The sequence below is a fragment of the Pseudomonas sp. NY5710 genome (genome assembly GCF_013305665.1).
Classification (GTDB): domain Bacteria; phylum Pseudomonadota; class Gammaproteobacteria; order Pseudomonadales; family Pseudomonadaceae; genus Aquipseudomonas; species Aquipseudomonas juntendi.
The window spans coordinates 1,374,811-1,431,570 of sequence record NZ_CP045554.1 but is presented as its reverse complement, the minus strand read 5'-3'; the positions used below and the strand labels follow the sequence as shown (position 1 = coordinate 1,431,570).

General features: G+C 59.5%; 53 protein-coding genes and 1 pseudogene (2 of these 54 cut by a window edge). 25 read left to right on the top strand and 29 right to left on the bottom strand.

The features are described from left to right. Window positions 1-282, top strand: the end of a protein-coding gene (locus GEV39_RS06495) for a cytochrome c (protein ID WP_173887918.1). 519 nt of this gene lie to the left of the window's left edge; 282 of the gene's 801 nt are visible here — the last part of the coding sequence; its start codon lies off the left edge, out of view; it ends in the stop codon at window positions 280-282. Window positions 283-350: 68 nt separating this feature from the next. On the opposite strand, the gene GEV39_RS06490 is transcribed toward GEV39_RS06495, so the two are convergent. The 4 genes from GEV39_RS06490 to GEV39_RS06475 all read right to left on the bottom strand — a co-directional run bounded on the left by GEV39_RS06490 (window position 351) and on the right by GEV39_RS06475 (window position 3,786). Further along, window positions 351-680: a ribonuclease E inhibitor RraB gene (locus GEV39_RS06490; RefSeq protein ID WP_173887917.1), complete on the bottom strand. Its 330-nt coding sequence runs from the start codon at window positions 678-680 to the stop codon at window positions 351-353. 177 nt (window positions 681-857) lie between these two features. After that, window positions 858-1,094: a hypothetical protein gene (locus GEV39_RS06485; RefSeq protein ID WP_110677950.1), complete on the bottom strand. Its 237-nt coding sequence runs from the start codon at window positions 1,092-1,094 to the stop codon at window positions 858-860. Window positions 1,095-1,297: 203 nt separating this feature from the next. Further along, window positions 1,298-3,355: an LTA synthase family protein gene (locus GEV39_RS06480; protein ID WP_173887916.1), complete on the bottom strand. Its 2,058-nt coding sequence runs from the start codon at window positions 3,353-3,355 to the stop codon at window positions 1,298-1,300. A gap of 239 nt (window positions 3,356-3,594) precedes the next feature. Continuing rightward, window positions 3,595-3,786: a PLDc N-terminal domain-containing protein gene (locus GEV39_RS06475; RefSeq protein WP_009683250.1), complete on the bottom strand. Its 192-nt coding sequence runs from the start codon at window positions 3,784-3,786 to the stop codon at window positions 3,595-3,597. 126 nt (window positions 3,787-3,912) lie between these two features. On the opposite strand from GEV39_RS06475, the gene GEV39_RS06470 reads away from it, so the two are divergent. After that, window positions 3,913-4,851, top strand: a complete 939-nt coding sequence (locus tag GEV39_RS06470; RefSeq protein ID WP_054890483.1) for a ZIP family metal transporter — start codon at window positions 3,913-3,915, stop codon at window positions 4,849-4,851. 223 nt (window positions 4,852-5,074) lie between these two features. Here the strand turns inward: GEV39_RS06470 and GEV39_RS06465 are convergent, their stop codons facing one another. Together GEV39_RS06465 and GEV39_RS06460 are read right to left on the bottom strand one after the other, a co-directional pair. Next, window positions 5,075-5,605, bottom strand: a complete 531-nt coding sequence (locus tag GEV39_RS06465; protein ID WP_173887915.1) for a hypothetical protein — start codon at window positions 5,603-5,605, stop codon at window positions 5,075-5,077. Between the two features lie 59 nt (window positions 5,606-5,664). After that, on the bottom strand, window positions 5,665-6,189 hold the full coding sequence (locus tag GEV39_RS06460) for an ankyrin repeat domain-containing protein (RefSeq protein WP_154211251.1): 525 nt from the start codon (window positions 6,187-6,189) through the stop codon (window positions 5,665-5,667). A 266-nt stretch (window positions 6,190-6,455) separates the two neighbouring features. Between GEV39_RS06460 and GEV39_RS06455 the strand changes: the two genes are divergently transcribed. Continuing rightward, the gene (locus GEV39_RS06455) at window positions 6,456-6,728 is read left to right on the top strand and encodes a DUF3509 domain-containing protein (RefSeq protein WP_154211250.1); all 273 of its coding nucleotides are present in this window, start codon (window positions 6,456-6,458) and stop codon (window positions 6,726-6,728) included. 108 nt (window positions 6,729-6,836) lie between these two features. On the opposite strand, the gene GEV39_RS06450 is transcribed toward GEV39_RS06455, so the two are convergent. The 3 genes from GEV39_RS06450 to aroC form a co-directional block, all read right to left on the bottom strand. Continuing rightward, a complete protein-coding gene (locus GEV39_RS06450) occupies window positions 6,837-7,373 on the bottom strand; it encodes an oxidase (RefSeq protein ID WP_173887914.1) in 537 nt (178 codons plus the stop codon). Next, window positions 7,373-8,527, bottom strand: a complete 1,155-nt coding sequence (locus tag GEV39_RS06445) for an MFS transporter (RefSeq protein ID WP_173887913.1) — start codon at window positions 8,525-8,527, stop codon at window positions 7,373-7,375. Before GEV39_RS06445 ends, GEV39_RS06450 begins: the two co-directional genes overlap by 1 nt. A gap of 131 nt (window positions 8,528-8,658) precedes the next feature. Continuing rightward, the gene (gene aroC, locus GEV39_RS06440) at window positions 8,659-9,750 is read right to left on the bottom strand and encodes a chorismate synthase (RefSeq protein ID WP_173887912.1); all 1,092 of its coding nucleotides are present in this window, start codon (window positions 9,748-9,750) and stop codon (window positions 8,659-8,661) included. A 202-nt stretch (window positions 9,751-9,952) separates the two neighbouring features. On the opposite strand from aroC, the gene GEV39_RS06435 reads away from it, so the two are divergent. Both GEV39_RS06435 and GEV39_RS06430 read left to right on the top strand, forming a co-directional pair. Continuing rightward, entirely contained in the window at window positions 9,953-10,915 is a 963-nt protein-coding gene (locus tag GEV39_RS06435) for an alpha/beta hydrolase (RefSeq protein WP_154211246.1), read from the top strand. 64 nt (window positions 10,916-10,979) lie between these two features. Further along, window positions 10,980-11,762, top strand: coding sequence for a hypothetical protein (locus tag GEV39_RS06430; RefSeq protein WP_173887911.1), 783 nt, complete (start codon window positions 10,980-10,982; stop codon window positions 11,760-11,762). Window positions 11,763-11,869: 107 nt separating this feature from the next. Here the strand turns inward: GEV39_RS06430 and prmB are convergent, their stop codons facing one another. Next, entirely contained in the window at window positions 11,870-12,778 is a 909-nt protein-coding gene (gene prmB, locus GEV39_RS06425) for a 50S ribosomal protein L3 N(5)-glutamine methyltransferase (RefSeq protein WP_009683238.1), read from the bottom strand. Window positions 12,779-12,957: 179 nt separating this feature from the next. Between prmB and GEV39_RS06420 the strand changes: the two genes are divergently transcribed. From GEV39_RS06420 to GEV39_RS06400, 5 genes are all read left to right on the top strand, one after another. Further along, a complete protein-coding gene (locus tag GEV39_RS06420; RefSeq protein ID WP_009683237.1) occupies window positions 12,958-13,548 on the top strand; it encodes a cysteine hydrolase family protein in 591 nt (196 codons plus the stop codon). Window positions 13,549-13,633: 85 nt separating this feature from the next. Then, a complete protein-coding gene (locus GEV39_RS06415) occupies window positions 13,634-13,954 on the top strand; it encodes a hypothetical protein (RefSeq protein WP_173887910.1) in 321 nt (106 codons plus the stop codon). 155 nt (window positions 13,955-14,109) lie between these two features. Beyond that, window positions 14,110-14,670, top strand: a complete 561-nt coding sequence (locus tag GEV39_RS06410; protein WP_009683235.1) for a Smr/MutS family protein — start codon at window positions 14,110-14,112, stop codon at window positions 14,668-14,670. A 69-nt stretch (window positions 14,671-14,739) separates the two neighbouring features. Next, window positions 14,740-15,285: a GTP cyclohydrolase I FolE gene (gene folE / locus GEV39_RS06405; protein WP_054911867.1), complete on the top strand. Its 546-nt coding sequence runs from the start codon at window positions 14,740-14,742 to the stop codon at window positions 15,283-15,285. Between the two features lie 59 nt (window positions 15,286-15,344). After that, on the top strand, window positions 15,345-15,716 hold the full coding sequence (locus tag GEV39_RS06400; RefSeq protein ID WP_154211242.1) for a glutaredoxin: 372 nt from the start codon (window positions 15,345-15,347) through the stop codon (window positions 15,714-15,716). Window positions 15,717-15,835: 119 nt separating this feature from the next. Here the strand turns inward: GEV39_RS06400 and GEV39_RS06395 are convergent, their stop codons facing one another. Continuing rightward, window positions 15,836-16,438 carry a glutathione S-transferase family protein gene (locus tag GEV39_RS06395; RefSeq protein ID WP_173887909.1) on the bottom strand — a complete coding sequence of 201 codons (603 nt, stop codon included), beginning with the start codon at window positions 16,436-16,438 and terminating at the stop codon, window positions 15,836-15,838. A 144-nt stretch (window positions 16,439-16,582) separates the two neighbouring features. Between GEV39_RS06395 and GEV39_RS06390 the strand changes: the two genes are divergently transcribed. Then, the gene (locus GEV39_RS06390; RefSeq protein WP_173887908.1) at window positions 16,583-17,773 is read left to right on the top strand and encodes a benzoate/H(+) symporter BenE family transporter; all 1,191 of its coding nucleotides are present in this window, start codon (window positions 16,583-16,585) and stop codon (window positions 17,771-17,773) included. A gap of 201 nt (window positions 17,774-17,974) precedes the next feature. On the opposite strand, the gene GEV39_RS26480 is transcribed toward GEV39_RS06390, so the two are convergent. The 3 genes and pseudogenes from GEV39_RS26480 to GEV39_RS06380 all read right to left on the bottom strand — a co-directional run bounded on the left by GEV39_RS26480 (window position 17,975) and on the right by GEV39_RS06380 (window position 20,817). After that, window positions 17,975-18,679: a methyl-accepting chemotaxis protein gene (locus tag GEV39_RS26480; RefSeq protein WP_425049084.1), complete on the bottom strand. Its 705-nt coding sequence runs from the start codon at window positions 18,677-18,679 to the stop codon at window positions 17,975-17,977. Window positions 18,680-18,883: 204 nt separating this feature from the next. Then, a pseudogene (locus tag GEV39_RS26475) lies at window positions 18,884-19,363 on the bottom strand (methyl-accepting chemotaxis protein); the annotation flags it as partial. Window positions 19,364-20,055: 692 nt separating this feature from the next. Beyond that, on the bottom strand, window positions 20,056-20,817 hold the full coding sequence (locus GEV39_RS06380; protein WP_173887906.1) for an SDR family oxidoreductase: 762 nt from the start codon (window positions 20,815-20,817) through the stop codon (window positions 20,056-20,058). A 177-nt stretch (window positions 20,818-20,994) separates the two neighbouring features. On the opposite strand from GEV39_RS06380, the gene GEV39_RS06375 reads away from it, so the two are divergent. Together GEV39_RS06375 and GEV39_RS06370 are read left to right on the top strand one after the other, a co-directional pair. Then, window positions 20,995-21,996: an NADP-dependent oxidoreductase gene (locus GEV39_RS06375; protein WP_054911863.1), complete on the top strand. Its 1,002-nt coding sequence runs from the start codon at window positions 20,995-20,997 to the stop codon at window positions 21,994-21,996. 320 nt (window positions 21,997-22,316) lie between these two features. Beyond that, on the top strand, window positions 22,317-23,207 hold the full coding sequence (locus GEV39_RS06370; RefSeq protein WP_009685947.1) for a glycosyltransferase family 2 protein: 891 nt from the start codon (window positions 22,317-22,319) through the stop codon (window positions 23,205-23,207). On the opposite strand, the gene GEV39_RS06365 is transcribed toward GEV39_RS06370, so the two are convergent. Then, the gene (locus tag GEV39_RS06365) at window positions 23,204-24,400 is read right to left on the bottom strand and encodes an O-antigen ligase family protein (protein WP_054911861.1); all 1,197 of its coding nucleotides are present in this window, start codon (window positions 24,398-24,400) and stop codon (window positions 23,204-23,206) included. The two genes, GEV39_RS06370 and GEV39_RS06365, sit on opposite strands and share 4 nt — an antisense overlap. 116 nt (window positions 24,401-24,516) lie before the next feature. Then, complete coding sequence (pyrF, locus tag GEV39_RS06360) at window positions 24,517-25,218, bottom strand: orotidine-5'-phosphate decarboxylase (RefSeq protein ID WP_054911860.1); 702 nt, start codon at window positions 25,216-25,218, stop codon at window positions 24,517-24,519. 182 nt (window positions 25,219-25,400) lie between these two features. Here pyrF and GEV39_RS06355 point away from each other — a divergent pair, with 182 nt between their 5' ends. Continuing rightward, entirely contained in the window at window positions 25,401-25,568 is a 168-nt protein-coding gene (locus GEV39_RS06355) for a DUF2897 family protein (protein WP_009685950.1), read from the top strand. A gap of 151 nt (window positions 25,569-25,719) precedes the next feature. Beyond that, window positions 25,720-27,080, top strand: a protein-coding gene (locus GEV39_RS06350) for an IS3 family transposase (protein ID WP_238706607.1) whose coding sequence is annotated in 2 segments (ribosomal slippage) — window positions 25,720-26,188 and window positions 26,188-27,080 — 1,362 coding nt in all. Because the reading frame shifts where the segments join, the coding sequence is not laid out codon by codon here. Between the two features lie 172 nt (window positions 27,081-27,252). On the opposite strand, the gene GEV39_RS06345 is transcribed toward GEV39_RS06350, so the two are convergent. Continuing rightward, on the bottom strand, window positions 27,253-27,588 hold the full coding sequence (locus GEV39_RS06345; protein WP_029885250.1) for a ComEA family DNA-binding protein: 336 nt from the start codon (window positions 27,586-27,588) through the stop codon (window positions 27,253-27,255). 457 nt (window positions 27,589-28,045) lie between these two features. Here GEV39_RS06345 and GEV39_RS06340 point away from each other — a divergent pair, with 457 nt between their 5' ends. Beyond that, window positions 28,046-28,435 carry a hypothetical protein gene (locus GEV39_RS06340; protein ID WP_232892666.1) on the top strand — a complete coding sequence of 130 codons (390 nt, stop codon included), beginning with the start codon at window positions 28,046-28,048 and terminating at the stop codon, window positions 28,433-28,435. A gap of 283 nt (window positions 28,436-28,718) precedes the next feature. Beyond that, on the top strand, window positions 28,719-29,561 hold the full coding sequence (gene kdsA, locus GEV39_RS06335) for a 3-deoxy-8-phosphooctulonate synthase (protein ID WP_054911859.1): 843 nt from the start codon (window positions 28,719-28,721) through the stop codon (window positions 29,559-29,561). 47 nt (window positions 29,562-29,608) lie between these two features. On the opposite strand, the gene GEV39_RS06330 is transcribed toward kdsA, so the two are convergent. The 11 genes from GEV39_RS06330 to GEV39_RS06280 all read right to left on the bottom strand — a co-directional run bounded on the left by GEV39_RS06330 (window position 29,609) and on the right by GEV39_RS06280 (window position 43,136). Then, window positions 29,609-29,755 (bottom strand): hypothetical protein, encoded by a 147-nt coding sequence (locus GEV39_RS06330; RefSeq protein WP_236184573.1) that lies wholly within the window; start codon window positions 29,753-29,755, stop codon window positions 29,609-29,611. A gap of 88 nt (window positions 29,756-29,843) precedes the next feature. Beyond that, window positions 29,844-31,850, bottom strand: a complete 2,007-nt coding sequence (locus tag GEV39_RS06325) for a polysaccharide biosynthesis protein (protein WP_054911858.1) — start codon at window positions 31,848-31,850, stop codon at window positions 29,844-29,846. 105 nt (window positions 31,851-31,955) lie between these two features. After that, window positions 31,956-32,960, bottom strand: a complete 1,005-nt coding sequence (locus GEV39_RS06320) for an MraY family glycosyltransferase (RefSeq protein ID WP_054911857.1) — start codon at window positions 32,958-32,960, stop codon at window positions 31,956-31,958. Further along, window positions 32,957-33,928 (bottom strand): UDP-glucose 4-epimerase family protein, encoded by a 972-nt coding sequence (locus GEV39_RS06315; RefSeq protein WP_054911856.1) that lies wholly within the window; start codon window positions 33,926-33,928, stop codon window positions 32,957-32,959. Before GEV39_RS06315 ends, GEV39_RS06320 begins: the two co-directional genes overlap by 4 nt. Before the next feature lie 141 nt (window positions 33,929-34,069). Beyond that, entirely contained in the window at window positions 34,070-35,179 is a 1,110-nt protein-coding gene (locus GEV39_RS06310) for a glycosyltransferase family 4 protein (RefSeq protein WP_029885246.1), read from the bottom strand. Further along, window positions 35,176-36,318: a glycosyltransferase family 4 protein gene (locus tag GEV39_RS06305; protein WP_173887905.1), complete on the bottom strand. Its 1,143-nt coding sequence runs from the start codon at window positions 36,316-36,318 to the stop codon at window positions 35,176-35,178. Before GEV39_RS06305 ends, GEV39_RS06310 begins: the two co-directional genes overlap by 4 nt. Beyond that, on the bottom strand, window positions 36,315-37,211 hold the full coding sequence (locus tag GEV39_RS06300; protein WP_029885244.1) for a GDP-mannose 4,6-dehydratase: 897 nt from the start codon (window positions 37,209-37,211) through the stop codon (window positions 36,315-36,317). Before GEV39_RS06300 ends, GEV39_RS06305 begins: the two co-directional genes overlap by 4 nt. Then, window positions 37,211-38,242 carry a GDP-mannose 4,6-dehydratase gene (gmd, locus tag GEV39_RS06295; protein ID WP_054911853.1) on the bottom strand — a complete coding sequence of 344 codons (1,032 nt, stop codon included), beginning with the start codon at window positions 38,240-38,242 and terminating at the stop codon, window positions 37,211-37,213. The genes GEV39_RS06300 and gmd overlap by 1 nt, the downstream gene beginning before the upstream one ends. A gap of 326 nt (window positions 38,243-38,568) precedes the next feature. Continuing rightward, window positions 38,569-39,984 carry a TolC family outer membrane protein gene (locus GEV39_RS06290; RefSeq protein ID WP_054911852.1) on the bottom strand — a complete coding sequence of 472 codons (1,416 nt, stop codon included), beginning with the start codon at window positions 39,982-39,984 and terminating at the stop codon, window positions 38,569-38,571. Beyond that, window positions 39,981-41,306: an HlyD family type I secretion periplasmic adaptor subunit gene (locus tag GEV39_RS06285; protein WP_054911851.1), complete on the bottom strand. Its 1,326-nt coding sequence runs from the start codon at window positions 41,304-41,306 to the stop codon at window positions 39,981-39,983. Before GEV39_RS06285 ends, GEV39_RS06290 begins: the two co-directional genes overlap by 4 nt. A 12-nt stretch (window positions 41,307-41,318) precedes the next feature. Then, window positions 41,319-43,136, bottom strand: coding sequence for a type I secretion system permease/ATPase (locus tag GEV39_RS06280; RefSeq protein ID WP_110677914.1), 1,818 nt, complete (start codon window positions 43,134-43,136; stop codon window positions 41,319-41,321). Window positions 43,137-43,668: 532 nt separating this feature from the next. On the opposite strand from GEV39_RS06280, the gene GEV39_RS06275 reads away from it, so the two are divergent. The 6 genes from GEV39_RS06275 (at window position 43,669) to GEV39_RS06250 (ending at window position 53,003) form a co-directional block, all read left to right on the top strand. Next, window positions 43,669-44,550 carry a hypothetical protein gene (locus GEV39_RS06275; protein ID WP_110677912.1) on the top strand — a complete coding sequence of 294 codons (882 nt, stop codon included), beginning with the start codon at window positions 43,669-43,671 and terminating at the stop codon, window positions 44,548-44,550. Window positions 44,551-44,567: 17 nt separating this feature from the next. Then, window positions 44,568-45,995: a DUF4214 domain-containing protein gene (locus tag GEV39_RS06270; protein ID WP_110677910.1), complete on the top strand. Its 1,428-nt coding sequence runs from the start codon at window positions 44,568-44,570 to the stop codon at window positions 45,993-45,995. A gap of 144 nt (window positions 45,996-46,139) precedes the next feature. After that, complete coding sequence (locus GEV39_RS06265) at window positions 46,140-48,611, top strand: glycosyltransferase family 2 protein (protein WP_173891659.1); 2,472 nt, start codon at window positions 46,140-46,142, stop codon at window positions 48,609-48,611. After that, complete coding sequence (locus GEV39_RS06260) at window positions 48,608-50,977, top strand: glycosyltransferase family 2 protein (protein WP_173887904.1); 2,370 nt, start codon at window positions 48,608-48,610, stop codon at window positions 50,975-50,977. Before GEV39_RS06265 ends, GEV39_RS06260 begins: the two co-directional genes overlap by 4 nt. A gap of 92 nt (window positions 50,978-51,069) precedes the next feature. Beyond that, window positions 51,070-52,125, top strand: coding sequence for a glycosyltransferase family protein (locus GEV39_RS06255; RefSeq protein ID WP_173887903.1), 1,056 nt, complete (start codon window positions 51,070-51,072; stop codon window positions 52,123-52,125). After that, a complete protein-coding gene (locus GEV39_RS06250) occupies window positions 52,122-53,003 on the top strand; it encodes a GT99 family glycosyltransferase N-terminal domain-containing protein (protein ID WP_173887902.1) in 882 nt (293 codons plus the stop codon). Before GEV39_RS06255 ends, GEV39_RS06250 begins: the two co-directional genes overlap by 4 nt. Before the next feature lie 128 nt (window positions 53,004-53,131). On the opposite strand, the gene GEV39_RS06245 is transcribed toward GEV39_RS06250, so the two are convergent. After that, entirely contained in the window at window positions 53,132-54,109 is a 978-nt protein-coding gene (locus GEV39_RS06245; RefSeq protein WP_033902000.1) for an IS5 family transposase, read from the bottom strand. A 138-nt stretch (window positions 54,110-54,247) separates the two neighbouring features. On the opposite strand from GEV39_RS06245, the gene GEV39_RS06240 reads away from it, so the two are divergent. Both GEV39_RS06240 and GEV39_RS06235 read left to right on the top strand, forming a co-directional pair. Further along, entirely contained in the window at window positions 54,248-55,129 is an 882-nt protein-coding gene (locus GEV39_RS06240) for a hypothetical protein (RefSeq protein WP_173887901.1), read from the top strand. A 75-nt stretch (window positions 55,130-55,204) separates the two neighbouring features. Beyond that, window positions 55,205-56,760: the 5' portion of an alginate O-acetyltransferase AlgX-related protein gene (locus GEV39_RS06235; RefSeq protein WP_156326535.1), read on the top strand. 607 nt of this gene lie beyond the right edge of the window; 1,556 of the gene's 2,163 nt are visible here — the first part of the coding sequence; the start codon lies at window positions 55,205-55,207; its stop codon lies beyond the right edge, outside the window.

Sequence of the window (56,760 nt, the reverse complement as noted above, 5' to 3'; positions counted from 1 at the left end):
AGCCCGGTGCGCCAAGGCTTTGCCCTGTTCCAGCAAAATTGCATGGCCTGCCACCGCCTGAACGGTGCGGGGGATGCGCAGGTTGGGCCGGACTTGAATGTGCCGCACAACCCCACCGAGTACTTTCAGCCGGGTTATTTGCGCACGTTGATCCGCAACCCGCAAAGCCTGCGGCAGTGGCCACAGGCGAAAATGCCGGGCTTTGCCGAAAGCGTGCTGAGCGACAAGGAGCTGGATGCGCTGCTGGGGTACCTGCAGCATATGGCCACGCGCAAGCCTTAGTGGCCGCGTGGGGTGAACCCGCACCTGCCTGGCGCGGGTGTGCCTGAGATGATGGCCACGCAGGGCTGCTAGGCCGTGAGCCGCTCGTGCTTGACCCCCCAGCCCTCCACCTCGCCGCCATAGGGCGTCACCAACTGCTCGAAGGTCTCTTCAAAGTCGCCAATCCCACAATAGGTGGCATACATGACCTTGCTCAGTTCCAGGTGCCAGCCACCGTCGCCCTCCTTCACCTGGGCATTGAGCGATTCGCCGCGAAACTGCCTGGCAGCGCGGCGCGCCCCGGCTTCGTCGGGGAATACGGCATAGAACTCGATGGGGTGGATCTGGGTGAAGTCGAAACCGCCTGCTTTCATCTGGCGCAGGACGTTGCTGCTGATATCGTCGTTCTGGCTGCTCATGAAACGTCCTCCTGAATAATGCAATGGATAGACTTTCCGTGCTACTGCGCACCTGCCGGCAGCGGCCGGGCAGTACGAGCTGATGCAAGACGCGAATGTATGCGGTGCCAGCCCGCATAATAGGCGAGCACCTGCTGACAGCGTAGCGCCTGCCAAGGCACCACGCAATCGTGTGGATCAGGGGTGTTCGTGAATGCTTGTGATCATTACGCCGCTGTGCTCGCGCAGCCAGCGTGCAGTGGGGGAAATGCTGCGGTCCTGGAAGTCGTTGAGGTCCAGCTCGGCCATTACCGGAAACAGGTGAGAACGAATGGCCCTCGCCGCCTCTTCCTCGCTAGGACGATGCTCGGCTTTCAACACCAGAGTGGACGGTTCGCCCTTCTGGTCGGCAAAAATGACTTCCCACTCTTTCATCTAACGGACCCTCTGAGTCAAGGAGCACAGGGTGTGTGTTACGCCTGAACAACTGACCTTGGGGCAGGGAGAATGTTCAGTAGGATGAAAGCGGCAGGCGCCGAAACGTGGGGCCCCTAATCGCGACCCAGGGCTGCCCACAGGGGTAGCGCCAACTCGAGGCTGGCGCAGCCACTGTGGCAGCGGGTTGACCCCGCCAGCTTTTACTTCGGCGTGCCGTGCACCACACCGGCGGTGTTGTCCAGCAGGCTCTTGGTGGCGGTCTGGATGTACGCTTCAAGCTGCTTGAGCAGTTGCGGCTGGTCGGGGCTTTCGATCAGCTCGGCCTTGAACTCGCTGCCCAATTGGTAGCGGTACATGCGCGGGGTCATGTCCTTGGACTCGATCAGAATGCGGTCGCCCTGTACCAGGCCAACGATCTGTTCGCTGCCCGACGGCTTGATCATGCCCACGCCCTGGTCGCCCTCAGGCAGGTTGAGCAGGTCGCGCCCCCAGCACTGGTGGCGGGCCTGGCCACCCAGGCGGCCCATGATGGTCGGCACGATGTCGACCTGAGTGCCCACGGTGTGGTTGACCGCACCGAACTTCTCCTGAATGCCCGGGGCAATCAGCAACAGCGGCACGTTGAAGCGGCCCAGGTCCAGCTCGGTGACCTGCTGGTGGTTGCCGAAACCGTGGTCGCCAACGATCACGAACAGGGTGTCCTTGAAGTACGGCTCTTTGCGCGCCTTCTCGAAGAACTGGCCCAGCGCCCAGTCCGAATAACGCATGGCGGTCAGGTGCTCGTCCAGGCGGCCCTGGCCGGTCACCTTCTCGACGGGCAGGTCTTTGGGCAGCGCATACGGCGTGTGGTTGGACAGGGTCTGCAGCAACGCATAGATCGGCTTCTTGCCATCGTGCTTGGCCAGCTCCTCGTTGCCGCGGTCGAACATGTCCTGGTCGGACACGCCCCAGGTCGGGTCGGAGAACACCGGGTTGACGAAGTCGTTGCGGCCAATGAAGGTGGTCATGCCCTGGTTGCCGAAGAACCCGGACTGGTTGTCCCAGGCGAAGTCGCCATTGTAGACGTACACGTCGTCGTAGCCACGCGCGCTGAGCAAGGCTGGCAGGCCCGACAGCTTGTGGCCGCCTTCCGGGGTTTGCATCAGGTACTCGAAGCCCGGCAGGTTGGGGAAGCAGGCCATGGTGGCAAACATGCCCTGGTGGGTGTGCGTGCCGTTGGAGAAGAAGCGGTCGAACAGCAGGCCTTCTTTGGCCAGCTTGTCGAAGTACGGGGTGATGTTGTTCGGGCTACCCAGCGCACCGACCGAGTGGCCGGCAAAGCTTTCCATCAGGATCACCACCACGTTCTTGACCGGCAGGGTGCGCTCGGCCGGCGGCAGGAAGTCGCGGCGCACGGCAGCTTCGTCGGCATCGACCAGGGTGTCGTTCGGGGTCAGCAATTGCTTGCGCACGGTTTCGGTGGCCAGGCCCTGCTCCAGTACCGGCTTCCAGATGTTGGCGCGGTCTTCGCCAAAGCGGCTCTTGGCGGCGTCGATCAGGGTCAGGGTGCCGTTCAGGCCCAGCTGGTTGACGAAGTTGGAGTCGGTGGTGAACGCATCGCCCCAGCGCATTGGCGGGCCTTGGCGCAGCGTGCCACGGGCGGCGACCACGGCCACCAGCAAGACCACCATGAACACGGCCAGGCGGTTGTACCACGGCGCCACGCGTTGTGCGCCCTGGCCCCGGGTGATGCGGTCAATGCCCTTGAACAGCAGGCTCAGCAGCCAGGTGCCGAATGCCCAGCCCAACAGGTAACGCACCACCGGGAAGCCGTACCAGAGCATGCTCAGTACGGTTTTCGGGTCTTCCTTGATGTACTGGAAGACCAGGCCGTTGAGGCGCTGGTGGAACTCGCGGTAGAAGTCCATTTCCATCAGGCCAAGGAACATCACCACGCTGGAGGTAAGTGTCAGCCAGAAACGGAACACCCCTCGCCGGGCCATGGCCCACGGGCTGAGCATGGCCAGCAACAGCGGAATGCTGAGGTACACCACCACCCGCAGGTCGAAGCGCAAGCCGTTGACGAAGCCCTCGGCGACGGTCGAGTAAGGGGTATCGCCGACCATATCGCTGTTGTAGACCAACAGCGCCAGGCGCACGAGGCTGAGCATCAACATGATCACCAGGCCGCTGAGCAGCGTGTAGGCCAGGTGGGATTTCAGGGTGGGCGAGAACGGTGCTCGCGCGCCCCGTTGCTTCAAGGCGTCCGTGTTAGCCATGAATGGGAAGGTCCTAGGATTGCGGGTTGCGAAGAGGGCGTTGGCACTGGGCCAACGCAGCATTGTGCGGGTGCGGATTCTGTTTAAACCAATGTGAAAATTTTGTCACGCGGGTGTTGCCGCTTTTGTCTGTTCCGGCCCTATCGCCGGCAAGCCGGCTCCCACAGGCCCCCACAGTGCCTGGGGCTGTGGAGAACCTGTGGGAGCCGGCTTGCCGGCGATAGGGCCAGCACAGGCATTCAGATCCGCACATTCCCCCGCGGCCCGGCGATGGCCCAGATCACCAAACCCACCACGGGCAGCAGTGCGATCAGCAGAATCCACAACACCTTGCTGCCCACCTCGCTGCCGCTCTTGATCACGTTGAGGATGGCCCAGATGTCCAGCGCCAGAATGATCAGCCCAACCAGGCTGTTGAATGTCGACCCCATGCTTTGACTCCCTTTCAAAGGCTGTGCTGCACAGCATAGTCAGCTATCACGGCAATAGAAGGGAATCCTTGGCGGTGGCGGCAGGTCCCTGAGTAAACTGCCAACAGCCATTGAACCGAGGTCCGCATGCCCGTCGCACAGCCGCAAAGCCCTACCCCACCCTCGCTGCGCAATGCCTGGCGCCAACAGGTTGTGAATGCCCCGTGGCTCAGCGCCGGGCTGGCGCTGAGCCTGCTGGCGGTTTGTGCACTGTTGGCGGCCAGCTTCTGGAACGCGGTGAACGGCGACCATGCCGACAACCTGCACCTGGCGCTGCTGGGCGGGTTGTCCGGGTTCGGCGCTACGGCACTGGGGGCAGTGCTGGCGGTGGTGCTGCGCGATGTCAGCGCACGCACCCAGGACGTGATGCTGGGCTTCGCCGCCGGCATGATGCTGGCAGCCAGTTCGTTTTCGCTGATTCTGCCGGGGCTGGACGCCGCCCGCGAAATCACCGGCAGCGGCCCGGCGGCGGCGTTCACCGTGGTGCTGGGCATGGGCCTGGGCGTGCTGCTGATGCTGGGCCTGGACCGCTTCACCCCGCACGAGCATGAAAGCACCGGCCCGTGTGGCCCCGAGGCCGAGCGTATCAACCGGGTGTGGCTGTTCGTGCTGGCTATCACCTTGCACAACCTGCCGGAGGGCATGGCGATTGGCGTGAGCTTTGCCAATGGCGACCTGAACATCGGCCTGCCGCTGACCAGCGCCATTGCCATCCAGGACATCCCCGAAGGCCTGGCCGTGGCGCTGGCTTTGCGCGCTACCGGCCTGTCGAACTTCAAGGCCGCACTGGTGGCGATTGGTTCGGGGCTGATGGAACCGCTGGGGGCGGTGATCGGGCTGGGTATCTCGACCGGCTTCGCCCTCGCCTACCCCATCAGCATGGGCCTGGCGGCCGGGGCGATGATCTTCGTGGTCAGCCACGAAGTGATTCCCGAAACCCACCGCAACGGGCACCAGACGGCGGCGACCCTGGGGTTGATGGGTGGGTTTGCGGTCATGATGTTTCTGGATACCGCGCTGGGCTGAAGTTTTGGGTTGGCTGTACAGGCCCAATCGCTGGCAAGCCAGCTCCCACTGGGATCGCATCAGGGCTGAAAGGTGTTTGCCACACTCGCTGAAGATGCAGTGGCGAGCACCTGGCAGGGTGCATTGCCACAAACCATAGAGTCTCCCACAGGCGCACCACTGGGTTAGAACTGTATGGTGATGCCGTGGAAACTGGCTTACCCGCCACACGGGCCATCAGCCTTCAGACATGCACGGCAACTTTCAGGGCTTCAAGGGCTGGCTCGACCTTGATCCCCAGCTCGGCGCCCAGTTCCAGCACCCGCGCCAGGTCGTGCTGGCCCACCATCACCATCTGCAGCTCGTCGTCCAGCAATTGGCTGAAGTTCAGCAGCACATAACCGCCGGCCTCCTTGTTCAGCGCGCCCATCTGCACCTGAATGCGGTTCAAGGCAGTCAGCGGCTCGGTACGGGCCAGTTGTTTGGGCTTGAGGGTGAATGGCACGCTGTTGTCGAACGAGTCGCTGATCTGCTGGAACAGCGCCTGGTAGCTGTCGGCCTGGAACACCACGGTGTCCGGCAGGCTGCCCAGCACCACCCATTCGCCCAGCGGGATCGGGAAGGTGTCGTCGTAGTTGATATCAGGGTTGGCGGCGAGGAAAGCGGCCGGGTCGGCATAAGCCTGGGCGGCCTCGTCGGCGATGCGCTCGATGTCGGCCTCGCGCATGCAGCCAGCGCCAATGAGGCTGATGAATTCGCGCAACTGAGTTTTCATGAAAGGGGGCCTGCGGCGTGTGAAAGTCGCCAAGGATAGCCGCAAATGCCCCCAGGCCGTTAGCCAGCCTGCACTTGCAGGCGTGCTGCGGTGTCCACCGCGCCCATGGTGCGCGCGGCCATCAGCGCGGTGGCCCCGCGGGCGTCCTGGCGCGCCGGGTCGGCGCCCTCGGCCAGCAGGTAATCAAGGATCTCGCAGCGGTTGAACATGGCCGCCAGCATCAGCGCCGTGCGCCCATCCTGGGCCGCTGCGTCTACCGGCACGCCGTGCTCGAGCAACAGGCGGATCATTGCCAGGTCACCCTTGAAGGCGGCACCGGCGATCGGCAACTGGCCGTTGTCGTTGGCAATCAGCGGGTCGGCGCCGTGGGCCAGCAGCACCCGTACCGCGTCGTGGTGACCGTGGTAGCTGGCCAGCATGAGCAGGGTGTCCCCTTTGTGGTTACGCAGGTTGGCCGGCAGGCCGCTGGCGAGCAAGCGCTCGAGCATCTCGGCATCGCCCTGGCGGGCCCGTTCGAACACCTGCTCGGCAAAGGCCGCGGTTTCGTCATCGGTCATGGTGGCGTGTGCGGCTTGGCTGGACATCGGGAACCTCCTTGCGTAAATGATTGCCCAAGTGTTTGTCAGGCACGCACTTGCGGTCAAAGGTTCAGATTCTATTGGGCCGATAGCTACCGCCCGCCTCGTGCAAATTGCACTGTGCAAAATGCACGACCTTGCAAGCTGCACGGAAGCGCTTCTGCAAAATCATCGCAAGCCACTGAATTTAAACGACTTTTCATGAATTAAGATTCTGGCACGGTCACTGCAACTACCTACTCATGTCTGCCACACAACAGCCAGGAGTTGCTATGGACCTTATTCAGCAAAAATTCGTCTCGGTATTTTCGGCCTACGAAGTGACCACCCAGGCTCGCCCGGACGGCGGCGTGCTGCTGACCCTGCGTGCGGCCGATGGCAAAGTGACCCGACGCGTACTGACTTATGCGCAAATGCACAGCGCCGAGCAGCTGTCGTGGGCTATCAGTGCCATCCGCCGTGACCTGGCTGAACAGGCCAGTGAACTGCCGGTGATCTCGATGCTGCAGAGCCAGCAACGGTTTGCGTTGCCGACCTACCGCTGAGTGTTGTGGTGCCTGAACGGCCCCCTTCGCGGGTAAACCCGCTCCTACACTGAATGTGTGATGCCATGTGTAGGCGCGGGTTTAACCGCGAAGAGGCCAGTGCAGGCATTACAACTCGTCAATGCCCAGAAATGCCCGCGCACTCACATCCCCGGTGAATCTCGCCTGCACACCCTGCTCGCTGCCGTACACACGCAAGGCCAGGCAGAACGGCGCTTCACCCAGCTCCACCCAGCGCCGCGTGCCAGCCGGCACGTGCAATTGATCCCCCTTCTCACACAACACCGAATACACCCACTCGCCCACCCGCAGCCCCACTTGCGCGCGCCCGCTGATCACGGCGAAAACCTCGTCGGCGTCATGCACGTGTTCATCGCGCACATCAACCTGCGCCGGGTCGTGGCCGTCACGGTTGAGCAGCACGAATGCCTTGCTGCCCTGCGCGGTCATCAGCTGGTCCAGGTACGCGCGGCACGCCGCCAACACCTCGTCGTGCGCAGTGCCTGGGCGCACCCGTACGCCAGGTTCGGCATGCTCGAAACGCACGCCGTGTTCAGCCAGGGTTGCGGCGATGTCATCGTGGTGGGTCAACACCTTTTGCGGCAATGCCGGGCTGGCGGTGTGGAAAACGCTGAGAATGCTCATCAGGGGCGGGTCCTGGTCGGTTGCGAACAAAGGCCAATGATAACGGCTGCAGCCAAGGCTGCGGCACTGGCCATACCAAAGGTGAAGCTGGGCCCCAGCAGTTTCCAGCTGTAACCCGAATACAACGCCCCCAACGCGCCGCCAGTACCCGACAGCGCGGCGTAGAAGGCCTGGCCCTGGCCCTGCTGGCGAGCGCCGAAGCTGGCCTGCACGAACGCGATGCTGGCGGCGTGGAAACAGCCGAACGTGGCCGCATGCAGCAGCTGGGCGAAAACCAGCACCGCCGGCTCGGCCGCCAAATTGCCCAACAGCAGCCAGCGCACGGCGGCCAGCAGGAAACTGGCCAGCAACACACGTTGCACGCTGAAACGGGCGAACAGGCGGCTCATGCACATGAACATCAACACCTCGGCCACTACCCCCAGTGCCCACAGCAAACCGATGGCGCCACGGCTGTAGCCCAGGTGTTCCAGGTGCAGGGTAAGGAAGGTGTAGTACGGGCCGTGGCTGAGCTGCATCAGCGCCACGCAGGCATAGAAGGCGATCACACCGGGCGCACGCAGTTGGCGCAGGAAGCCGCCGGCAGCGCTGCGCTCGCCCTGCTCCACCGGCTGGGCATTGGGCACCCACAGGCTGGCGGCGACGATACCGCCCATGATGATGACCAGCGCCAGCGGGTAGATGTCCAGGCTCAGCCACTCGAATACACGGCCCAACCCCACCACGGTGAGGATGAAGCCAATCGAGCCCCACAGGCGCACCTGGCTGTAGCGTGCCGTTTGCCCATGCAAGTGGGCCAGGGTGATGACCTCGAACTGCGGCAGTACCGCGTGCCAGAAGAACGCATGCAGGGCCATTACCAGCGCCAGCCAGGCGTAGCTTTTGCCGAAGAATACCAGGGCGAAGCTGGCCAGCGTGCACAGCGCCCCCAGGCGCACGATCAGCAGACGCTGACCACTGCGGTCGCCCAGCCAGCCCCACAGGTTGGGGGCAATGCAGCGCATCAGCATAGGGATGGCCACCAGCTCGCCAATGCGCGCCGGGCTGAAGCCCAGGTGGTCGAAGTACAGGGCCAGGAACGGCGCGGTGGAGCCGAGCAGGGCGAAATAGAACAGGTAGAAGCTGGACAGGCGCCAGTAAGGGATGGGTTGCATGGTGTGGCCTTGTGGGTGCCTGTAGCGGCCCTATCGCTGGCAAGCCAGCTCCCACAGGTGGCCCACAATGTTTTGGTTTGTGGTGACCCTGTGGGAGGTGGCTTGCCAGCGATGGGGCCGGTGCAGGCAGATCAGCGCTGGCCCAGCACCGGGGTAGTCACCTGCACATCGGCGTTTTGCGCACGGTGGCGCAGCAGGTGGTCCACAAGGGCAATGGCCATCATCGCCTCGGCGATCGGCGTGGCACGAATACCCACGCACGGGTCGTGGCGGCCCTTGGTGATGACCTCGACAGGGTTGCCATCCACGTCGATGGAACGCCCCGGGGTGGTGATGCTGGACGTCGGTTTCAGCGCCAGGTGGGCCACGATGGGCTGCCCCGAGGAAATGCCACCCAGAATGCCGCCGGCATTGTTGCTGAGGAAGCCCTCAGGGGTCAGCTCGTCACGGTGCTCGGTGCCCCGCTGGGCGACGCTGGCGAAACCGGCGCCGATTTCCACGCCCTTGACCGCGTTGATGCTCATCAGCGCGTGGGCCAGTTCGGCGTCGAGGCGGTCGAAAATCGGCTCGCCCAGGCCAGGCATCACACCTTCGGCAACCACGGTGATCTTGGCGCCCACCGAATCCTGGTCACGGCGCAGTTGGTCCATGTACGCCTCCAGCTCCGGCACCTTGTCTGGGTCGGGGCTGAAGAAGGCATTCTGCTCCACCGATTCCCAGGTTTTGAACGGGATTTCGATCGGCCCCAGCTGGCTCATGTAGCCGCGCACGGTGATGCCCTGGCTGGCCAGGAACTTCTTGGCGATGGCACCGGCGGCCACGCGCATGGCGGTTTCGCGCGCCGAGCTGCGGCCGCCGCCGCGGTAGTCGCGCAGGCCGTACTTGTGGTGGTAGGTGTAGTCGGCGTGGGCCGGGCGGAACAGGTCCTTGATGGTGGAGTAGTCCTTGGACTTCTGGTCGGTGTTGCGGATCAACAGGCCGATCGAGCAGCCGGTGGTGCGGCCTTCGAATACGCCGGACAGAATTTCCACCTCGTCGGCTTCCTGGCGCTGGGTGGTGTGCCGGCTGGTACCGGGCTTGCGCCGGTCCAGGTCGTGCTGCAGGTCGGCGAGGGAAATTTCCAGGCCCGGTGGGCACCCGTCGACAATGGCGACCAACGCCGGGCCGTGGCTTTCGCCAGCGGTGGTGACAGTGAACAGCTTGCCGTAGGTATTGCCGGACATGGACGCTCCGCGAGATCTGCCTGAAATGGACGAAAGCGGCAGTATACAGATGGTTGAGTTGCCTGTGCGGGCCTCTTCGCGGGTGAACCCGCTCCTACAGGGCCAGCACAGGCGCGACTACTGTGGCAAACCTGCCATGCACCAGCGCAAGAACCTTCCCGTGAACATCAGGTCAAACCCACATCTCCCCATGTAGTACCGCATGATGTCGCGCCTTGTCGCCTTGTTCCTCTTGCTGTGCACCGGCCTGGCCCAGGCCGCCGCCCCCACCGTGCTGCAACGCCCCATCGACCTCGACACCGGCCAGGGCGTGCTGCACGGCAGTTTGCTGCTGCCGCAACAAGCCACACCGCCGCCGGTGGTGCTGATCATTGCCGGCTCAGGCCCTACCGACCGTGACGGCAACAACCCGGCCTCGGGCAGGGTCGACAACCTCAAGCGCCTGGCCCTGCTGCTGGCCAACGAACACATTGCCAGCGTGCGCTACGACAAGCGTGGCGTGGCTGCCAGCCAGCCTGCCGCACCCGATGAGCGGGACCTGAGCGTGGAGCGCTATGTGGCCGACGTGGTCGCCTGGAGCCACAAGCTCAAGGCCGACCCGCGCTTTGGCCCGCTGATTCTGATCGGCCACAGTGAAGGTGCGCTGATTGCCAGCCTGGCCGCCGAACAGGCCGGGGCCAGCGCCGTGATCACCCTGGCCGGCAGCGGCCGGCCACTGGCCGACGTGTTGCGCGAGCAACTGGCCCAGCGCCTGCCACCGGCGCAGCTGGCCGGTGGCAGCGCCCTGCTCGACCGCCTGCAGGCCGGGCAAACCAGCCTGGACGTGCCGGCACCGCTGCGCCAGGTGTTCCGCCCTAGTGTGCAGCCCTACCTGATTACCCTGTTCCGGCAAAACCCCGCCGCCGCCTTCGCCCGCCTGCCGATGCCGGCGCTGATCGTGCAGGGGCGCAACGATGTGCAGGTGGACGTGGCCGACGCCGAACGGCTCAAGGCAGCCAAGCCGGATGCGCAGTTGGTGTTGATCGACGGCATGAACCACATGCTGCGTATCAGCCCCAAAGACATGAGCCAGCAACGCGACAGCTACCTCAACCCTGAGTTGCCCCTGGCGCGCGAACTGGGTGAGCGAATTGTGACCTTCATCCAGCATTTGCCTTCGGCCTGAGGCAATGGCCTCAGGTCTGCGGCCTGCCTGCCGATACAGCAGGCATAGCCGAGGACCAGCCCCGATGACCATTGCCCCCGCCGCCGCAGAGCCGGCCGAAGAGCCCCAGGACAACCCCGCCCAGCCCTGGGCCGACCTGCCGGCCGAACACTTCCAGCTATTGCGCCTGGCCGCGCTGCCCACCGACCGCAGCACCGGCGCCCGGCCGCTGCGCTTTGTGCAGTTCGGCTATGCCGAGCGCCATGACAAGGCCCACAGCCTGCTGCGCATGGAGATCCAGCTGCCTGGGCAGAAGGTACACAAGGAACAGAACCGCCTGGACATCCGCGTGGACCATGCCGAACGCCGGGTGCGTATCGGCAACGCCCAGGGCCTGCAGTTGGAGCCGGTCAACCGCGGTATCGGCCGCTTCCTGCTGGCCCAGGCCGCGCAGTGGTTGCAGCGCAAATGGTCGCATTACCAGGTCGAGGGCATGACCTTGCCGAACAAGGATGCGCTGAACGAAGACTCACGCCTGCGCCGTGACCACTGCCTGCGTGGGGTGGGCATCGAGGTGGAGTACGAAGACGCCCAGCACTTGAAAGGCCGCACCGTGGAAATGCCTGTGGGGCAGTTGAAAGCAGCCTGGAGCAATGAACGGCTGCAACGGGTGGCTATCCTTGATGCCGCCAGCTTGCTACAGCAGGCAGACCTGCAGTTGCAGGAAAAAGACGCACAGCTGCGCGAGCGTGATGAGCGGGTGGCCAAGTACCAGCGTGAAGATGGCGGGCTGCGCTTTACCATCACGTGCCTGGTGGCGTTTGCGGTGTTTCAGGCGGGGCTGCTGATCTGGATCGCAACCCGTTAAGACCGCGTTGCCTGTTTCGCGGGCTTGCCCGCTCCCACAAGGACCGGTGATATACCTGTGGAAGCGGGCGTGCCCGCGAATGGGCTGCAAAGCAGCCCCGTTCGGAATCAGACGCGGCCCTTGAACAGCTCCTGATGCTGGCGGCACTGCTCAGCGGTCAGCATGAACACCCCATGCCCGCCGCGCTCGAACTCCAGCCAGGCAAAGTCCACCTCGGGGTACAGCGCCTCCACATGCACCTGGCTGTTGCCCACTTCGACGATCAGCAAGCCTTTTTCGGTGAGGTGGTCGGCCGCTTCGGCCAGCATGCGCCGCACCAGGTCCAGGCCATCATTGCCACAGGCCAGGCCCAGCTCCGGCTCGTGGTGGTACTCGGCCGGCATGTCGTCGAAGTCCTCGGCGTCGACATACGGCGGGTTGGACAGGATCAAGTCGAAGCGCTGCCCCGGCAAGCCGGCAAAACCGTCGCCCTGTACGGTGTACACGCGGGCGTCCAGGCCGTGGCGCTCGATGTTCTGGTTGGCCACTTCGAGGGCCTGGAACGACAGGTCGGCCAGCACCACTTCGGCCTCGGGGAACACGTCGGCGGCGACGATGCCGATGCAGCCCGAACCGGTGCACAGGTCCAGAATGCGTGCCGGCTCGTTGGCCAACCACGGCTCGAAGCGCTTTTCGATCAGCTCGCCAATGGGTGAGCGCGGCACCAGCACGCGCTCGTCGACAATGAACGACATGCCGCAGAACCAGGCCTCGCCCAACAGGTAGGCAGTTGGCACGCGCTCTTCGATACGGCGCTTGAGCAGGTGCTGCAGGCGCACCCGCTCGTCGTCTTCGAGCATGCAGTCCAGGTAGCTGTCGGCTACCTCCCATGGCAGGTGCACCGCACCCAGCACCAGCAGACGGGCTTCGTCCCAGGCATTGTCGGCACCATGGCCGAAGAACAGGTCATGCTCATGGAAGCGGCTGACTGCCCAGCGGATGTAATCGCGCAGGGTGCGCAGGCGGGATGTGATCACGGGGTACTCCTAATTCAGAACGGACAAAAGTCTAACAGCCTGGGGCACAGATTTGTTCCATCGGATCGTTGCCGGGCTAGCCACAGGCCAGTAACCATGCCACTTGCGTTGTCAACCATTCCCATTGGCGCCAATGCAGGGGAGAATAGGTGCACAAAAGCCCTACCAAGGAGCCCTTGATGTCCGTTCCAACCACGATGTTCCGCCTCACTGGCCGCGATTACCCGCCGGCCAAGCTGAGCCACGCCAGCCTGATCATCATTGATGCGCAAAAGGAGTACCTCAGTGGTCCCCTGCAGTTGTCGGGCATGGACGAGGCCGTGGCCAACATCGCCAGGTTGCTCGACGCCGCGCGCAAAAGCGGCCGTCCGATCATCCATGTTCGCCACCTGGGCACGGTGGGTGGCCGTTTCGACCCACAGGGGCCCGCTGGCCAGTTCATTCCAGGGCTGGAGCCGCTGGAGGGCGAAATCGTCATCGAAAAGCGCATGCCCAATGCCTTCAAGAACACCAAGCTGCACGAAACGCTGCAGGAGCTGGGGCACCTGGACCTGATCGTGTGCGGTTTCATGAGCCATTCCAGTGTCAGCACCACCGTGCGCCGCGCCAAAGACTATGGTTACCGGTGCACACTGGTAGAAGACGCTTCGGCAACCCGCGACCTGGCGTTCAAGGACGGGGTCATACCGGCCGCGCAGATCCACCAGTGCGAAATGGCCGTGATGGCCGACAACTTCGCTTGCGTGGCCCCTACCGCCAGCCTGATCTGAGGCCCTGGCACGACCGCCCGGCTGCCGGGCGGAACCCAATGGGCGGCGGCAGGTCGAATTCCGGATATCCACAGAGGAGAGCGGAATGAAGCTCAAAGGCAGTTTCGACGCCAAGCGCCTGCGCCCGCGCCAACCGCGTAATTGGGGCGCCCGCCTGGCGGCCGGGCTGTCCGCCCTGCTGGCGACCCTGGGCGTACTGCTGGCCATGGCCGGCATCGCCGGCTTGCTAGGCAACTACCCTGCCCTGCAGGAACTCAACGCCAACAAGGCGTTGTCCAGCATCGTTACCGTGGGAGGCCTGCTGCTGCTGTGGCTGGGCGTGCGCTTGTGGCGGCGCAGCCGCATTCGCCTGCGGCGCGGGCGTGAGCTGAACCTGTCGCCACATCTGATGAAGAAGCATGATTGAGGGTTTTGTATAGGCTGTGCCGGCCTCTTCGCGGGTGAACCCGCTCCTACGCCCGGTGGTAGCCCTGTAGGAGCGGGTTCACCCGCGAAGAGGCCCGCACAGGCTGCATAAAGCCCCCACAGTCGCGTAAACTACGCCGCCCACGTGGAGGCACCATGCAAGACGACGATTTTTCCCTGTTCAAGGCCGAAGTGCGCGGCGTAAAGCCGATCCGCCACGACCGCGCCGAAGTCGGCAAGCCCAAGGCCGACCGCCAGCAGCTGGCCGGCCTGCGCCAGGCGGCGACCGTTCGCAGTGACAAGGCGCTGGTCATCGACGGTATGTCTGACCAGTTCGTGATCGACGTGGGCGCCGAAGACGAACTGATGTGGCGCCGCGACGGCGTGCAGGAAACCCAGCTGCGCAAGCTGAAACTGGGGCAGATCCCGTTCGAGGGCAGCCTCGACCTGCATGGCATGACCGTGGAGAAGGCCCGCGAAACCTTGTGGGCCTTCATCGCCGAAGCCACCAAGCTGGAAGTGCGCTGCGTGCGCGTGACCCATGGCAAGGCTGCGCGCCTGGACGGCAAGCGGCCGATGATCAAAAGCCACGTCAACACCTGGCTGCGCCAGCACCCGCAGGTGCTCGGCTTTGCCTCGTGCAGTGCCCGCCACGGCGGCACCGGTGCCGTGTATGTGATGCTCAAGCGAACCATGCTCGAAGGCCGCGACGAGTAACGCCGCGCTTGCAGCGCCGCGCGCGCCGCCGTAACCTTCGTTTTTGCGATTTTTTCCCAAGGTAGATCCATGTCCCTGGAACAGAACTACACCGAGATCCTCAGCCAACTTGGCGAGGACGTCTCCCGCGAGGGCCTGCTCGACACGCCCAAGCGGGCTGCAAAGGCCATGAAGTACCTTTGCCGCGGTTATGAGCAAACACTGGAAGAAGTGACCAACAACGCGTTGTTCAGCTCTGACAACAGCGAAATGGTACTGGTCCGGGACATCGAGCTGTATTCGATGTGCGAACACCACATGCTGCCGTTCATCGGCAAGGCGCACGTGGCCTACCTGCCCAAAGGCAAGGTGCTGGGCCTGTCGAAGGTCGCGCGCATCGTCGACATGTTCGCCCGCCGCCTGCAAATTCAGGAAAACCTCAGCCGCCAGGTGGCCGAGGCCATCCAGCAGGTTACCGGTGCCGCCGGCGTGGCGGTGGTGATCGAAGCCAAGCACATGTGCATGATGATGCGCGGTGTGGAAAAACAGAACTCGACCATGATCACCTCGGTGATGCTGGGCGAATTCCGCGACAACGCCGCCACCCGCAGCGAGTTCCTCAGCCTGATCAAGTAATTGGCTGCAGACCCCGAGCCGACCCTTGCAGGTCGGCTTTTGCATTTCAGGAGTTGCCCATGATCGTCAAAGCCCTGCGGGTTGGCCTCGGCCAAGTCATCGTGTTCGCAGACTGGATCAGCCGCCCGGCCAAGCGCAAGCGCGACGCCGCCGCCCAGGCCCGCGTCGACCAGGCGGCCAAGGGCCTGGCGCTGTACCAGTTCCATGCCTGCCCGTTCTGCGTCAAGACCCGCCGCACCCTGCACCGCCTGAACGTGCCGGTGGCGCTGCGTGATGCCAAGAACGACACGGCGCACCGCCAGGCCCTGCAAGAAGGTGGCGGCCGGGTGAAAGTGCCATGCCTGCGCATTGAAGAAGCGGGCAAAGTGACCTGGATGTATGAGTCCAAGGCCATCATTGCCTACCTGGATGAGCGGTTTGCTTCGGCCTGACAGGTTTCAGCTTTCCTGCACTGGCCCTATCGCCGGCAAGCCAGCTCCCACACAACAATACACAACTTATTGATCGTGGGAGCTGGCTTGCCAGCGATGGGGCCGGTACAGGTTAGCGGTCAACCCACCATCGGCACATGCCTCGGGTGGCTGGCAACCCGCGCCAGCCAGGCGCGAACCGCCGGGTAATCGGCCAGGTCGAACCCGCCCTGATGGGCCACATGGGTGTAGGCATACAACGCCACATCGGCAATCGAATACTGCTCACCGACCAGGTACGGGGTCATCTGCAGTTGGCGTTCCATCACCTTCAAGGCCTTGTAGCCGCCCTTGTGCAGCTTTTTGTATTCGTCCATACGCTCATCTGGCAGCCCCAGGTAAAACTGGATGAAACGCGCCACGGCAATGTACGGCTCGTGGCTGTACTGCTCGAAGAACTGCCACTGCAACACCTGGGTACGCAGGCGCGGCTCGCTGGGCAGGAATGAACTGCCATCGGCCAGGAAATTGAGAATGGCGTTGGACTCCCACAGGTAAGTGCCGTCTTCCAGCTCTAGAACCGGCACCTTGCCATTGGGGTTCATCGCCAGAAACGCCGGCGTTTGGGTCTCGCCTTTGAGAATGTCCACCGGGTGCCATTCGTACGGCCGGTCCAGCAGGCTCAACATCAACTTGACCTTGTAGCAGTTACCCGACTGGTAGTCGCCATAAACCTTGTACATCGCCCCTCCCTGCAAAGCAGTTTTGCAATTGCGCCCAATAGTTGGCGACTGTACGGCTAAAAGCAACGGCCGCTGTATGGCAAGGATCTACCTTGCTGGTTGTAGTCTGAAAAAACTGCTTACACCTTTACAAGGACTTTGTTCATGAACAATGCCACCTCCGCACGCCTGCGGCCCCTGGCAGACAGCGCCCCGTCGGCAGTGGTCGCCGGCTTCATCGCCATGCTCACCGGTTACACCAGCTCGCTGGTGCTGATGTTCCAGGCCGGCCAGGCGGCCGGGTTGACCACTGCGCAGATCTCGTCGTGGATCTGGGCGCTGTCGATTGGCATGGCGGTGTGCAGCATCGGCCTGTCATTGCGCTACCGCACCCCCATCACCATTGCCTGGTCCACCCCCGGCGCAGCGCTGCTGATCACCAGCCTGGGCGGGGTCAGTTACGGCGAGGCCATTGGCGCCTACATCACCTGTGCGGTGCTGGTGCTGGTGTGCGGGCTGACCGGCAGCTTCGAGCGCCTGGTCAAACGCATTCCGGCGTCGCTGGCTTCGGCGTTGCTGGCGGGTATCCTGTTCAAGATCGGCAGCGAAATTTTCGTGGCAGCGCAGCACCGTACCCTGCTGGTGTTGGGCATGTTCTTCAGCTACCTGCTGGTCAAGCGACTGTCACCGCGCTACTGCGTGCTGGCGGCCTTGCTGGTGGGCACCGCACTGTCGGGCGCGCTGGGCCTGCTGGACTTCAGCGGCTTCCACCTGGAAGTGGCCAAGCCGGTGTGGACCACGCCGAGCTTCTCGCTGGCCGCCACCATCAGCATCGGCATTCCGCTGTTCGTGGTGGCGATGACTTCGCAGAACATGCCTGGCGTGGCCGTGCTGCGCGCCGACGGCTACCAGGTACCGGCTTCGCCCCTGATCTCGGCTACCGGATTTGCCTCGCTGCTGCTGGCGCCGTTTGGCTCGCACGGGGTCAACCTGGCGGCGATCAGCGCGGCCATCTGCACTGGGCCGCATGCCCATGAAGACCCCAGCAAACGCTACACCGCAGCGGTGTGGTGCGGGATTTTCTACGGCATCGCCGGGGTGTTCGGGGCGACCCTGGCAGCGCTGTTTGCCGCGTTGCCGAAAGAGCTGGTGCTGTCGATTGCGGCGCTGGCGCTGTTTGGCTCGATCATGAACGGGCTGACGGTTGCCATGAGCGAAGCGCGGGAGCGTGAGGCGGCAGTGATTACCTTCATGGTGACGGCGTCGGGGCTGACCCTGTTCTCGATCGGGTCGGCGTTCTGGGGGATTGTGGCGGGAGTTTTGGCCCTGGTGATTCTTAACCCGCGCAAGGCCTGAAGGTCATTATTGCCTGTACCGGCCCTATCGATGGCAAGCCAGCTCCCACAGGGATTGCATCAGGGCTGACAGGTGTTTGTCAGAAGATATGCAGCGCCTGTTAGATCGAGCGCCGCGCGGGCGGCGCTCGATCTAACAGGCGCTGAAGATGCTACGGCGAGCACCTGGCAACCCTGATGCCATCGCCAGAAACCACCTGGGCTACAACCTGAAATACCCCACCATACCCTTCAGGTCGGTGCCCAACTGCACCAGCTCCACACTTGACCGGGCATTGTCCTGCATGGCCAACGCCGCCTGGTCGGCACTGCCGCGGATCTGTGTGACGCTGCGGCTGATCTCTTCGGCAACCGAACTCTGCTGCTCGGCTGCAGCGGCGATCTGCTGGTTCATCTGCTGAATCAACGACACTGCCGCAGCAATACTGCCCAGGGCACTTTCGGTGTGCAACGCGTCAGCCACCGCCATACGCACCAGTTCGGCACTGCCGCGGATCTGCGCCACCGACTGCTGCGCATTGCCGCGCAAGCTGGCCACCAGGGTCTCGATCTGCTCGGTGGACTGGCGGGTACGCTTGGCCAAGGCCCGCACTTCGTCGGCCACCACGGCAAAACCGCGCCCCTGTTCACCCGCCCGGGCCGCTTCGATGGCGGCGTTCAGCGCCAGCAGGTTGGTTTGCTCGGCCACGCTCTTGATCACTTCCAGCACATCGCCAATGGTATGGATTTCGGCACTGAGGCTGTCGATGCCGGCACTGGCGGTTTCCGCCGCGGCGGCCAGTTGTTCGATGCGCTGCATACTCTGGCGCACCACCTGCTGGCCCGAGCCGACCTTGGCGTCTGCCGCCTCGGCCGCCTGGGCCGCTTCTTCGGCGTTGCGCGCCACGTCGTGCACGGTGGCGGTCATCTGTTGCATGGCGGTGGCGACCTGTTCGGTTTCCTCTTTCTGGCTGCCCACCTCACGGTTGGTCTGTTCGGTCACCGCCGACAGCGCCTGGGCACTGCCTGCCAGTTGCTCGATGCCCTGCTGCAAGCCACTGACAATACCGGCCAGCCCCGCAGCCATCTGCTGCATGGCCTGCATCAACTGCCCCACTTCGTCACGCCGTGGCGCTTGGGCATCGAACGCCAGCTCGCCCGCAGCAATGCGCTGGGCGCGGGCGATCACATGCTTGAGCGGGCCAACCACCGCGCGGGTAATCAACCAGGCCGCCAGCACGCCGGCCAACAGCGCCAGCACCGTGGCCAGGCCAATGGCCAGGGCATTGCGCTGCAGCTCGCCCTGCAGTGCCTGCTCCTGCGCCAGGTAGGCCTGGTCGACGCGCCCGGTGACCTGCTCGGCACTGGCCTGCAACTGGTCCTTCAACCCTTGTTCACGGGCCAACTCGTCGGTGTATTCGTTGAGCTTTTCCGAGAAGCTGGCGATGTGCCCCGCCACTTCGCCCAGCACGCTCTGGTAACCGGCATCTGCGATGGCGCCCTGCAGCTGGCCGACCAGGCTGGCCGCCTCGACGGTTTGGGCAATGCGCTCTTTACTGACACCCTCTTCGCCCTTGCGGCTTTGCTCCAGGCGCACCCGCGCTTCGTCCATGGCCTGCAGCATCAGCCGCGACACCTGTGCCACCTGCCCGGCTTGCTCGAGAAACTCGCCGCCCTGCTGGCCTTGGGACTGCTTGAGGGTGTACACGCCATCGTCGGCCAGGCCGGCCTGCAGCACATCCAGGTTATTGGCCACGCTGGACACCGACCAGCTGGCCATGTCCAGCGCCAGCTCCTTGGCCTGCACGGCTTGCACGAAGGCCTCGAACGCCTGGCCGTAGGCCGCCAGGTCGGACTCTGCCGCCGTCAGCGCCGGCAGGGTACGGGCGCGCTCGGCCAGCCCCTTGAGGCCGCTGCGCAGCGCCTCGGCCTGTTTCAGGTCGGAACGCAGGGCAAATGCCTGTTCGTGCTGGCGCAAGCGCAGCAGGTCGGTATTGAACTGGGCCAGCTGGCGCAAGCTGTCGAAGCGCTGGCCCACGCTGTATAACGCCGCAACACCAATGGCTGCGACCGCCAGTGTCAGCAGCAGCACCAGGGCAAAGCCCAGCCCCAGTTTACGGGCCATGCCCAGGTTGGCCAGCACACCATGCTTGCTCGCGCCCATTGCCCATTCCCCTTGTGCTTGCGAGGTTAACCCGAAGGCCAAGGTTGGCAACGTTGCCTGCTGCTGAACAAGGGCCTGACGTCAGAATAGTGTCAAATAGCTATGTCTTGTCGCTTTTAGCTGCGCTGAAGTCGGTTTCATCAGATCGCTGTCGCCCCACCGTCCACGGTCAGGCAGTGGCCAGTGGTAAACGCCGCGCCGTCGCTGCACAAGTAAAGCACCGCACTGGCAATTTCCTCCACCTTGCCAATGCGCCCGACCGGGTGCATGGCCGCGGCGAATTCAGCCTTGCGCGGGTCGGCTTCATAGGCACGGCGGAACATGTCGGTGTCGATCACCGCCGGGCACACCGCGTTCACGCGGATGCCCTTCTTGGCGTACTCGATGGCCGCCGACTTGGTCAGGCCGATGACCGCATGCTTGCTGGCACTGTAGATGCTCATCTTCGGCGCCGCGCCCAGCCCTGCCACCGAAGCGGTATTGACGATCACCCCGCCGCCCTGGGCCAGCAGCAACGGCAGCTGGTACTTCATGCACAACCACACCCCCTTCACGTTCACGCCCATGATGGCGTCGAACTCGGCCTCGCTGCCATCGGCCAGGCGATGCTGCTCGATCTCGATACCGGCGTTGTTGAAGGCATAGTCGAGCCGGCCATAGGCCGCCATCAGCTCGTCGTGCAACTGGCGCACCGATGCGTCACGGGTTACGTCGCAGGCAATGAACAGCGCCTGGCCCCCCGCTGCCTGGATAAGCGCTACGGTGGCTTCACCGCCGACCGTGTCGCGGTCGGCCACTACCACCTTCAAACCCTGCTGGGCGAACGCCAGGGCGGTTGCCCGGCCAATGCCGGCCGCCGCGCCGGTAACCATGGCTACCTGGCCAGAAAAGGTCATGCTCATCGCGCGCTCCTGTGACGGTATGGTGGGGTTCAGAGCATAGTCAGGCGTTGGCTGGCGGGGCAGCATCATCACATGAGCATTTGGGCTGCCATGCTTGTCAGTGATATTAAGGACCAGTCTTCATCAACAGGGTAGATTGAAGCCCTGTTTCCCTCCACTGCCTACAAGGACCCCGTCATGAGCCAAACCAACCGCCGCTTCCTGCTCGCCAAACGCCCGGTGGGTGCCGTGCGCCGAGACGACTTCAGCTACGAGACCGTACCTGCCGAGCAACCCGGCGAAGGCCAGGTGCTGGTGCGCAACCTGTACCTGTCGCTGGACCCCGCCATGCGCGGCTGGATGAACGAAGGCAAGTCCTACATTCCGCCCGTGGCCCTGGGCCAGGTGATGCGCGCGCTGGGCGTGGGCGAGGTGGTGGCTTCCAACCACCCGGACTTCAAGCCCGGCGACCATGTAAGCGGCGCGCTGGGCGTGCAGGACTACTTCACCGGCGAGCCCCAGGGCCTGCACAAAATCGACCCCAACCTGGCGCCGCTGCCACGCTACCTGTCGGCGCTGGGCATGACCGGCATGACCGCCTACTTCGCCCTGCTGGAAGTGGGCCAGCCCAAGGCTGGCGACACCGTGGTGATTTCCGGCGCGGCCGGTGCGGTGGGCAGCATTGTCGGGCAGATTGCCAAAGTAAAGGGTTGCCGCGTGGTGGGCATTGCTGGCGGCGCCGAGAAGTGCCAGTACCTGAAGGACGAACTGGGCTTTGACGGGGTGATCGACTACAAGGCCGAAGACGTGCTGGCCGGTTTGAAGCGCGAATGCCCGAAAGGCGTGGACGTGTACTTCGACAACGTGGGCGGCGAGATTCTGGACGCCGTGCTGACGCGCATCAACTTCAAGGCGCGCATCGTGATTTGCGGCGCCATCAGCCAGTACAACAACAAGGAAGCGGTGAAGGGCCCGGCCAACTACCTGGCATTGCTGGTGAACCGCGCGCGCATGGAAGGCTTTGTGGTGATGGACCACACCAAGGAGTACGGCAAGGCCGCACAGGAAATTGCCGGGTGGCTGGCCAGCGGGCAGGTGAAAAGCAAGGAAGATGTGGTGGAGGGGCTGGAGACCTTCCCTGAGACCTTGCTGAAGCTGTTCAACGGTGAGAATTTCGGCAAGTTGGTGCTGAAGGTTTAACCCTACCCGAATGCGCAGCCCCCGGAAGTTGCGGCCTGGCTTCACGCCGGGCTGCGCAGCACAGCCCCCCCCCCCCTCATTCCCGCACGCTCAGCAGGCGCCCGTGGCCCTGCTGGCGCCGCGAATTGCAGCCCCCATCGGCGTACCGGATTCACAGGTTGACCTTGCCTGTCCGATACCTGCCGTATCCCTTCGTTGCCCCTTCATTTAGAATGGGTAAAGCCTGAGCAAGACATTGGATTACCATCACTTCAGGCCTGGGCAAACAGGCAGTCTGCACCTAAGCGTCAGACAAAACGGATCAACGCTAGGGGTTTGAAATGTGTTCTGAGAATCACGCCGTTACTGACAATCCGTTGGTGACAGTGATCATCGCGTCTTACAACCATGCGCGCTACATCGAAGCCAGCATCATGAGCGTCATCAACCAGACCTACAAGAATATCGAGCTTCTGGTGATCGATGACGGTTCCAAGGACGACAGCCCCGCATTGCTCAAGCGTTTGCAGCAGCAGCACGGTTTCTACCTACGCCTGCAGGCCAACCAGGGCCTGGCACGCACCCTCAACGATGCGATCGCGCAAGCCAAGGGCGACCTGATAGTGCCTTTTGGCTCTGACGACATCATGCTTGCGCACCGTATCGCCACCCAGGTGGCGTATATGCAGGGCAAGCCCGAGGTGGGAATTTGCTCAGCCAACATCGAAACCATCGACCAGGACGGCAAGGTGATGGGTGCCCGTGAGCAGCGCAACCGCAACCTGCCCTTCCGCCGCCTGGACTTCGACGACTTGTTTCTCGACCGCAAGCCAGGGCCCATGGCAGCCACTTTGATGCTGCGCCGTGAGGCCTTGGAAAAGGTAGGTGGCTTCAACCCGGATATCCGCCTGGAAGACGTTTACATCGAGTTGTCGATTGCCCGGGCCGGTTATTACATCGACGTGTTGGGTGAAGTACTGGCGCAGTACCGTGACCACCCCACCAATACCTTCAAGAACGGCCGCTTCATGGTTGATAACGTACTGCGAACCTTTGCAGTGTTCAGCGACCATCCGCAGTACGAGCAGGTTTGCATGAAATTCCGCAACTCCATGCTATTGAAGTACGCCAACCGGGACAAAGCGCTGAGCCGGGAAATGCTTGCGCAAATCCCGCTCAGGTACTGGAACCGCAAGACCCTGCGCGGGCTGTGGCGGTTGCTCTGGTCTTAAGTAACGCGGCCGCGCTGCCAATGGATCAGTGACTGGCCGTAGACCAGCGCCAACGGAATCCAGATCAGAAACCAATGCTCTTTCGGGCGTGACATGAATGCACTGCCTTCAGTCAGGCCCGAAACAAAGCCGAAGATCAGCCAGGTGGCAGCCAGCGTTACGCCAGGGTGCTTGCGATAATTCCAGCAGAAGTACATGGCCAGGCTGTAGATCGTCATCCACAGCACCAGGCCCACCACCCCGCCCGCGTACAGCACGCCCAACTCGATGTTATGAGGGTCGGCAAGCGTTTGCGCGAGGCCCGGAATAATCACGGTCATGGGCGCGTCGTAACCATGCCCCAGCCATGGATGCTCGCCAATCTGGCGCAGCGCCTCCAGCCAAATGGCCGGGCGATAGGACAAGCCCCGCTGCGTGACGGCCTCCGGGTAGACCAGCACCATGCCCAGCAGCGCGACCAACACCGCAGCCAGCGCCAACAGCCCGCGTTTACGGTCGCCGACAATAATCAGCCACGCCAATGCCGCGCCCAGGCCCATCAAAGGTGTCCGTGAACCTGTGGCTACTACCGTGGCGCCCAGGATCGCCAGCCACACCAGCGACATCGGGTCGAGCACGCGTTTTGCCTGGAACCAGTACGCCAGCCATACGGCTGTGAAAGCGCCCAGCACATGAGCGGTTAGTAGAGGGTTGTACAGGGCCCCGTAACCTTCCAGCCGGCTGGCACCCGCTGGCCGTTGGTAAAGCAGGAAATAGCCGAGGTACAAGGCCGCCGCTATCCCTACCAGAGTTGCAGCGATGCGCACGCACTGCTGAAGATGGGCCGGGGCATGCAGGCTGATCATGCCTGCCGATAGCAGCACCATGGCGATGTACAACGGCCTTTTCAGCAAGCTCCCTGCGGAGTTGGCCGAGTCGGACCATGCAATGCTCAGCATGGTGTACGCACAAAACACCAGGAATGCGATGAATAAAGGATTGCCGGCCAGCTTTTTCAGCATTGCCGGCTGCAATAGCAGCGCCACCAAGGTTGGCACTGCCAGCAGGATATAGAACAGCTTGTGGTAGAGAGAACGTTCCCCCACCCAGAACATGCCCGTGAGCATGACCAGCCAACCCAAAGGGAGAACATAGCTGTTGACCTTCCTTCCCCAGCGCTGGGCCGGGGATTCGACTAATACATCGGCTGACATTGACGTTCTCGACAACAGTGGGGAACTCACGGGCTGCTTACTCGATGTGACCGTAACACAGGCATGTGAACAGAGCGCCTAACGCGGAAGGCTTTAGCCCAACGATGGCTCGGCACTCAGCTGCGAATTTCGGCAACAACGGCTGACAGCGCCTGGCCAGGGTTTGCCGCTTGGCTGATGGGCCGGCCGATCACCAGGTAATCCGAGCCGGCATCCAGCGCTTGGCGCGGGGTGAGGATGCGGCGCTGGTCATCCTGCGCGCTACCCGCCGGGCGAATACCCGGGGTCACCAACTGCAGCGCGGGGTGCGCCGCCTTCAAGGCTGGTGCCTCCAGCGCCGAGCAAACCAGCCCGTCCATGCCCGCTTTCTGCGCCAATGCCGCCAGTCGCAATACCTGCTCTTGCGGGTCTACATCCAGGCCGATGTCGGCCAGGTCTTCACGTTCCATGCTGGTCAGCACGGTCACGCCAATCAGCAACGGCTGCGGGCCGCTGCGCTTGGCCAGCTCTTCGCGGCAGGCCGCCATCATGCGCAGGCCACCGGAGCAATGCACGTTGACCATCCACACCCCCATTTCGGCCGCTGCCTTTACCGCCATGGCCGTGGTGTTGGGGATGTCGTGGAACTTGAGGTCGAGGAACACTTCGAAGCCCTTGGCGCACAGGGTTTCAACAATGCCCGAAGCGCTGCTGGTGAACAGCTCTTTGCCCACCTTTACCCGGCACAGCGCAGGGTCAAGCTGGTCAGCCAGCTTCAGGGCGGCATCACGGGTCGGGAAATCCAGGGCGACGATCAGGGGCGTCTGGCAGGCGGACATGGCAGGGTCTCTTGGCAAGTCGAAAACGGCGCGCATTGTAAACGAAGTGGCGCGGGCTTTGGGGCCCGCAGGTCACGGAATTGGCCCAGCACGGGCCGGCACCTATAATTGAACCAACGGAACGGGTAATTGCTCAAACTTTACACAAGCGTTGCCCATGGCCCGATCAAAGGAGAACGACAATGCCCTGGTATGCCTGGCTGATCCTCATCATAGCCCTTGGCTCCATCGTCGGCGGGTTGATGATGTTGCGCGACACGGCCAAGAAACTGCCGCTTACCGATGAGCAACTGCGCAAGGTGCATGAGCGCAACGCCGAGGCAGATGCCAAGGATGCGCGGGATCGCTGAGACGGCCCGCCGTTGCCCGGGGCTGGGGGCTAATGCCTGTTAGTTAAGCGTTACTGGGGCTGCTTTGCAGCCCTTCGCGGGCACGCCCGCTCCCACACGTTGGACTGCCCCCAAGAAGTTGGACACCAATCCAATTTCTTGGGGTGTCCATATGAGCAAGTACTCAGACCAATTCAAGCTTACAGCCGTTCATGCCTACCTGGAGGGTGGTGAAGGTTTCCGAAAAGTAGCCCAGCGACTTGCAGTGGACTTCAGCCTGCTGCGGCGCTGGGTCTCCAGCTTCCAGAAACATGGCCAGTTCAGTCTGCGTAAACCAGGCCAGCGGTACAGTGCGACCTACAAGCGCTCAGTCCTTGAGTACATGCACAAGCATCAGCTTTCCTTGCGCCAGACCGCCGCCCATTTTGGTCTTGGTCAGTCTTCGCAGATAGGCATTTGGGCGCGGCAGTACTACAGTGGAAGTCCGGCTTCGCCTGCTCCCAAGAGAAGAAAACCTGCTGCCATGTCGAAAAAGCCTTACCCCATCAAACCCACAACCTCTGATGACACCGATAAAAGCCGCGACCAGTTGCTGGCTGAGCTTGAATGGCTGCGCATGGAGAACGCTTACCTAAAAAAGCTGGAAGAGTTGAAGAAGCAGGAGCGAAGGCAGCCCAAAAAACCCTGATCGTGTCTGCGCTCAAGGACAGGTTTCCCTTGGCCGCTGTTCTGGAGTTGGCGGATCTGCCGCGCAGTACGTTCTATTACCAGCTTCAAGCGCAGGCCAAACCTGATAAGCATGCTGCTCTGAAGCAGATGATTCAGCGTGTCTATCACGAGGAAAAAGGGCTTTACGGTTACCGGCGCGTTGCGATCGTGATCCGCAATGGCGGGACCTTGGTTAACAAAAAAGTGGTGGAGCGTTTGATGATCGAGCTTGATCTTCGCTCACTCGTGCGGCCGAAAAAATATCGGTCGTACAAGGGAGTCGTCGGCACCATCGCGCCCAACCTGCTGGAGCGAAACTTTATCGCCCAGCGCCCGAATCAGAAGTGGGTGACCGATGTGACCGAGTTCAAAGTGGCTCAGGAAAAAGTCTACCTCTCCCCCGTGATGGACTTGTACAACGCCGAAATTGTGGCCTACGAAGTGGCCAGCAGGCCATGCCTTGGGCTGGTTACCAACATGCTGGGCAAGGCCTTCAAGCGCCTGGGAAACAAGCCGAAACTGGTACTCCACTCGGATCAAGGCTGGCACTACCAACACTCGCAGTACCGCCACAAACTGGCCGAGCAAGGGGTGAAGCAGAGCATGTCACGCAAAGGAAACTGCTTGGATAATGCGGCTATGGAGAGCTTTTTTGGTACGCTTAAGTCCGAATTTTTCTACCCGCAGCGCTTCAAGAGCGTTGAAGAACTGAAATCCGGTCTGGATGAGTACATCCACTACTACAACCATGACCGCATCAAGCTAAAGCTCAATGGCATGAGCCCTGTGAAATACAGGGCTCATGCTGCAGGGGCTGCTAGCTGAAACTGTCCAACTTATTGGGGGCAGTCCACGTTGAGGTGCTGAACTCAAGAAATGCGCGATCCCCTGTGGGAGCGGGCGTGCCCGCGAAGGGTCGCAAAGCGGCCCTAAATTACTCAACTGACTGGCATTAGGCCGGGGGCCTGCCTACGGCATCACCCCTGCCCCCCCGCAGTTACTCCACCATCACCTTGTCCCGGTTGCGCTCCAGCAGGGCATTGCCTATCCCCTTGATCTCCAGCAACTCATCCACCGAGGCAAACGGCCCGTTCGCTTCGCGGTAGGCCACAATAGCCTCGGCCTTGGCCTTGCCAATGCCATTCAGCTCCTTCTGCAGGGTCAGGGCATCGGCCTTGTTCAGGTCCAGCCGTTGCGGCTGCTGCACCTGCTGCTGGCTGACTATCGGCACCGGTTCGGCAACCGCTGCCGTATTGGCCGGGGCGGCACTGAGGGAAAAGGACAGGCTGGCGAACAGCGGCAGCAGCAGGTACGACAGAACGTTGTTACGCATGGTGAACACTCCTTGGGTTGGTCTTTTACAGCAGCCGGTTTCCTTCGGCTGTGCTAACCACTCTAGCGTCCACTCCCGCAGCCAAACACCCACAAACCGGGACAATTGATTACCGAATTGGTCAGCAGGTCGACCAACTTCGCCTACGCTCGAAAAGCGGTCACTTCACCGCACACGAACCTTGACCCGCCGATACAGGCCCAGGGTAGAAATATTGTCATCAAGTCCCGCTCGTTCAACTACCCCCTACCACATCTGCGCGGCCATGTTCCTACGGCATGTGCCCACGAAGACGATCACCAACGCCCAGCTACACCTTGACTGTTCTCAGTAGCAACCTGGACAGCCGAAAGCACCCAGTGCATCCATCACTCAGGCATGCCGATGAATGATGCTTTGTAGAAAGCTCAAGCAATTTACGGTATCTATACTGGTCTTTTGATGCAGGGGTAGAGCTGTGGAGTGGTACGAGTCGCTGTTTCTGCAAATGTGTGGGCATGTGCTGACCGCGTCCAGGCTAGCCAATCACCGTGGGCTCTCTGGGGCACTGACGCTGGACACCCTTGTAACGCGCGATCTGGTCGAGAGTTACCAGCGGAACGTAGCAGTTGCATTCAGCCAGGCAGAGATGAAAGACCAACTTGCAAGCGGCGCGCAGTGCGTGGTGCTGATCCTGGTGAAAGATCATCAGTTTCAGCATTACCTGGCAGACATCAACAGTCAGCAAGAAGTCGTGTTGAGTGCAACCCTGCGTACAGATGCTCGCTCCACCGAGCATGCCAATTATCATGTTGACGTCGCGATTATCCGCCCAACCACTTCAGGCCCGATGGATATCGCTCACTAGGTTGGCAGGAATGGGTCGAAACCTCTTCGGCGCTGTCGTTCAGGCTGCCAGCAAGGCGGGGGTAAATACCCTGAGCCAGCGCCTTGCCTCAGTGGTCAAATGCGACGACACCTCTGACCGAAATTGAACCCATAAGGGCCGGCCAGAAGCTCCCCTACCCGCCCTTGCTCAAAAAGCAGGAGAAAGGCTGTAGAATCAGCCCATCCACTGTTAGCAAGGGCGTGCTGACCACAATTCCTTTGCCATGTAACCAATGGCTGCCCCTGGGCCTATCGAGTAAAAAATGATCAAGATCAACTCCACCATCGAATGCTCCAACTCGGCTCCTTTTGTGCTGTTCGGCGGCATCAATGTTCTCGAGTCTGAAGACCTGGCGCTGACCGCCTGTGCCGAATACGTGCGCGTCACACAGAAGCTGGGCATCCCATATGTGTTCAAAGCCAGCTTTGATAAAGCGAACCGCTCATCGATCCACTCCTACCGTGGCCCCGGCATGGAAGAAGGGCTGCGGATCTTCGAAAAGGTGAAGGCCGAGTTCGGCGTACCGATCATCACCGACGTTCATGAAATCTACCAGGCGGCCCCGGTCGCGGAAGTGGTCGATGTACTGCAGCTGCCGGCTTTCCTCGCCCGTCAGACAGACCTGGTGGTCGCCCTCGCCAAAACCGGCAAGCCAGTGAACATCAAAAAGCCGCAATTCCTTAGCCCGTCGCAAATGCAGAACATCGTGCACAAGTTCAAGGAAGCGGGTAATGACCAGCTGATCTTGTGTGACAGGGGCACGTGCATGGGCTACGACAACCTGGTCGTGGACATGCTTGGCTTCGGCGTCATGAAACGCACCTGCGAAGATCTGCCGATCATCTTTGACGTTACCCATGCCCTGCAAAACCGTGACCCATCCGGCGCGGCTTCCGGGGGCAGGCGTGAGCAGGTAGTAGAGCTGGCGCGTGCGGGAATGGGCGTGGGCCTGGCCGGCCTGTTCCTGGAAGCCCACCCTAACCCTGATCAAGCCAAGTGTGACGGCCCCAGCGCCCTGCCACTGGACAAGCTGGAACCCTTCCTCGCGCAAATCAAGGCGCTCGATGATCTGGTCAAGTCGTTCCCGCCGTTGACCATTGTTTAAGCTGCGATGATGAACTAGGCCGCTTCTGCGTTAGAAGCGGCCTAGTATCAAGACCCAGGGTTGCCGTCGAAAATCTCGACAACACCGACCATGGCGCCGCCGGGCCCCACCACTACCAGGGCACGGATCTTGTTTTCCAGCATGTAGGCCTCAACAACCGACACGCGGCACGCGGCAATCTGCGGCGATGGCATGAGGGTTCAACGTCATGAATTCGGTAACGGGAGAATGAATGACCTGGTTACCCTTCAGCAAGGCACGGCGCAGACCGAAAAGCAGCAATTAGCTTTTTTGTTGTTGCTGGTAGATCCAGTCGACAATTTCACCTGATGGCGCGTAGCCATTGACCAATTCCCTCAGTAATTGACGGATACGGGCAAAATCATCAACGGCAACAGCGTTGAGCATTACACCCAGACGTTCACGTAAAAATTCCCAGCCTACATAATCTTCATTCGCCACCATGATCATGGGATGAACCGTAGGAGAAACGTCGTCACCGATCAACAACTCTTCAAACAGTTTCTCCCCCGGGCGCAACCCTGTGAACTCAATTGCGATATCGCCGCTGGGGTTCGCTGGACTACGCACGCTAAGGCCCGACAGGTGAATCATTTTTTCGGCCAGCTCTACGATTTTCACCGGCTCGCCCATGTCGAGAACGAAGACGTCCCCGCCTTGGCCCATAGCCCCGGCCTGCACGACCAACTGGGCAGCTTCGGGGATAGTCATGAAATAGCGGGTGATTTTTGGGTGCGTAACCGTGATCGGGCCACCACTTTTGATCTGCTTGTGAAACAACGGTATCACCGAGCCAGAGGACCCCAGTACGTTGCCAAACCGCACCATGGTGAAGCGGGTTTTATTGACTCGCGCAACCTTGCTGCTGTCACCGTACAACACGGGAGCCGTCTCGCGGCTGAGGGCTTGTAAAATCAACTCCGACAGCCGCTTGGTGCCGCCCATTACATTGGTAGGCCGTACTGCCTTGTCGGTGGAGATGAGCACAAAGTTCGCGACGCCTGACTGCAGAGCCGCCTGCGCCGTACAGAGCGTGCCATAGACATTATTCAGAATGCCCTCGGCCATGTTGTGTTCAACCATCGGCACATGCTTGTAAGCGGCCGCATGATAGACAGTGGCTACACGCCAGGTCGCCATCACATCTGCCAGATGTTGCTGATTACGCACTGAGCCCAGAATGGGCAACAGCCTCACCGAAAGCGATTCGCGTGCAATGCGCTGCTCCAGTTCGGTAAGAATCGCGTAGAGGTTGTACTCACTATGATCGAACAGCAGCAATGTAGTAGGCCCGAGCCCGATGATCTGGCGGCAAAGCTCTGAGCCTATGGAGCCCCCTGCCCCGGTAACCAGGACCGTTTGCTTGTAAATACAGCGTTCGAGCAGATCTTCCTGGGCTGGCACTGGGTCCCGCCCAAGCAGGTCGGCAATGTCGACATCCTGAATGTCATCTACCTTGACCCGGCCACTGGCCAGGTCGGCAAAGGCCGGCACGCTGCGCACATGCAGCGGGTAGGGCTCAAGCAGGGCCAGTATCTCCTTGCGCCGGGCGCGCGACACGGAAGGCAGGGCCAACAGGATCTCTTGCGCTCCGGTTTCCTTGATCATCTGCTGCAGATGCTTCGGTTTGTAGACCTGCAAGCCGGAAATGACCCGATTGGCCAGATCGCCATCGTCATCGATGAACGCCACCGGACGCATCACACGGCCCATGCGCAGTGCTGCAAGCAACTGGTTGCCGGCCGTACCGGCGCCATAGATAGCCACTTTGACCAAGCCGTCATCGCGGCTGGCGAACGGTATCTGATGGGCGCCGGTAAACCAGTCACCCATGAAGTACTGGCGCATGACCAGGCGCAACCCGCCAATGATCACCATGCTCAACCACCAATAGTTGAACACGATGGACCGAGGGACGAGGACCTGGTGGTTGCTGTACCAATACACAACCACGGCCAATATCAGCGATGACAGGGTGACCGCCTTGATGATCGCGACCAAGGCGTCATTACCGAAATAACGCATTACCGCCCGGTACATGCCAAAGCGAATGAACAGCGGAATGGCCACCACCGGTGCAGCCATGAACAGCCAGCGATGCTCGACTATAGGGTTGTACATCTCATCGATGCCCAGGCGCACGATGAACGACAACCACAATGCTAGCCAGATCAACACCACGTCGGCGCACACTTGCACCAGGCGTTTTTGCCGCCTGGACAGGTTAACGAGGTATTCACGCACCCTGCTGTTCTTCGCTGCGCTCATCTGGCATGCCTCAGCGCAAAAAGGCTGCGAATGACTGCCGGCGGCGTTTCAGGGGCCAGGCGCAGGGTAGCTTCCCCTGCTGGATGCCTTGCGAGCTTGCTCATCCTATTCTTTTTCCCCTGCTTTATAGATTAACGCCAACCCTATCAGAGGTACGTAGGCCACCAAGGTTCCCAGTGCACCATCGAGCTGAAATACCACGACCACCATAGCCACGGGTAACAGCCAACCCAGGTTGATGGCCGCTACGGCCAAGGTGACTGTGCGGTGGCTGCCGTGGTGGCGGGTCGCGTACTGGTAAGCATGGCTGCGATGCGCTTCGTAAACCTTGTCGCCGCGCAGCAAACGCCGAACCAAGGTAAATGTGGCATCCACCACGAACACACCCAAAAGTATTAACCACCCCCAGAATAATAGCGGGTTTACCCAACCTGCCAGTAACGCCAGCAGGCCCAGCACCATACCGAGGAAACCACTGCCCGCATCACCCATGAAGATGCGGGCAGGGGGGAAATTCCAGCATAGGAAGCCAGCCACCGTCGCAGCCAGCAACAGGGGTAGCCAGGCGTGATGAGCATGATCGGTTACCCAGTACAACAGGCTGGCCCCCACGCAAACGCAGATGGCCTCGACACTGGCGAGGCCGTCGATACCATCCATGAAGTTATAGAGGTTCAGCAGCCATACCAGGTACAGCGCGCCGAATAGGCTGCTCAGCCATAAGGGGGCCAGCGTAAAGCCAAACACACTGATGGGCGGCATGCCCCCCAGCCAAGCGAGGCCCCAGGCCGCAGCCGCAAAATGGCCCAACAGGCGCCAGCGCGCAGCGATATGCCCGTGGTCGTCCATGAAGCCGATCACCGCCACAAGCCCCCCGGCGCCCAGCACCCCGACTACCACGTAAGGTGCGATATGCCCCGTAAGAGCTATACAAAGCGCTGCCAGCAGGAAAGCCACCACAAAGCTCAAGCCGCCGCCGCGCGGCGTAGGCAGAGTATGTGAGCTACGAGCATTGGGGATATCCATCAGGCTACGGGACAGCGCATAACGTCGCAGCGCTGCCGTCATCCACCATGCTGCCACGCCTGCCGCCAAAACGAGCCAGATCATGGGCGGCGCGCTTCCAGCAAAGATTGAGCGGTCATTTTCAGTCCTTGTTCCAACGTGTAGGGAGGGTACCAGCCGAGCAACTGCCGGTTCTTGGCGATATCCACCTGCAGTGAGCCGAGCAGGCGCTGGGCCAGGTCCCGCCGCCCCACCAACTGCGCTGCGCCATGCAACACCCCCACCGGCACAGGAAGCAGGCGTGCCGGCTGCCCCAGCACGCGACCTAGCGCATGCAGCAACTGGCTGAGGGAAACGTCTTCCCCGTCACTGGCCATGAAGGTCTGGTTGGCGGCGTTTGGATGGTCAATGCAGGTAATGATCAGGTCGACCAGGTTGGCCACCGACACCAGGCTGCGACGGTTGTCGAGCTTTGCGAATGGCAGTGGCACACCACGCTGCACCCAACGCATCATGCTATGGAAATTGGCCTTGACCCCCGGCCCGTAGACCAGCGTAGGGCGAATCACAACCACCTGCATCGCGGTAGTCGCTGCCAGCTGGCGCAACCCCTGCTCTGCTTCGAGCTTGGACAGCCCGTAGGCATCCTGCGGTGCCGGCACATCATCAGCATGCAGCGGCTTGCCTGGCTGGCTGAGCTCACCATTGACCTTGACCGAGCTGATGAAGATAAAGCGCCTTACACCTGCGGCAGCGGCCTGGCGGGCCAGATTGAGCGTGCCCTCGACATTGACCCGACGGAACTCGGCCAGGCTGTCGCTGGCAGTTTCCTTCATGACATGCACCCGGGCAGCGGCATGCACCACAGTATCGACACCGGCCAGTGCTGCAGCCCAGTCGGTGCTGGCGGCGAGGTCAGCGATGCGCACCGCTTGCGCACCCGCAACGGGCGCCTGGCCATTGCCACGCAGTGCGGCTCGGGTATCGAAGCCCGCGTTACTGGCCAGCTGACGGCATAGCGCGCTGCCGATGAAGCCGCTTGCACCTGTAACGAGTATCGTGCGTTTTTCCATATAGCTCTGTCTCGAGTCAACGGGGCGCAGGTTTAAACGGAAATTGCCAGGGCGCAAACACTGCCCGATCCACCACCGTGCAACGCGCTTGGGTGCCGCAATGGCCGACCGGACTTGCTGCTTGGCTGCGCGGGTGAACAGCTAAAGCAGGCTACGATAGAGTTCGGCATAGCCAGACGCCATGGCCGATGCGGTGAATACCTGCTCATAGCGCTGCAACGCCCGCCCTCCCATGGTTTGGGCCATGGCCGGATCGTCCCACAACCGTTGCATGGCTTGCGCCAGCGCTGCGGCATCGCGTGGAGGCACTACCAGCCCCGTCTCGTCGGCCAGGTTGATGAACGTGGTGCCCGATCCCATTTCGCAGGAGATAAGCGGTTTGCCATACATGGCCGCCTCCAGCAGCGAGATGCCGAACGACTCCGAACGCAGGTGGGACGGGAAAGCGAAGGCGTAGCACAGTTCAAGCAACGCCGCCTTGTCGTCATCCGGCAGCCCGCCCAGGAACTGGACATTGTGCAACCCCGCCTCCGCCGCCTGCTGCTTCAGCTGATGCTCAAGGAAGCCGCCCCCCATGATCACCACCGGCAAGCCGTTGATACGCGCGGCTTCCAGCAAATAATCCAGGCCCTTGTAATAGCGCAAGGCGCCAACGAACAGGAAAAAACGCTCGCCCAGGCGTTGCCGCCAATAGGCCAGCTTCTCGGCACTGGCGGCGGGATAAGTGGACCGGTCCAGACCATAGGGAATTATGGCGACCTTGTCTTTGAACTGGGTCAGCACCGGGCTATGCGCGGCGTAATTCGGCGAAGATGCAACTATACGATCAACGCTGGAAAAGAACCGCCGCATCAAGGGCTGGTAGAGCTTGAGCAGCCACTTTTGCTTGACGATATCGGAGTGGTAGCTGACCACGGTCGGTTTGTTCAGCCGGGCCAGGAAGTGCACAACATCCATGTACGGCCAGGGGAAGTGGTAATGCACGATGTCTGCCTGCCTGGCGAGTTCGGCAAAATCCTTCATTGCCGACAGCGAAAAGCCCGTGGAGGCGACGTGCAAATCGAGCTTGGCCCGATGGGTGCGGTGGTTGGCCACGCGTTCGTCACGCCCTGAGCCCCGTGGGCTGAGGTAGAGCACTTCAGGTTCAACGCCGTGGGCTTGAGTCCCTTCGGCAATCTGGAAGATTACCTGCTCGATACCGCCCATGGAGTCCGGATAGTACGTTTTGAAAAAATGCAGAACCTTTATCATCTTTCCCTGACCGGCTTGTAAACCTCGACCGTTGCCTGGGCACAGCGCTCCCACGAGAAGCCGCCGGCATGCAACAGGCCCTGCTGCACCGCCGTTGCCCGCCAGGCTTCGTCCTCAAGCCCTTTCTGCAACAATGCAGTCAACCCTTCTACATCATCAGGTGCGCACATCAGCGCAGCCGGGCCTGCCACCTCAGGCAGCGACGAGCTGTTGGAGCACACAACGGGCACCCCGGAGCTCATGGCTTCAAGTACCGGCAAGCCAAACCCTTCGTAATGCGACGGGAAGGTGAACAGGCGCGCGCCGGCGAACAGCAAAGGCAGGTCTGCGCTGGCCACGAACCCGAGGTAGTGGGCCCAACCTTGCTGCTGCGCCTGGGCGATACGGTCATGAATGGCTTCGCTGCGCCAACCATGGTAACCGGTAAGAATCAACGGCCAGCGTTGGCGCAGGGCCAGCGGCAGACGACTGTAGGCATCCAGTAGCGAGACGATGTTCTTACGCGGCTCGATGGTGCCAACGAACAGGCTATAGCCGCCCGGTTGCAGGCCATGGCGGGCCAGAGCCTCACGCAGGGCATCGGGGCTGCGGGGGTGAAACTGTGGTGAACTGGCCAGGGGTACCGCGTGAATCCGGTCCAGCGGCCAATTGAAATAGTCGGCCAGTTCCTGTCGCATGCAGTGCGATACGGTAATCAAGGCATCTGCACGCTTGAGGCTTTGCGTAAGCTCCTTTTGCAGATACCGCGCGATTTGCGGCGTATGGCAGTGCGCCCAAGTGAACGGCGACAAATCGTGAAACGTCGCGACCCGCGGACCTGCAAATGGCGGCAGGTAAAAGTTGGTACTGTGATAGATGAAGTCTTCATGCCCGCGCAGCGCTTGCTTGCGCAAAATGGGCATCAGCCGCCGGTACACTTCCACAGCCAGTGCGTTTTTCTGCACAAAGCGCTTCAGGCCGTGCACAGCGTCGGACTGGTCAGAAGGTGAAACCAGTTCGGGCAAAAACTTGCGACCAGCAAACAGCCGCAACTCGCTGATTTCCTCAGCGTGCTGCAGCCGCGAGGCTAATTCATAGGTATAACGCCCAATGCCGGTGAGCGGAAAGCGCACCGACTCTACAGAAAGGATAAGCTTCATTTATCAGCAAGCATCCAACCCAGCGTTTCATCCAGCGACGGGGTTTCCCAGCCAGGTAACAAGGCCCGCAGCTTTGCGTTGTCACCACACAGGGTTTTGACCTCGTTAGCGCGGACAAAAGCCGGATTCACCTGTACCTCGAGTTGGTGCCCCGTAATAGCCGAGCACTTCCCGATCACTTCGCGCAACGAATGGGTTGTACCAGAGCTGACATTGATCGCCTGCCCGACCGGCCGTGCTTCGATCAAGCCACGATAGGCCTGGACAACCGCGCGCACGTCACTGAAGTCGCGCCAGACATCCAGGTTGCCAAGCTCGATCACTTCGGCCTTGCGGCGAAAGTGCGAGACGATCTTGGGTAGCAGGAAGTTGTCTGCCTGCCCAACACCGGTGTAGTTGAAGGGCCGCGCGATAACGATAGGCAGCCGATCGCACCACAACCTGGCCATGTATTCCATGGCCAGTTTGCTGACCGCGTAATCATTGGCGGGCGCCGGCGGCGTCTGCTCGTTCAGCAGCCCTTCGGAAACGTTGCCGTAAACATTGGCACTGCTGGCAAGCAACACACACTCAGGTGTTTTGCCGCAGGCCGCAATAGCTTCGAGCAGGTTGCGCGTACCTATCAGGTTGACCTGATAGAACGCGTCGGCAGCACCATGCCCTACAAAAGCAATGGCAGCCAGATGGACGATGACATCCGGCTGCAGTTCGGCCAGCAACGCGCGCAACCCAGGCCCATCAGCAAGGTCGACCTGACGGTAGTCAGGGGCCTGCAGGGGCTGGCTGCCAGTGCCGAAAACTTCATAGCCAGCAGCTCGTAGTTCTGCCGCCATGTAGCGGCCGGTGAACCCGTGTATACCTGTGATGAGTGCGCGTTTGCTGGCCATTTGCATCAGAACGAGAACCCTTGTTCGTTACGACGCAGGTCGGCTTCGACCATCATGCGGCACAGCTCTTCGAGGCTGGTCTTGGGCTCCCAGCCCAGCACATTCTTGGCCTTTTCCGGGTTGCCGATAAGCAGTTCGACTTCGGCTGGGCGGTAGAATTTCGGGTTGATGACAACCAGTACCTTACCGGTTGCAGCGCAGCTACCCTGCTCCGCTTCGTCTTTGCCGCTCCACTTGATTTCAATACCAACTGCCTTGAAGGCCATGGTAACGAAGTCGCGTACGGTTTCGGTACGGTTGGTGGCGAGCACGAAGGTATCCGGTTCGTCAGCCTGCAGCATGCGCCACATGCCCTCAACGTATTCCTTGGCGAAGCCCCAGTCACGTTTTGCGTCGAGGTTGCCCAGCTCCAGCTTGTCCAGCAGGCCCAGCTTGATCTTGGCTACCGAGTCGGTGATCTTGCGGGTCACGAACTCACGGCCACGCAGTGGCGACTCGTGGTTGAACAGGATGCCGCTGGTAGCGAAGATGTTGTACGACTCACGGTAGTTGATGGTCATCCAGTGAGCGTAGAGCTTGGCCACGCCGTAAGGGCTGCGCGGGTAGAACGGGGTGGTTTCGACCTGCGGAATTTCTTGCACCTTGCCGAACATTTCCGAGGTGGAAGCCTGGTAGAAGCGCGCCTTGGGGTTAACGATACGAATGGCTTCGAGCAGGTTGACCGCGCCCAGGCCAGTGATTTCGGCGGTGGTCAGCGGTTGCTCGAACGACACACCCACAAAGCTTTGTGCGGCGAGGTTGTATACCTCGGTGGCCTCGGTGGTTTGCAGCAAACGGATGCTGGCCGACAGGTCGGTGAGGTCGTATTCGACCAGGTGCAGGTTAGGGTTGGTATGGATACCCAACTCCTCGATGCGCCAGAAGTTGACCGAGCTGGTGCGACGGTAGGTGCCGTAAACGGTATAACCTTTGTCCAGCAGCAGTTCCGCCAGGTAGGCGCCGTCTTGACCAGTGATCCCCGTAACGATTGCTTTCATGCGACTTAACCAACTCCGATAGTGCCGTGCGGGCATGGATAAATGATGGAACCACGCGGGCCGTTCCTGCCGCGCGTGTAAAGATTTGATGCGGAAGTATACATAGGTCGGACGGAGGACTCGACTCGCAAAATAACCGCGTGGCGGGTTGTGCCATTTACGGCTTGCCGGCCAGCGCCTTGGGGAAGGTGCAACGGATGAACGACCTAGCTGATGAGCTAAAGGATAAGTACCCGCGCAATGGCTTGCCAGCATCTAGCGTGTAGGAAAGGTCTGAAACGGAAGGCGGGGCCCATGTGGACCGCTGCCTGCCGTCGGGCGCTCAATCAGCCGCGCGCATTGACCCGCGCCACATCACCACCCGGCAGGCTGGTTTCAGGCACCGGGCTAAGCCAGACATTGACATTGTGGACGCTTTCCTCGGTCAACTCCCCTGCCCAGCGGTTCAGCAGAAACAGGTTGGTGATGAAGTCGTACTGAGTTTTCAGCAGGTCGCGCCGGGCCTTGAATTCGTTCTGAACTGCGGTCAGCACATCCACGGCATTGACCACGCCGAAAGAAAATGCCTTCTGCGCCGCCAGGCTGGACTGCTGCGCCGATGACAACGCATTGCGGTTGGCGCGAATTTTCTCGACAGCGGCCTGAGCGGTAAGGTAGGCAGTGGTAGTTTCCTTGACCACCTGGCGCCGCACGCCCTCCAACTGCTCTTCAGCTGCCAGCTGATCATCGTACAGCCCACGCACCCGAGCAGAAGTGGAACCCCCGCTGTAGATCGGGATTTTCAACCCCAGCGACGCTACATAGCTGTCACTGCGCGGCGTTTGGGTGTTGTCATAACCTTGGTCGTTCTGCTGCGCAGTCAAGCTCAGGCCCAACTGCGGATAGTGCTCACCCTTGCCTTCGCGCACCGCCGCTGTGGCTGCGTCTGCTCCACTTTGGTACGACTTGAGCATCGGGTTGGTTTCAATAGCCTGAGTGACCCAGTTCTGCAAGGGGCGGGTAGGCGCCTGCAACGCCACGTCATTACGAACCCGGCTAAGCGGCTCGGTAATAGGGCGCCCGACAATCTCGGCCAACGCCTCGCGGCTGACCTGCACCTGGTTGCGCGCTTCCACTTCCTGCGCAAGCAAAAAGTCTACTCGCGCCTGCATATCCAGCTTGTCGGTGATCTTGGCCATTTGCCGGTCGAACATGCTACTGACGCGGTCAAGGTTTTTCTGGGTGGCCCGGCGCTCCGCCTGGACCAGGGCCAACTCGTCGTCTGCCGCCAGCGCTACGAAGTAGCGCTTGGCCAGGTCGACCGTGGCCTCCGCCAAGATATCCTCCGCCTCAAACCCCTTCTGTGCCTTGAGGCTCTTGGACTTCTGGTAACGCTCCCAAGCCGGCTTGTTGTACAGATACTGGGTCAAGCTGAGCGAATAGGTTTCGGTGTTGTAGATGTCGCGCTCGAGTTCGTTCTTCCGCAGAATGCGGCTGGAGTTGGCATTGGCCGACACCTGGGGCAACAACCCACCCAGCGCGGCACGCTGCTGCTCACTCGCAGAGCGCGCCCGTGCGTAAGCCGCCAACACCCGCGGGTCTTCAAGGCGCGCCTCCCGGTACAACCCGGCCAGGTCCAACGCATAAGTAGAAGCCGACACGCCCTTCGGAGCAACGCCTTCGCCACCCCTCCCCTCCACGGCCACCGCCTGCCAGGCGACCATGCACAATATTACTCCCGGTAGCAAACGCAGCACGATCATTCCTCAATCAGCGATTCAGCGAACATGTTGCGCGCCGGTTTCAGCAGGTACTGCAGCATGGTGCGGTCGCCTGCATTGATCAAGACTTCGGCCGGCATGCCAGGTTGCAGCTTGCGACCGGCCAGTTTCTTCATGCCGTCTTCGGTGACTTTAACGCGCACCAGGTAGTACTGATCGCCCGAGCGCTCATCAACCAGGCTGTCCGCCGAAATGCGCGTCAGCTTACCCTCGATGATCGGCGTAGTGGCTTGGTTGAAAGCCGAGAAGCGGACGTCCGCAGTTTTGCCCAATTCCAGCCGGTCGATATCCCGCGGGGCAACTTTGGCTTCTACTACAAGCTCGGACTGCGCTGGCACGATATCCAATAGCGGCGTTGCGGCACTGACGACACCGCCAATGGTGTGCACCTTCATATCCAGCACCATGCCGCTTTCAGGGGCACGGATAACTACGCGGGAAAGGCGATCGCGAAGCGCTGCTTCCTTTTCCTGCAGGTCGAACACCTGAGCCTGTACGTCGGAAAGCTCCTTGGCAACATCGGCATCGAACTTCTTCTTCAACTGCACGATTTGCAGTTCGGTCTCGCCAATCTGCAACTTGGTCTTGGTGATGCTGGACTGGTGGTCAGCCACTTCGGTCTTGAGCATGTCAAGCTTACGCTCCTGCTCCAGCAACCGCTGGTTGTCGACAAACCCTTCCGCCAGCAACTCTTTCAGTTGCTTGATTTCACCCGAATAGGACTTCTCAAGGCCTGTCTTGGTGCGAATCATGTCGTTCAAGCCAGCAATCTGCTGCTGCATTTGCTGGATGCGCTCGCGGTTGACAGAAATTTCGCCCTGCAAAGAATCATGCCGCGCCTTGAACACTTGCTGCTCCCCGGCCAACGCTTCCTGGGCACGACTGGAGTCGGTGCCCTCCATCGTCACCGAAGGGATCGACGCCAGGCCGTCGCGCTCGGCGCGCAGGCGTGCCTCTTTATAGCGTGCAACGATAAGCTGGTTGCGGGTGGACTCGTATTCAGCGCTGAGCTGTGACTCGTCCAGCACTATCAGCGGGTCCCCTTTGTTCACCAGGTCACCATCCCGGGCATGCAACTCTTTGACGATACCGCCTTCCAGGTGCTGCACGGTTTTGCGATAGTTCTGCACGGTGACCACGCCGGTGCCGTGCACTGCGTTGCTCAAAGGGGCGAAAGCCGCCCAGGTACCGAAAATGCCGAAGGTGACAAAGACGATGGTCAAACCAATCCGGCGTATACCGCGGTCCGACGTTGGCATGTCATCGAAATTGTGGTCGAAATTTGTAATTGCTTTACTGCTCATCTAGAAGTCCTTTCAAACGCCAGTACTGGTAGTGGCGGGCACAACCGCCGCCGGCCCAGCAGGGGCAGCATCTGGCGCGGGTGGAGCAGTTGGCGCAGTGGCAGGCGCCTGGGCAGCCGCCGCTTGCGCCCCACGCTGCTGAAGCTTGGCTTGCTGGGCGGCCAGTTCAGCGATAACGCGATCGCGCTCGCCGTACAGCGAAATGGTGCCGCCGGCCATTACCAGAATACGGTCCAGGCGGGTAAGGATATTGGGGCGGTGAGAGACGATAAATACCGTGGCGCCAGTTTCCTTGAGCTTTTGCAGGGCCACGCCCAATGCACGCTCGCCCACATCGTCCAGGTTGGAGTTCGGCTCGTCGAGCACGATCAGGCGCGGGTTGCCGTAAATGGCGCGCGCCAGACCGATCCGTTGGCGCTGACCGCCCGATAAGTTCACGCCCTCACTGCCAATGACCGTGTCGTAGCCATCTGGCAACATCAGGATCATTTCATGCACACCTGCCATTTGCGCGGCTTGCACTACTTTTTCAGGGTCAACCTTGTCGAACCGCGCGATGTTTTCGCTGATGCTGCCCTCGAACAGTTCGATGTCTTGCGGCAAATAGCCCACATACGGGCCCAGCGCCTGTTTATCCCAGCTGGCAATATCGGCGCCATCAAGACGCACCACGCCATGCTGCGGCGGCCAGATCCCCATCAATGCGCGCACCAGCGTGGATTTGCCTGCCGCACTCGGGCCAACGATGCCCACGATTGAACCTGCCGGCGCTACAAAACTGATGCTTCGCAATACAGGAGCTTTGGCACCAGGGGGCGCTACGATCAGGTTCTCGACCTGGATGTGGCCTTCTGGCGCAGGCAATGGCATACGCTCAGGCTCATTGTTCAGGTCATCCATCACTTTGTTGAGGCGGTCATATTGCACTTTGGCTGCGACAAAGCCTTTCCAGCTGCTGATCATCTGGTCGATCGGCGCTAGCGCACGCCCCAGCAGCAGCGAGCCCGCCATCAACAACCCGGGGTTGATTTCATGGGTAACGACCAGATACGCGCCAATGGCCAGCATGATCGACTGCGACCACATACGGAACGTTTTAGAGGTAGAGCTTACGATCCCACCTTTGTCACTGGCCTGTGACTGCAGCATCATGATGTTGCGTTGGCGTTTAGCCCACCGGTTCATCAGCGTCTCGAGCATACCCATAGACTCGATCACTTCGGCGTTACGCAGCGTCTTGGTCGTTACCACGTTGGAAGCCACGTTCTCTTTGTTGGCCGCAGCCAACGCCTGCCCTGTAAGACGGTGGTTGACGACAGCCAGCACCGACAGAACGGCACCACACGCCAGCGTCATCCAGCCGAACCACGGGTGAAAGAGGAACATCACGATGGTGTAAATCGGAAACCAGGGAGCATCGAAGAAAGCAAACAAGCCTGGCCCAGTAAAAAATTGGCGCAAGGCTGTAAGGTCATTCAAGGATTGCGCAGTTGCATCCGCACCACCACTGGTCAGCGCGCGCTTGAAGCTTGCACGGTATACATCCCGACTGAGCAACACATCCAGACGGTTACTGATACGAACCATGATGCGAGAACGTACCCACTCCAGTGCCCCCATTGTGAGTAGCAGCACGGTCAGGATCAGCGTCAACATGAGCAATGTTGAAGTGCTGCTGGAGGGCACGACTCGACCCGATACCTGGATCATGAAGAAGGTAGGCACCAGCATCAGCGCGTTGACGAAGAAGCTGAAGAAACCGACCGAAAGGAAGCTGCTTTTACAAGCTTTAAGGGCAGCTTGCAGATTATTTTCGGATTGTGAACTCATGGTATCCATACTGAGGAAGGCGGAAGCGGCAGGCAGTGTAACACCCGCATAGGTACGTCTGGCTCTCAGATTATCCGGAAACCAGCTCGTTCCCCGACCAGCCGCGATTATTCATGAAAGTTTGCTGAGCAATCCGGCCCTGAACCTCCACCGTTCGCCAGACGCAACACAAGGCGACAAACGGCTAGTAGGTCAAACCTTCCTGCAAAGGCTTAGTCAAAAAAATCAGGCCGAGGCGAAACCTGCGTAGCGCTTTGGATAGGCTGCTGATTTTTCTGATATTTCTCTCCAGCCTGGGTAACCCTATTATTTTTGTCGGGTACTTAAACCAGCCCCTCGAGAGCGCGAAAGCCAGCGCTAAGTTCCGGAAGGATATGAAATTTTTTTTAGATTTCTTGGTTGACAACCCTTCCCTCGGACGGCATCTTCGCCACTCGCAGGGAGCCTTAACCGGCCGCTTGGTGCACGCACGGGTTTGAGCAAGTTAGCTACCAGTGTTTTTGCTTAAAAGGAGCTTAACAACGCCATGTCTATGCCTTCGCAGACCCTTGACGGCCTGAAAATCAGTTCCCGGGTTACGCTGCTCGAGCCGGGCATGTACATCTTCCGCTACGCCTCGCAGCCACCTGCCGACAAGCCGGTGTGCATCGCTCTACAGCAAGCACCATTGGGCAAAGGCTCCATCGACTTCTTCCCCGCCGAGGGCGTCAGCAAAAACATGCTGACCAAACTGGGCGACACCATTGTGGCTCGGGTCAAAGGTGGTGTAACCACCGTTCTGATTACCGAATACCACATGTTCGACGAAGTGATCGACCCGATCGACCTTCGCATCGACCGCATTGATACCTCGCCGGCCATCATGCGCACCTATGCCGTTGTCGCGACTGCTGAGCCAGCCCAGGCCATTGCTGCCAGCGCCAAACCCTTGCCCATCACGCTTACCGCCCACCTGAAAAAGGCGGGTGAGGTAACCTCCAATGAGGGTTGGGTAGGTGCACCCGGTACCGAAGACTTCATTGAATCGTTTGCCGTCGAATGGGCTGAAAAACCGGTAGGCGTAGATTTGCTCTACACCTGCATGGTGGCTGGCTCAGGGCCTTGTCGCAATGTGTCGACGGGGACGTTCGTCGGCGCCAAGGCGCAGGGCCTACCACTACTGTGTGTTGGTTTCAGCCTGGTCGGCCCTCTGCGCAAACACTACGAATTGACTGGCGTTGTGGTGTTCGGCAATGCCGAACCACAACGCCTGGTCGCCAATCAGATGATGCATGGCCCCACCGGCAACGAGCCGCTGGTGGCGCTGCATATCGCCCTGACCCCCGTTACGAAGATGAACGCTGCCCGCCTTAAGTCTCCGTGGGAAAACTCTGCAACTGAGCAGACTACTATTGCAGCAGGCCAACCGGCCTGAAGTAACAGGAATACACCATGCAATACGATAATCCCGTATCGAGCAGCGACGTACAAGCTACTCTGACCGCCGAAAGCGCCAACCTGTCCGACTCCACCATCGAGGCCATCAACAGCCTGCTGAACCTGGATAACGCAGAGACCGTTTCGGTTGCTGGTATCACCGGCACTACCGTTCAGCTGCCAGAATCCGGTGCTGCCAGCATCGTTCAAGGCACTGTTGAAGGCGTTAAAGGCGACACCGTGGTACTGGACCTGGCCGCAGCTGAAGCTGCTGGCGCCAGCGTTTACCACCTGCAGAGCGACGCCAACCTGGTCGTGAACCTGGAAGGCCAAGCTGCTGCCCCAGCTGCCGACGTTCAAGCCTTCGCACTGGCTGCGGTCGACACCTCGGCTATCGAACTGGTAGTAGCTACCGGCAACGGTGACGACGTAATCACCGTTAAAGGCGACCAGAACACCCTGATCGACGCTGGCGACGGCAACGACACCATCGTTACCGGCAATGGCGACAACGTAGTTATCGCTGGCGCTGGCAACAACAACGTGACCACCGGTTCGGGCAATGACACTGTCATCCTGAGCGGCAGCAACCACGCTGACATCGTCAACACTGGCGAAGGTTACGACGTTGTTCAACTGGACGGCTCTGCCGAAGACTACGACTTCGCAGTCGGCAACAACTTCACCGTGAACCTGACCGGCAACCAGACCGCTGCTATCAGCAACGCTGAGTTCCTGTCGTTCGCCAACGGTGACACTGTAGCCCTGGCTCACAGCGACGAAGAAGCAGCAGCCCTGCGCCTGTACCAAGGCATCCTGGGTCGCGACGCTGACCTTGAAGGCGCCAAGGCATTCACCGGCCTGGTGAACGAAGGTACTTCGCTGACTGACATCGCCAACCAGTTCCTGAACTCTGCCGAGTTCGGCGGTGCTGCTACCGAAGCCAGCATCAACGACCTGTACAACACCCTGCTGGGCCGCGACGCTGACGAAGCTGGCTCCGATGCATGGCAGGCTGTACTGGCCAACGGCGCTTCGCTGGCCGACGTAGCTGCAGCTATCGCTGTGTCTGAGGAAGCTCAGGACCGCGACCAGTCCAATGGCGACTTCGTCCGTGACCTGTACACCAGCGTTCTGGGCCGCGAAGCCGACGAAGCTGGCCTGGACGCTTGGGTATCCCAGCTGTTCAACGGCACCAGCCGCGCAGACGTTGCCAAAGGCATCGTTGGTTCGGTTGAAGCTACCGACAAGTCCAACAGCGACTTCATTGACGCTCTTTACCAGTCGGCTACCGGCCGTGCTGCTGACGACGCTGGCAAAGCTGCTTGGGAAGCTGTACTGGAGAACGGCGGCACCCACGCCGACGTAGCTCTGGGCATCGTTGGTTCCGCCGAAGCTATCGCTCACATCGACAACGTCGTTGTACTGCACGGCCAAGTGTAACTAGCCCTGCTGTAGCGCTGCGTATGTCCGGCCTCAGGGCCGGGCATATGCCAAAGGGGCGACTTTCGGGTCGCCCCTCTTTTTATTATCTGTAGCCAAGCCAAGCTTATGTCCAGACAACTCGACCATGGGCGAGAGACGCTCATGGGCATCTTCCACCGCCACCGTCAGGCCAACGAGCATGACGCGGCGGCAACTGCACTCGAACGTGCGTTGCAGGTTCCCGAGTATCGGGCCGAAGCACTCGTATGGAAAGGCATCGCGGCCTTGCCGCAGACGCCCGAGCTGGCTTTTTTATATTTTGCCAATGCCGCCAGGGCATTGCCCGAGCGGGCCGACGTTCACGCGTTGGTGGGGCGCAGCCTACTGGCGCAAGGCCACTTCGAGATGGCCACGCGCTACCTTACAAATGCCTGGAAACTTCAACCCAACGATCTGGCGCTGCGGCTGACCCTGTGGGAGGCTCGTAGCCGGTCAGAAACGCCTGCCGAGTTGCGACGCACGATCCTGGCTCACTTGCCCGATATCCAGACAGGTAAAGAGCTCGGGTTGGTAGTCAAGCTGCTGGCGGCGCAAAGCGACGCCCCGGGCACTATTGGTGTTGTGCGCTATCTGCCGGAACAGAAGGAAATTCAGGGCTGGGCGATCGACTTGCAGAATCTGCAAGCGCCCGCAGCGCTGCAGATTGAAGCCAATGGCGCTCGCATTAACGCGACTGCCAGCGCCGCCCACCCGCTGCTTGGCGCAGCGGGGCTGCCAGCGAACCATGGTGGTTTGCGGGTGAGCGTGCCTAACCCGACCCCTGCAGTGCACGTTCAATTTGCCAACGGTATGCCCCTGCTAGGCAGCCCGGTTTACGCCATGCCGGTCTTCGTTCCGCCTGCTAGCGTAGGTGGCGGCGAAAACAACCCAGTGGATGTGCTGATTCCGGTCTATAACGGCCTTGAGGAAACACTGGAGTGCATCAACAGCGCGCTGGACGCCCGCAAATTGAACCGCACCCCGCACCGCCTGGTGGTTATCGAAGACAAGACGCCGGTCCCTGCCCTGGCCAAGGCACTCAAGGTGCTTGCTGCCAAGGGCAAGATCACGTTGATCAACAACGCCGTCAATCTCGGTTTCATCCGTACCATGAACCGCGCCATGGCCCTTAGCCCGAGCAAGGACGTGGTGTGGCTCAACGCTGATACCCGCGTGCACGGCGCCTGGCTGGATCGGTTGCGGGCAGTTGCTTACAGCGACGAACGCATTGCGTCGGTAACGCCGTTCACCAATAACGGCGAGCTGATGAGCTTCCCCCGTAGCCAGATCTGCCACGAAATGCCCAGCGCCAAGGCCCAGGCCGAACTGGATGAACTCGCCCGGCAGGTGGCCAGCCCACCCGTTGAAATCGAGACGGGCTGCGGCTTTTGCCTCTATATCAAGCGGGCCGCACTCGACCAGGTAGGCTACCTGGACGAAGTACACCTGGCACGGGGCTACGGTGAAGAAACCGACTGGTGCCTGCGTGCCCGCAGCCACGGCTGGCGGCACATGGGGGCGCCTAACGTGTTTGTGGCACACCAGGGTGGTATTTCGTTCGGTGCCGAGAAGGTAATGCGAGTGGCGTTGAACAACGCAACCTTGCGCCAACGCTACCCCGACGCATCCAGCAGCTATCAAGCATTCTGCCTGCGCGACCCTATCAAACCTGCACGCCAGGCTTTACAGCAAGCGCGGCTTGAGCACTTGCTACGTAAACCGGCGAGCGAGCGAAATCTCAGTTGGCAGATGGGTGAGGACAAGACGCTCTACATCCACGATGGCTCAAATGACGATGCTGTTTTCAGCTTGGCTTATCACCACAGCAGTCATCGAACTTGGGTAGTGCTGACCGCCCCATTGTGCCCCTTGCCTCTGAATCTGGAGTACGAACTACCGGGCGATTTCCCTCACTTGGTCGAATGCCTGCGCAGCCTGCCATTGCAGGCAATGTTGTTCCAGAACCTTGCCCGCTGCCCGATTGGCTTATGTGATCTGCCGGCAATGCTGGACATTCCGTACCGCATTCTGTGCAACGACGACCGCTTGCTCGATCCGCGAGGTGATTATGACTGGCGGCGTTTTGCTCGCGAAGCGGCTAGCGTTCAGTTGCCATGGCCAGCGCTACAACCTGTTTACAGCGATGCGCTGCCAGATTCCAAGTTAGTAATAGAAGCGACTGCGGTAACCAGCGGGTTGACTGTGCATATGCCTCAATCACTCGTCATTGGTGACAGCCTGCGCGATGCCAGCATTGCCCAGCATTGGCTGGATGTTGCAAGGCATATTAAACGCGCGGAATTGTCCATCCGTTTGGTTGCGCCAAGCGATGGCCCCCTGCTGAAACAACTGCAAGCCACCGGTTCCGTTCATGTGCTGCCCGACTTGAATGGCTTCACCTTGGCCGAGCGAGCCCAAGCCGCCGGATGTGATGCTGTGCTCAGCCTGGCTGAATATCCTGGCAGCGACTGGGCGGCCCCTCGCTTGGCAGCCCAGCTGGGTATACCGCTGTTCGCACCCTCCAATTTGTTGGCAAGCGACACAGGGGCCGCAGCCCTGACCGCCTTGCCTTTCACCCTGAGCCTGCTCCAATGACCGAACACCTTCTGGATCAAAAGCAAACGGCTCAGCCGGTCGCCCTACCCGCCTTCAGCGGCGCCATATTTGGCCTTCAGGGGGACGTACTGCACGGCTGGGCGATGGACAACACGCAACCGGAAAACCGGCCTGTCATCGAGGTGTTCATCGATGGAGCCAGCGTTGCTCTGGCACGCGCCGACCAATATGAGCCTAACGCGCCAATGGGCGACCAGTACCATGGCTTTGCCGTGCAATTGCGCCAGCGCTGGCTTGACGAGGCATGCTTGATCACCGCACGCATCGCCAACCAGTCATTCGAATTGGAAGGTCAACTGTCGCTCCCGGCAGCACCCAGTGACGACAGTGCCTCGATTGCGTCCCAGGTTTGGCATACAGGCGGCTTGCGTGTCGGTGGTTGGTGCTGGGATCCAAAGGCACCTGATCGACATGTGGAGGTTACGGTACGGGAAGGCGATCAAGTGGTTGGTCGGGCGGTATGTAATGAGCACAACCAGGCCTTGGCGTACCGCGCCACTAGTGACCACGGATTTGGCATCGATCTGCCTTGGGAGTTGGCCGATGGCAAGGTGCATGTGCTGGAAATCGTCAATGATCTTGGCCAGCCACTGGCTGGTAGCCCCATTCGCTTGTGCTGCTGGCCGGAGGGCGTTGAGGGGCTGCTCCAGAAATTGGATCCGGCACATGGCGCCGCAACGGTGGCCCTGCTGACTGAGGTTGCCAAGGACCAAACCATGCGCCTGCCGAAAAGTGCAGGCTGGCATCACTACCCTCAATGGTTCGAGGTGTTCCAGCGCCTGGACACACTGCCCTTACCGCCGCTACAAGGCAAGTTGGGGGTGCTGCTGCTGAGCGACGGCGATACGGCACTGGAACAAATAAGCCTGAACAGTCTGGGTGCCTGCAACGCTGGCGCGCATGCAGTTGCTATCGCCCCCCCATGCAATCTCTTGCCAGCGCTCACTCAACTGCTTGAAGGCGACTGCGATCGCATCCTGCCAATGGTGGCGGGCGATAGGTTGGCGCCTCTGGCGCTGGCGCACCTGAGTGCCTTGCTTGACGATGAGAGCGCATGGGCATTCGCCGACTGCGATCGCGACGGTCCGCAGGGGGAGCGCAGCCTGCCGTGGCTGAAACCGGTGTGGGATATCGACCTGTTTATCGGCGCTGATATTTTCACCCCTGGAGCAATCTACAGCGCGAACATTATCAAACAAGCCTTGGCGCTGCTCACGACCCGTGGAGTCAACACGCCTGTAAACTGGTATGACTTTACAGTCGGCATCGCATTGGCAACGGAAAACTCCCACGCGAGCGTTACACACCTACCCCGCGTGCTTTACCACCGCGCCGCACATACACCAGCGAGCCCGGAACAGCAGCAGCCGTCCCCACAGCGTCTGCAGGCGGTTGAATGGCTGTGCCAGCAGTTGGCGCCAGGCGCCACGGTAAGCCAAGTGGCCGACTACCCGGCGCTGCTCAGAGCCCACTGGCCACTGCCAGACAAATTACCCCGCGTGAGCCTTATCGTGCCAACACGGGATCAGTACAAGCTGCTACATACCTGCATTGAAGGACTATTGAACGAAACAGATTATCCTGATCTAGAGATCGTCGTTATTGATAATCAATCCAGCGACCCACAAACCTTGACTTACCTTACCGAGCTCGCCACGCGCGGCGTCACTGTGTTGCCGCACCCCTACCCTTTCAATTACTCCACCATCAACAACCGAGCAGCGAGCATTGCCACTGGTGAACTGATTGGCCTAGTGAACAACGATATCGAGATTATTGAGGCAGGTTGGTTGAGGGAGATGGTTGCACAGGCGCTGCGACCGGGGGTTGGCGCAGTAGGTGCCAAGCTGCTTTGGCCAAACAGAATGGTGCAGCACGGTGGCGTTGTGGTGGGGATCAACGGCCTGGCGGCGCACACTGGCAACGATCTTGAACAACGGGATGCTGGCTATCTAGGTATGAATCAGATTACCCGCCGACAAAGTGCTGTAACAGCCGCCTGTCTACTATTGCGGAAGTCAGTGTATCACTCGGTGGACGGGCTGGATGAACGGGCGTTTCCGGTCGCGTTCAATGACGTGGATTTGTGCTTGCGAATTCAACAGCACGGCTTGCATGTGGTTTGGAGCGCTTTTGCAGAGCTGATTCATGCCGAGTCTGCGAGTAGAGGCAAGGACCTGGCACCAGAAAAACGGGCAAGGGCAGAGAGGGAACAACGAGGTTTCACATCCCGCTGGCTGGTCAACGACCGTCATTATCACCCATTCCTCAGTCAAGATTATCTGAGTGGACCCTATGGGGGTTTTGTCCTGCACAATGTCGAGATCAAAAAACGAGTTCATTGAGTTTCATTTTATAATTCTGCAGTTCAGCAAAAGACCGCAAAGACCTTCGGGCTTAGCACACGAATTAGGCACTTATAGAAGATATATTTAAAATGAAGAAGCCATCAATACTATTTGTATCCAACACATCGAGGCATGCCAGGCCGTACTACGACCCATCCACACGATATCGGTGTTTTAATTTCGCACAAAGCTTATCTGCGAAAGGCTATCCGACGGCATGCACAACGCAGGCAATATTCCAAAAACAGACGCAAGTATTTTCAAATTACGATTACTTCGTTTTTCATCGGCCTGCGCTCACAGCAGAACTGGCAGAATTTATTCTGTCCACACCAACAGAGCGTGTTATAGCTGACTTTGATGATTTGAATTTTAGTGTTATCCATGCAATTGAAACCCCAGCGGTAAGAACGCGCTCAGAGAACGTTTCCACCGTAAGCAAAAGTTTGGCTAAGATCGCAGGGGCTGCGTCACTATTCACTCAGTTCAGCTCTTCCACGACACCATTAGCTCGGCATCTCTCAACGCTTTTTTCAGCAAAAAAATCGGTTGTTATCCCTAACGGCATCGACCCTACCTTCGCAGGCATTTCCGAAATGGTGCGCGAGCGTAATCCAGTGTCCAGCCGTCCCTACACATTTGCCTACTTCCCAGGCACTGCTTCACACAATCCCGATTTGCAAATGATCGAAGAACCAATGAGAGAGGCGCTGGCATCCGACTCTTCTTTCAAACTAATGATCGCTGGACCGGTAAAAATTCCCGATTCGCTGAGCCAGTATTCTGCGCAAATTCACAAGGCAGAATATGTCGCATTCCATGAACTCCCGAATCTGATGGCAAAGAGCAAATTTGTACTGGGCCCATTGGAAGATACAGAATTCAACCAATGCAAAAGCGGCCTGAAATTTTTCGAAGCAGCTCTTTCAGGATGCACGGTAGTTGGCAGCCCAATTCCGGACATCGATAGATTCGAATCTATCCTTCTCAGAAAATGCAAGACTACGAAAGAGTGGAAAGAGGCGCTAATTGCTCCAATCCTTCATTCAGAGGAATCGCTGGAGGAAGCAGCCAAATTAGTCGACCTTGATGTATCTTCCGAGAAACAGACAGCCAAATGGATCAGCGAGTTTATTGACCAATGAAAATACTACTTTATGTCGAACCCCATCCAGTTCGTGATAGCTTCGAAGAGTTTTCAGGCATTGGCGCTTATCTCGCTGGAGCATTGCTCAAGCAAATTGGCTCTGATGAACTCGACTTGCGGATATTTTCCAATAACCCCGTTATTGATCTAATTTGCAATAAAGTCCCTCAAGCTACGATGATTTGCGAGCGTCCGACCGGCGCTGAGTCGAAGATTATCGAAAACTATAAATCCGCGTGGGGACCAGATAATATCGATATCTGGATTGACTTGACCAATGGCGTCGGTCCAGCATCGGATTTCTACTTCAGTATTCTTGATAGAATACATAAAAAATACGCCTTTGACGCCGTCGTACTGTGGTCAGAGAATGGAGCAGTTCGTCGATTCTGCCAAGCCAACAATCTTATAGCTCTGCATGGTGAGCTCGGACCTACCCGTCCGCCATTCATTGAGACGATGTACTTCGATCACGCGGGCACCAACGGCAACGCGATTGTTCGCCATGCAGCCCTAGAAGGTCTGGGCCTTAAGAGCTATCCGGTTCAGACCTGGCTTGGGCCTAAGAGTCGCTTCGAGAATAATCCAGATGGCATAGGTATCGTTGACGTACCCTATACAGCTGTGCCTGACGAGATAACAGCATCCCTGAAGTTTCCATATATATTCATCCCACTGCAGCTTGCGGACGACCTAAACACCATTAAAAATTCCGAATTTGATGGGCCTTTGGACTTCCTAGAGAAAGTAGTTCCCCTGTTCATCGACCAAGGTTATCACGTAGTCATCAAACCTCACCCAGGCTCACTCAGCAGGCCGTTCAATCTAATCGAAGAAACAAAAGCATTAATTTACGCTAAGGAAGGTCTGAAGTAAGCAGCCGTTTTTAACGGCCTCGCTGTCTGAGGTTCAAAAAACACCGACTTAATCGAAAATCAGACCTTTCCTCCTGTCAGTTCACTGTTTTTTGCGGAATAGCACCTTTTCAGGGCTCATTGTCCACATCACAGGCGCACCTCGCCTGCATTCAACAGTCGTTTTCGCATCATCCACAGGTTCGATAAGGCAAACAGTGTGGTCTGCTGCGCGGTGTTTTTCACCAAGCCTCGGAAGCGGACTTTCGTATAACCAAACTGGCGCTTGATCACCCTGAATGGATGCTCAACCTTGGCCCGGACTTGAGCTTTCGCGTATTCGATTTTGCGGCGCATGCGACCGATCAGGCTCTTTTTTGCATGCTTCTTATAGCTGCTGGGGCGCGCTGCGATCGACCAGATCATCTGGCGATGTTGATGCTCCGCACGCTTCTCCACGCCGGTGTAACCGGCATCGCCAGAGACGTAAGTTTCCTCGCCATGCAGCAACTGATCGACCTGAGTCACGTCCGCCACATTCGCCGCCGTGCCCACCACGCTATGTACCAGACCGGATTCAACATCGACACCGATGTGCGATTTCATCCCGAAATAGTACTGATTTCCTTTCTTTGTCTGGTGCATTTCGGGGTCGCGTTTACCGTCCTTGTTCTTGGTCGAACTGGGCGCATGAATGATCGTCGCATCGACCACAGTTCCCTGACGCAGCAGCAAACCTCGGTCGCCCAAATAGCCGTTGATGACCTGCAAAATCCCACCGGCCAGCTCATGTTTTTCCAACAGCCGGCGGAAGTTGAGGATCGTGGTTTCATCCGGAATCCGATCCAAATGCAGCCCGGCAAACTGGCGCAGAATCGTGGTTTCGTAGAGGGACTCTTCCATCGCCGGATCGCTGTAGCCGAACCAGTTTTGCATCAGATGAACCCGCAGCATGGCCATCAACGGATACGCCGGACGACCGCCTTCACCCTTCGGATAATGCGGCTCGATCAACGCAATCAGGCCTTTCCAGGGCACGACCTGATCCATCTCAATCAGGAAACGCTCACGGCGGGTCTGCTTACGTTTGCCTGCGTACTCGGCATCAGCGAAAGACATTTGCTTCATCGGGGCTCAACCGTTCAGTTCGTGGGACAGCCGTATCTCACCAGATTTGGAAGTCTTTTTCAGAGTTTCCCTAAGCAATTCGAAGAAAATGTGACAATTATCGATCGTGCCGTAACGATCACTCGCTCATTGCGAATCATGTCCCAATCCGCATTTGTTTGCACAATTAACAGCTCCGTTGGCTACGAAGCCATGCTGCTGGGCAAAAGACCGCTCATCCTTGGCGATGCCATGTATGATGTAGGTGGCGTGCTGAAGGTTAGCTTAGATGACATTAAAAATCTGGAAAACCTACCAGATCACACCCCCCATATTAAGCGCCTATTCAACTTCCTCTCTGGCCATGTCCTGATCAGCAAAGAAATCGTTGGCACCGGCAAGCCAATTGTCGATATTCTGAAATTCTTGAAAGCCACTAGAGAAAACAATGTCAAATCTAATCATCCCGATTTTTGGGAAAATTGGATCAAAACGTTTAATTACGGAATAAATTGGCTAGGGGATATTCCTCAGCCAGCAGAGGCCCCAGCAGAGCACGGTGAGCTTTTTGGCAATCTGAGGTTATTATCAGGCAAAGAAAAGTCAATCTCCATTAAACATGGAGTAGCAACAGTTACGTCCAAACATGAAAAACTTGGCATAGTTGCTGGATCCGCGAGTGTCTTGGAGAAGTTATTCATTGGAAACATTGATATTATTTCACCCGTAGAAGGAAAACCGGGACTCACGAGGATTGAAGGGTGGGCTATTGACGATAAGGTACGGCAAGCCGCTCTTGTGCTCGTTTTCAAAGACGGCAAAGTCATCTCCCACCAGCATGTGGTGGTACCCCGACTCGACGCAGCCGACTATCTTAGAAAAGTAACTAAATCTCCTAACCGAGCATTTCCAACTAACTGCGGCTTCAGAATCGATATTCCAGATAAGATTTCGATTGATAGCGGACTTAGCCTTGCGCTCGTGACAGCTGATAACACGGTCTTCGTCACCAACAGCGAATTGGGCCCAATTACTCGATAACTGTATTTTGAACCCTGTCGCCCTCACCACCGTAGTGTAGGGCGCAGGGCTCTTAAGAGTGTATGAGAATATTTTATGATCAATCCCTCTCAGCAAAAAAACTACCAAATTCAAGATGATGTTTTGTTGACAGACAATGGAATTTCATTCTTGATCGGCGGGAATCATTCAGTGCTCGATTACATTACCGAAAGAGCCACCCCTAGCATCGAGTCTCTGGACAACTTTAAGTTAAATATTGCCCGCCGCGCCTATTTTTCAAAACTAGCAAAGTGTCAGTATCTACATGTAATATTCCCCGACAAGCAGTCAGTACTCAGTGCAGAGTTTCCTATCAAGGCCGCTTGTCGGCTCGGCGACAAATACATAAATCATATTGAACCAGAGGGGCTCGACAAGCTTGTTCTGTACCCGGCCGACTTCCTCAGAGGTGCCTTAGGACAGCGTTCTTTTGAGAGTCATGACACCCATCTGTCCGACAGTGGATCTCTCGTAGTATTGTCGAGAATTTTAGATGCCCTAGGAATTAAGGTCTCTCAGGCACTTAAGACAATTCACGAGTGCATCAATCTCAAAAGAAAAACAGCCGGTGACCTTGGGAATAGATTTTCTCCACCATTGATTCAGGAAAGCCTTACACTCAACCCTAACTGGAACCACACGAAGTTTGGGAGCAATGGGCTATCCAACAACGGTCAAATTGATATCTATTTCAGCCCAGACTCAACCACCGATAAGAAAGTTTTAATCTTTGGAGATTCTTTTTTTCGCTTAATGCTTCCGCAACTATCCAAGATATTTAAACAAGTTGTATTTTTGCGAACGCCCTATTTTCACACTGAAATGGTTGAACTGACACGCCCTGATATTGTCCTCACAGGCAATGCGGAACGGTATCTAGCAAATGTATCTTCCGACTTAAACGCCCCCGCATTTCAGATGTATGCCTATACGCATAATTCTAATTCCAAACCTTCTTCATTATTCTTAAACGCATTCCGAGCAGTCACCTCACCGAACTCAGCCTCATCAGTAAAGTTTTTTACCGAGCTTTTCGACGATACCGCTCAGCAAAAAATCATGATCGGTCCATCTCACATGGTTAGGTGGGCACAGCATGTGACCAATGGTCTGCTACGCCAGCCACAAGAGCCCGGGCAGCTTATCGGCTTCGGTGGCGCACCAGTCTGGTCTTCTCGTTTGTTCGATAAAGCCAAACAAGAATGTCCAGAGGGTTCTAAAATTCTATTAATGGTGGGAGATTTCCGCTTTGGGAATGATGTCGCCCTAAATCCCACCCGGGACTCGCTGCCAATATTTCTTCCTAACCTATCAGGCATCAATGCCAAAGCGATCACACCTGGTAACGATGACTATATGCGCGAGCGGGCGCATCGGGCGCTCGAGGCTTGGAATAAGCACTTCAAGAATCAGATCCATTTCCTTTTTTGGGATCTGTTTTGCAGACAAGTTCAAGATAGACTGGCAGGGCGCCATATACACAGCAAGGAATACCGCCACCCGCACTGGAACCTTGACGAGAGCCAAAGCAAGGTCCCTGCTGCAAAGTTAATTGATCTGTCTCCACTGCTCAAGCTTCCTATGCATGAAGTGATGAGACTCTTTATCGA

Coding starts and splice junctions, on each gene's coding strand:
- GEV39_RS06490 (WP_173887917.1), bottom strand. CDS start 680: ATGAGCAGCCAGAACGACGATATCAGCAGCAACGTCCTGCGCCAGATG.
- GEV39_RS06485 (WP_110677950.1), bottom strand. CDS start 1,094: ATGAAAGAGTGGGAAGTCATTTTTGCCGACCAGAAGGGCGAACCGTCC.
- GEV39_RS06480 (WP_173887916.1), bottom strand. CDS start 3,355: ATGGCTAACACGGACGCCTTGAAGCAACGGGGCGCGCGAGCACCGTTC.
- GEV39_RS06475 (WP_009683250.1), bottom strand. CDS start 3,786: ATGGGGTCGACATTCAACAGCCTGGTTGGGCTGATCATTCTGGCGCTG.
- GEV39_RS06470 (WP_054890483.1), top strand. CDS start 3,913: ATGCCCGTCGCACAGCCGCAAAGCCCTACCCCACCCTCGCTGCGCAAT.
- GEV39_RS06465 (WP_173887915.1), bottom strand. CDS start 5,605: ATGAAAACTCAGTTGCGCGAATTCATCAGCCTCATTGGCGCTGGCTGC.
- GEV39_RS06460 (WP_154211251.1), bottom strand. CDS start 6,189: ATGTCCAGCCAAGCCGCACACGCCACCATGACCGATGACGAAACCGCG.
- GEV39_RS06455 (WP_154211250.1), top strand. CDS start 6,456: ATGGACCTTATTCAGCAAAAATTCGTCTCGGTATTTTCGGCCTACGAA.
- GEV39_RS06450 (WP_173887914.1), bottom strand. CDS start 7,373: ATGAGCATTCTCAGCGTTTTCCACACCGCCAGCCCGGCATTGCCGCAA.
- GEV39_RS06445 (WP_173887913.1), bottom strand. CDS start 8,527: ATGCAACCCATCCCTTACTGGCGCCTGTCCAGCTTCTACCTGTTCTAT.
- aroC (WP_173887912.1), bottom strand. CDS start 9,750: ATGTCCGGCAATACCTACGGCAAGCTGTTCACTGTCACCACCGCTGGC.
- GEV39_RS06435 (WP_154211246.1), top strand. CDS start 9,953: ATGATGTCGCGCCTTGTCGCCTTGTTCCTCTTGCTGTGCACCGGCCTG.
- GEV39_RS06430 (WP_173887911.1), top strand. CDS start 10,980: ATGACCATTGCCCCCGCCGCCGCAGAGCCGGCCGAAGAGCCCCAGGAC.
- GEV39_RS06420 (WP_009683237.1), top strand. CDS start 12,958: ATGTCCGTTCCAACCACGATGTTCCGCCTCACTGGCCGCGATTACCCG.
- GEV39_RS06415 (WP_173887910.1), top strand. CDS start 13,634: ATGAAGCTCAAAGGCAGTTTCGACGCCAAGCGCCTGCGCCCGCGCCAA.
- GEV39_RS06410 (WP_009683235.1), top strand. CDS start 14,110: ATGCAAGACGACGATTTTTCCCTGTTCAAGGCCGAAGTGCGCGGCGTA.
- folE (WP_054911867.1), top strand. CDS start 14,740: ATGTCCCTGGAACAGAACTACACCGAGATCCTCAGCCAACTTGGCGAG.
- GEV39_RS06400 (WP_154211242.1), top strand. CDS start 15,345: ATGATCGTCAAAGCCCTGCGGGTTGGCCTCGGCCAAGTCATCGTGTTC.
- GEV39_RS06395 (WP_173887909.1), bottom strand. CDS start 16,438: ATGTACAAGGTTTATGGCGACTACCAGTCGGGTAACTGCTACAAGGTC.
- GEV39_RS06390 (WP_173887908.1), top strand. CDS start 16,583: ATGAACAATGCCACCTCCGCACGCCTGCGGCCCCTGGCAGACAGCGCC.
- GEV39_RS26480 (WP_425049084.1), bottom strand. CDS start 18,679: ATGACCGCCACCGTGCACGACGTGGCGCGCAACGCCGAAGAAGCGGCC.
- GEV39_RS06380 (WP_173887906.1), bottom strand. CDS start 20,817: ATGAGCATGACCTTTTCTGGCCAGGTAGCCATGGTTACCGGCGCGGCG.
- GEV39_RS06375 (WP_054911863.1), top strand. CDS start 20,995: ATGAGCCAAACCAACCGCCGCTTCCTGCTCGCCAAACGCCCGGTGGGT.
- GEV39_RS06370 (WP_009685947.1), top strand. CDS start 22,317: ATGTGTTCTGAGAATCACGCCGTTACTGACAATCCGTTGGTGACAGTG.
- GEV39_RS06365 (WP_054911861.1), bottom strand. CDS start 24,400: ATGTCAGCCGATGTATTAGTCGAATCCCCGGCCCAGCGCTGGGGAAGG.
- pyrF (WP_054911860.1), bottom strand. CDS start 25,218: ATGTCCGCCTGCCAGACGCCCCTGATCGTCGCCCTGGATTTCCCGACC.
- GEV39_RS06355 (WP_009685950.1), top strand. CDS start 25,401: ATGCCCTGGTATGCCTGGCTGATCCTCATCATAGCCCTTGGCTCCATC.
- GEV39_RS06345 (WP_029885250.1), bottom strand. CDS start 27,588: ATGCGTAACAACGTTCTGTCGTACCTGCTGCTGCCGCTGTTCGCCAGC.
- kdsA (WP_054911859.1), top strand. CDS start 28,719: ATGATCAAGATCAACTCCACCATCGAATGCTCCAACTCGGCTCCTTTT.
- GEV39_RS06330 (WP_236184573.1), bottom strand. CDS start 29,755: ATGCCATCGCCGCAGATTGCCGCGTGCCGCGTGTCGGTTGTTGAGGCC.
- GEV39_RS06325 (WP_054911858.1), bottom strand. CDS start 31,850: ATGAGCGCAGCGAAGAACAGCAGGGTGCGTGAATACCTCGTTAACCTG.
- GEV39_RS06320 (WP_054911857.1), bottom strand. CDS start 32,960: ATGATCTGGCTCGTTTTGGCGGCAGGCGTGGCAGCATGGTGGATGACG.
- GEV39_RS06315 (WP_054911856.1), bottom strand. CDS start 33,928: ATGGAAAAACGCACGATACTCGTTACAGGTGCAAGCGGCTTCATCGGC.
- GEV39_RS06310 (WP_029885246.1), bottom strand. CDS start 35,179: ATGATAAAGGTTCTGCATTTTTTCAAAACGTACTATCCGGACTCCATG.
- GEV39_RS06305 (WP_173887905.1), bottom strand. CDS start 36,318: ATGAAGCTTATCCTTTCTGTAGAGTCGGTGCGCTTTCCGCTCACCGGC.
- GEV39_RS06300 (WP_029885244.1), bottom strand. CDS start 37,211: ATGCAAATGGCCAGCAAACGCGCACTCATCACAGGTATACACGGGTTC.
- gmd (WP_054911853.1), bottom strand. CDS start 38,242: ATGAAAGCAATCGTTACGGGGATCACTGGTCAAGACGGCGCCTACCTG.
- GEV39_RS06290 (WP_054911852.1), bottom strand. CDS start 39,984: ATGATCGTGCTGCGTTTGCTACCGGGAGTAATATTGTGCATGGTCGCC.
- GEV39_RS06285 (WP_054911851.1), bottom strand. CDS start 41,306: ATGAGCAGTAAAGCAATTACAAATTTCGACCACAATTTCGATGACATG.
- GEV39_RS06280 (WP_110677914.1), bottom strand. CDS start 43,136: ATGAGTTCACAATCCGAAAATAATCTGCAAGCTGCCCTTAAAGCTTGT.
- GEV39_RS06275 (WP_110677912.1), top strand. CDS start 43,669: ATGCCTTCGCAGACCCTTGACGGCCTGAAAATCAGTTCCCGGGTTACG.
- GEV39_RS06270 (WP_110677910.1), top strand. CDS start 44,568: ATGCAATACGATAATCCCGTATCGAGCAGCGACGTACAAGCTACTCTG.
- GEV39_RS06265 (WP_173891659.1), top strand. CDS start 46,140: ATGGGCATCTTCCACCGCCACCGTCAGGCCAACGAGCATGACGCGGCG.
- GEV39_RS06260 (WP_173887904.1), top strand. CDS start 48,608: ATGACCGAACACCTTCTGGATCAAAAGCAAACGGCTCAGCCGGTCGCC.
- GEV39_RS06255 (WP_173887903.1), top strand. CDS start 51,070: ATGAAGAAGCCATCAATACTATTTGTATCCAACACATCGAGGCATGCC.
- GEV39_RS06250 (WP_173887902.1), top strand. CDS start 52,122: ATGAAAATACTACTTTATGTCGAACCCCATCCAGTTCGTGATAGCTTC.
- GEV39_RS06245 (WP_033902000.1), bottom strand. CDS start 54,109: ATGAAGCAAATGTCTTTCGCTGATGCCGAGTACGCAGGCAAACGTAAG.
- GEV39_RS06240 (WP_173887901.1), top strand. CDS start 54,248: ATGTCCCAATCCGCATTTGTTTGCACAATTAACAGCTCCGTTGGCTAC.